General features: G+C 61.7%; 34 protein-coding genes, 2 tRNA genes and 1 pseudogene. 32 read left to right on the top strand and 5 right to left on the bottom strand.

The features are described 5' to 3' along the window. Window positions 1–151: 151 nt before the first annotated feature. Window positions 152–235 (bottom strand) — tRNA-Leu (locus Q0G18_RS02625). Window positions 236–409: 174 nt separating this feature from the next. On the opposite strand from Q0G18_RS02625, the gene Q0G18_RS02630 reads away from it, so the two are divergent. The 20 genes from Q0G18_RS02630 (at window position 410) to Q0G18_RS02725 (ending at window position 22,618) form a co-directional block, all read left to right on the top strand. Beyond that, the gene (locus Q0G18_RS02630) at window positions 410–1,810 is read left to right on the top strand and encodes a Sapep family Mn(2+)-dependent dipeptidase (RefSeq protein WP_297149263.1); all 1,401 of its coding nucleotides are present in this window, start codon (window positions 410–412) and stop codon (window positions 1,808–1,810) included. A 314-nt stretch (window positions 1,811–2,124) separates the two neighbouring features. Next, on the top strand, window positions 2,125–2,838 hold the full coding sequence (locus Q0G18_RS02635) for a LytTR family DNA-binding domain-containing protein (RefSeq protein WP_158050265.1): 714 nt from the start codon (window positions 2,125–2,127) through the stop codon (window positions 2,836–2,838). Between the two features lie 200 nt (window positions 2,839–3,038). Next, window positions 3,039–4,751, top strand: a complete 1,713-nt coding sequence (locus tag Q0G18_RS02640; protein WP_297149265.1) for a glucose-6-phosphate isomerase — start codon at window positions 3,039–3,041, stop codon at window positions 4,749–4,751. Between the two features lie 79 nt (window positions 4,752–4,830). Next, window positions 4,831–7,446, top strand: coding sequence for a carbamoyltransferase HypF (locus Q0G18_RS02645; protein ID WP_297149267.1), 2,616 nt, complete (start codon window positions 4,831–4,833; stop codon window positions 7,444–7,446). A gap of 17 nt (window positions 7,447–7,463) precedes the next feature. After that, window positions 7,464–7,688, top strand: a complete 225-nt coding sequence (locus tag Q0G18_RS02650; protein WP_158050267.1) for a HypC/HybG/HupF family hydrogenase formation chaperone — start codon at window positions 7,464–7,466, stop codon at window positions 7,686–7,688. Next, window positions 7,685–8,788 carry a hydrogenase formation protein HypD gene (hypD, locus tag Q0G18_RS02655; protein ID WP_297149269.1) on the top strand — a complete coding sequence of 368 codons (1,104 nt, stop codon included), beginning with the start codon at window positions 7,685–7,687 and terminating at the stop codon, window positions 8,786–8,788. Before Q0G18_RS02650 ends, hypD begins: the two co-directional genes overlap by 4 nt. Window positions 8,789–8,867: 79 nt before the next feature. Beyond that, window positions 8,868–9,248 carry a metal-dependent transcriptional regulator gene (locus Q0G18_RS02660; RefSeq protein ID WP_296059490.1) on the top strand — a complete coding sequence of 127 codons (381 nt, stop codon included), beginning with the start codon at window positions 8,868–8,870 and terminating at the stop codon, window positions 9,246–9,248. Window positions 9,249–9,440: 192 nt separating this feature from the next. Continuing rightward, window positions 9,441–10,568, top strand: a complete 1,128-nt coding sequence (locus Q0G18_RS02665) for a septum formation initiator family protein (protein ID WP_297149271.1) — start codon at window positions 9,441–9,443, stop codon at window positions 10,566–10,568. Next, window positions 10,568–11,530, top strand: a complete 963-nt coding sequence (locus Q0G18_RS02670) for a Ppx/GppA family phosphatase (protein ID WP_297149273.1) — start codon at window positions 10,568–10,570, stop codon at window positions 11,528–11,530. The genes Q0G18_RS02665 and Q0G18_RS02670 overlap by 1 nt, the downstream gene beginning before the upstream one ends. A 23-nt stretch (window positions 11,531–11,553) precedes the next feature. Further along, window positions 11,554–11,638, top strand: a tRNA-Leu gene (locus Q0G18_RS02675). Window positions 11,639–11,692: 54 nt separating this feature from the next. Continuing rightward, entirely contained in the window at window positions 11,693–12,742 is a 1,050-nt protein-coding gene (locus Q0G18_RS02680) for a polyprenyl synthetase family protein (protein ID WP_297149275.1), read from the top strand. 9 nt (window positions 12,743–12,751) lie between these two features. Further along, a complete protein-coding gene (locus Q0G18_RS02685; RefSeq protein ID WP_297149276.1) occupies window positions 12,752–13,666 on the top strand; it encodes a peptidoglycan-binding protein in 915 nt (304 codons plus the stop codon). Between the two features lie 776 nt (window positions 13,667–14,442). Then, entirely contained in the window at window positions 14,443–14,712 is a 270-nt protein-coding gene (locus tag Q0G18_RS02690) for a helix-turn-helix domain-containing protein (RefSeq protein WP_297149277.1), read from the top strand. A 306-nt stretch (window positions 14,713–15,018) separates the two neighbouring features. Further along, window positions 15,019–16,287: a 3-isopropylmalate dehydratase large subunit gene (leuC, locus tag Q0G18_RS02695; protein ID WP_297149278.1), complete on the top strand. Its 1,269-nt coding sequence runs from the start codon at window positions 15,019–15,021 to the stop codon at window positions 16,285–16,287. A gap of 21 nt (window positions 16,288–16,308) precedes the next feature. After that, window positions 16,309–16,803, top strand: a complete 495-nt coding sequence (gene leuD, locus Q0G18_RS02700; RefSeq protein ID WP_158050276.1) for a 3-isopropylmalate dehydratase small subunit — start codon at window positions 16,309–16,311, stop codon at window positions 16,801–16,803. An 11-nt stretch (window positions 16,804–16,814) separates the two neighbouring features. Continuing rightward, window positions 16,815–17,114: a hypothetical protein gene (locus Q0G18_RS02705; protein WP_297149280.1), complete on the top strand. Its 300-nt coding sequence runs from the start codon at window positions 16,815–16,817 to the stop codon at window positions 17,112–17,114. A 618-nt stretch (window positions 17,115–17,732) separates the two neighbouring features. Further along, window positions 17,733–17,969 carry a helix-turn-helix domain-containing protein gene (locus tag Q0G18_RS02710; RefSeq protein WP_297149282.1) on the top strand — a complete coding sequence of 79 codons (237 nt, stop codon included), beginning with the start codon at window positions 17,733–17,735 and terminating at the stop codon, window positions 17,967–17,969. Then, window positions 17,966–19,252, top strand: a complete 1,287-nt coding sequence (locus Q0G18_RS02715; protein WP_297149284.1) for a HipA domain-containing protein — start codon at window positions 17,966–17,968, stop codon at window positions 19,250–19,252. Before Q0G18_RS02710 ends, Q0G18_RS02715 begins: the two co-directional genes overlap by 4 nt. Before the next feature lie 874 nt (window positions 19,253–20,126). Further along, window positions 20,127–21,338: a PLP-dependent aspartate aminotransferase family protein gene (locus tag Q0G18_RS02720; RefSeq protein WP_297149286.1), complete on the top strand. Its 1,212-nt coding sequence runs from the start codon at window positions 20,127–20,129 to the stop codon at window positions 21,336–21,338. Window positions 21,339–21,436: 98 nt separating this feature from the next. Beyond that, on the top strand, window positions 21,437–22,618 hold the full coding sequence (locus tag Q0G18_RS02725; RefSeq protein WP_297149288.1) for a MalY/PatB family protein: 1,182 nt from the start codon (window positions 21,437–21,439) through the stop codon (window positions 22,616–22,618). A gap of 204 nt (window positions 22,619–22,822) precedes the next feature. Here the strand turns inward: Q0G18_RS02725 and Q0G18_RS02730 are convergent, their stop codons facing one another. Beyond that, entirely contained in the window at window positions 22,823–24,169 is a 1,347-nt protein-coding gene (locus Q0G18_RS02730) for a hypothetical protein (protein WP_297149290.1), read from the bottom strand. A gap of 208 nt (window positions 24,170–24,377) precedes the next feature. Here Q0G18_RS02730 and leuB point away from each other — a divergent pair, with 208 nt between their 5' ends. The 8 genes from leuB to Q0G18_RS02770 all read left to right on the top strand — a co-directional run bounded on the left by leuB (window position 24,378) and on the right by Q0G18_RS02770 (window position 36,055). Continuing rightward, window positions 24,378–25,487 (top strand): 3-isopropylmalate dehydrogenase, encoded by a 1,110-nt coding sequence (gene leuB, locus Q0G18_RS02735; protein ID WP_297149292.1) that lies wholly within the window; start codon window positions 24,378–24,380, stop codon window positions 25,485–25,487. A gap of 36 nt (window positions 25,488–25,523) precedes the next feature. After that, the gene (locus Q0G18_RS02740; RefSeq protein ID WP_276998092.1) at window positions 25,524–25,895 is read left to right on the top strand and encodes a histidine triad nucleotide-binding protein; all 372 of its coding nucleotides are present in this window, start codon (window positions 25,524–25,526) and stop codon (window positions 25,893–25,895) included. A gap of 574 nt (window positions 25,896–26,469) precedes the next feature. After that, window positions 26,470–26,853, top strand: a complete 384-nt coding sequence (locus Q0G18_RS02745; RefSeq protein ID WP_297149294.1) for a NifB/NifX family molybdenum-iron cluster-binding protein — start codon at window positions 26,470–26,472, stop codon at window positions 26,851–26,853. A 168-nt stretch (window positions 26,854–27,021) separates the two neighbouring features. After that, window positions 27,022–30,045 carry a hypothetical protein gene (locus Q0G18_RS02750; protein ID WP_297149296.1) on the top strand — a complete coding sequence of 1,008 codons (3,024 nt, stop codon included), beginning with the start codon at window positions 27,022–27,024 and terminating at the stop codon, window positions 30,043–30,045. A 375-nt stretch (window positions 30,046–30,420) separates the two neighbouring features. After that, on the top strand, window positions 30,421–31,665 hold the full coding sequence (locus Q0G18_RS02755; protein WP_297149298.1) for an MFS transporter: 1,245 nt from the start codon (window positions 30,421–30,423) through the stop codon (window positions 31,663–31,665). 54 nt (window positions 31,666–31,719) lie between these two features. Next, window positions 31,720–34,200, top strand: a complete 2,481-nt coding sequence (locus tag Q0G18_RS02760; protein ID WP_297149300.1) for a molybdopterin-dependent oxidoreductase — start codon at window positions 31,720–31,722, stop codon at window positions 34,198–34,200. Between the two features lie 5 nt (window positions 34,201–34,205). Next, on the top strand, window positions 34,206–34,559 hold the full coding sequence (locus Q0G18_RS02765; protein WP_297149302.1) for an oxidoreductase: 354 nt from the start codon (window positions 34,206–34,208) through the stop codon (window positions 34,557–34,559). Window positions 34,560–34,786: 227 nt separating this feature from the next. Continuing rightward, complete coding sequence (locus tag Q0G18_RS02770; RefSeq protein ID WP_297149304.1) at window positions 34,787–36,055, top strand: MFS transporter; 1,269 nt, start codon at window positions 34,787–34,789, stop codon at window positions 36,053–36,055. Window positions 36,056–36,253: 198 nt separating this feature from the next. On the opposite strand, the gene Q0G18_RS02775 is transcribed toward Q0G18_RS02770, so the two are convergent. The 3 genes from Q0G18_RS02775 to Q0G18_RS02785 all read right to left on the bottom strand — a co-directional run bounded on the left by Q0G18_RS02775 (window position 36,254) and on the right by Q0G18_RS02785 (window position 39,548). After that, window positions 36,254–36,877, bottom strand: a complete 624-nt coding sequence (locus Q0G18_RS02775; protein ID WP_297149305.1) for a TetR/AcrR family transcriptional regulator — start codon at window positions 36,875–36,877, stop codon at window positions 36,254–36,256. A gap of 117 nt (window positions 36,878–36,994) precedes the next feature. After that, entirely contained in the window at window positions 36,995–37,390 is a 396-nt protein-coding gene (locus Q0G18_RS02780; RefSeq protein WP_158049291.1) for a molybdenum cofactor biosynthesis protein MoaE, read from the bottom strand. Window positions 37,391–37,517: 127 nt separating this feature from the next. Beyond that, complete coding sequence (locus Q0G18_RS02785) at window positions 37,518–39,548, bottom strand: SUMF1/EgtB/PvdO family nonheme iron enzyme (protein ID WP_297149307.1); 2,031 nt, start codon at window positions 39,546–39,548, stop codon at window positions 37,518–37,520. A gap of 184 nt (window positions 39,549–39,732) precedes the next feature. Here Q0G18_RS02785 and Q0G18_RS02790 point away from each other — a divergent pair, with 184 nt between their 5' ends. The 4 genes and pseudogenes from Q0G18_RS02790 to Q0G18_RS02805 all read left to right on the top strand — a co-directional run. Next, window positions 39,733–40,443, top strand: a complete 711-nt coding sequence (locus Q0G18_RS02790) for a response regulator transcription factor (protein ID WP_297149308.1) — start codon at window positions 39,733–39,735, stop codon at window positions 40,441–40,443. Then, window positions 40,440–41,876: a HAMP domain-containing sensor histidine kinase gene (locus tag Q0G18_RS02795; protein WP_297149309.1), complete on the top strand. Its 1,437-nt coding sequence runs from the start codon at window positions 40,440–40,442 to the stop codon at window positions 41,874–41,876. The genes Q0G18_RS02790 and Q0G18_RS02795 overlap by 4 nt, the downstream gene beginning before the upstream one ends. Before the next feature lie 126 nt (window positions 41,877–42,002). Then, the gene (gene lysA / locus Q0G18_RS02800) at window positions 42,003–43,358 is read left to right on the top strand and encodes a diaminopimelate decarboxylase (protein WP_297149310.1); all 1,356 of its coding nucleotides are present in this window, start codon (window positions 42,003–42,005) and stop codon (window positions 43,356–43,358) included. A 9-nt stretch (window positions 43,359–43,367) separates the two neighbouring features. Further along, window positions 43,368–43,560 (top strand): annotated as a pseudogene (locus tag Q0G18_RS02805) (homoserine dehydrogenase); the annotation flags it as partial.

The raw sequence follows: 43,560 nt of genomic DNA on the forward strand, positions 1-43,560 counted from the left end.
GGGACGAGTCCGTGGCGAGATGGGGCGACGCGGTGGTGTGGAGCGAGTTCCACTCGAGCGATCCGTGGTCCCATGCCAGCGAATAGCCCGAGACACACTTTTTTGCCTATATCCCAAAACCGCCTAATCGGCGGCTTGCTTGTGAGAAAACTGGTGCCCGAGGCGAGAGTCGAACTCGCACGTCGTGAGACAACGGTTTTTGAGACCGCCGCGTCTGCCATTCCGCCACTCGGGCACATCAGCCTTCACAGTATAACGGAAGCGCGCATACGCGTCTATGACAAAATTGCTCCCGTTTGCCCCGTTCGGCTTCATCCTCCTTTCGCGAATCGCGCGATTGTGGTCTGTTCGCGGGCTGTGCGCTGGGGTAAAGTTGGTGCGATAGCAACAAGACCAAGGAGGCTGCCTCGTGGAAGACGTTCTTGCGGGCGAGATCGATTCGTATCTCGAGAAGAATTGGGAAAGCATCGTCGCGGACATCGAGCGCGTCGTGCGCATCGAGAGCACGGAAGACCTGCCGGCGGCAAAACCCGGCGCACCGTTCGGCCCCGGCCCCCGAGCTGCCCTTACCGAGGCGCTCGACATTGCGCGCGGCATGGGCTTTGAGGTTCACGACGTCGACGGCTACGTGGGATATGCCGACCTGCCGGGTGAATCCGACACGCAAATCGGCATCATCGGGCACGTCGACGTGGTTCCCGCCGGCCCCGGTTGGACGGTCGAGCCGTTCGCCGTCACGCGCCGCGAAGGCTACCTCATGGGCCGCGGAGTCATCGACGACAAGGGCCCCATCGTAACGACGCTCCATGCGGTGAAGTTCTGGCTCGACAAGGGCGAGAAGCTGCCCTACACCATCCGGGTCATCTTCGGCGCGAACGAGGAAACGGGCATGCACGATGTCCCGTATTACCGAGAGCGCTTCGCCGACCCGGCGTTTCTCTTCACGCCTGACGCTGAGTTCCCGGTGAGCTACGGCGAGAAGGGCCTCTACGACGCCACGCTCACGAGCAAGCGCTTCGAAGACGGCGCGATCGTCGACATCGAGGGCGGCGCGGCGCCGAATGCGGTCCCGGGCATCGCCCACGCGATCGTGCGCGTTGACGCATCAACGCTTCCCGCGGCCGAGGGCATCGTCGTCACCGATGCGGGCGAGGGTATGGCGCGCATCGACGCGCAGGGGAAGGCCGCTCACGCGAGCTTGCCCCATCTCGGCAAAAGCGCCATCGACCTGCTCGTCGCCTACCTTCTGGAAAACGACGTGTGCACGGCTGACGAGCGGGCGTTCTTCGAGCTGGTTCGCAAGCTCACGAGCGCGACCGACGGATCGAATCTCGGCATCAAGACAGCTGACGAGCACTTCGGGGAGCTGACCGTCGTCGGCGGCACCATCTGCATGCAGGACGGGCGCGTGAAGCAGACGCTCGACAGCCGTTTCCCCACGTCGACCACGCCTGAGGAGCTCACGAGCACCCTTGCGGCGCTTGCGAGCGAGGCGGGAGCTGACTTCGAGGCGACGCGTACGGTCGAGCCGTTTCTCATCGACCCCGAATCGGGTTACGTCCAGGCGCTTCTCTCCGCATACAACGAGGCTACGGGTGAGCACGCCAAGCCCTTCACGCAGGGCGGCGGCACGTACGCGCGCAAGTTCTCCTGCGCCGCGAGCTTCGGCCCCGAGATGCCGTGGATCGAGATGCCCGAATGGGCGGGCGGCATGCATGGTCCGGACGAGACGGTGTCCGAGGAACTGCTCAAGAAGGCGTTCAAGATTTACGCGCTCACTATCGCCCGTTTGATGGAGCTCGATCTGTAGGGGGCTGGCGCGCCGGGTCGCCCTGCGGTCGGCGCGCCGTTCGACGGTTGGTGCGGCGCACAGAGCCTGTCTGCGACGGGGCCAGGTGATCCGATTCGCCTACGGAGCGTCGCGGAGCGAGAGGAATCACCTGACCCCCGTCTCTTCCTGTCCGCTGCCTTACCCTCAACCATCCCCATTGCGTTCGACGCTGTTTCGAAATGATGCCGCATAACGTACAAATTCGGGATGCTTTGATTTATAATCGACCGTTAGGAGTACGCTCTGCGAAAGGCGCAGAAGCGGCATCATCGAACACGAACTGGGAGGCTTATATGCTTAAAGCAATCATCGTCGACGACGAGGCCCCCGCGCGCTCCGAATTAAAATTCCTGCTCGACGAACTTGGCCAGACCGAGGTTGTTGCCGAGGCGGCTAGTGTGCGCGAGGCTATCGAGAAGCTCAAAGAGTACCCCTGCGATGTCATGTTCCTCGACGTGAACATGCCGGAAGCCACTGGCTTGCAACTGGCCGAGGCGCTGCAGCATCTGAAATTCCCGCCCGCGGTGGTGTTCGTCACCGCCTACAGCGAGCATGCGCTCGACGCGTTCAAGGTGAACGCCATCGATTATCTGGTGAAACCGGTCGAGACCGAGCGCCTCTCCCAGGCGCTTGCGCGCGTCCGCGAGCACGTTTCGCTGCATGTGCAGGCCCAGAAGTCCGAGCGCATTCCCGTGGAAAAGGGTGGCAAGAAGATCCTCATCGGCATCGATAAGATTCGCTTCGTCATGGCACGCGATGATTACGCATACCTGCAAACCGACACGGATCGCTATTTCTCCACGGTGAGCTTGGCTCAGCTCGAGAAGCGCCTGGACGGCCACGGGTTCTTCCGTGTGCATCGCGGGTATCTGGTGAACCTTTCCATGGTCGAGGAAATCGAGTCGGTCTCCGGCGGCACGCTGCTGCTCACGCTGAACGGCGTGGAAGAGAAAATCCCCGTAAGCCGCAGGCGCGTGAGCGCGCTGAAGAAGGCGTTGGGGCTGTAGGCGGCAGGGCTCCGCAGTAGGTTTCTTGATCGAGGTCAAAAGCGCTCGTCGCGTTTGCGGCGGGCGCTTTTTGCGCGGAGCAAAACGCGGTGATTTCGACCCGTTCCCCCACTTGTCCATAACTCCATCACAGGGTTCGAGGATAATTCAAGTCGTGCGTGCCTTTGAGGGGGCCTACACGATACCGAAAGAAGGTTTACATGCTGACAAGCGACATGGAAAAGTTATACCCTTCTGCGAAAACGCTTGTGAAGGAATGCGTTGCCAGCCGTGTGCTGGCCAAGGACGCATCGCTTTATGATTTCTCCGACGGTGCGCGCGAAACCGCCGAGAACTTTATGGGCTGGGTCGATTTGGGCATGCGCCCGCAGTGCGACCTCGCGAAAGTTCAGCGCTTTGCTGACGATGTGGTGGCGAGCGGCATCAAGACCGTCGTCCTCATCGGCCAGGGCGGATCAACGCAAGCGCCCATGACCATCACGAAATACAACAAGTCCGACACGGTTCGGGCAAACCGCGTCTCGTTCAAGACGCTCGATTCCGATTCTCCCGTGCGCATGCGCGAGCTGCTTGCCGACTGCGACCCTGCGACGACGCTCGTCATCGTGTCCTCGAAGTCGGGCGGCACTATCGAGCCGCGCCTGCTCTCCTCTGCGCTGCGCGACGCCCTCGAGGCGCAGGCACCGGAAATCAACTTCGCGAACCACCTGGTCGCCATCACCGACCCTGGCTCGCAGCTCGAGCGCCAGGCGCACGAAGAGGGCTGGCTGGCCGTCTTCAACGGCGAGCCCACCGTCGGCGGACGCTTCTCCGCGCTGTCGATCTTCGGCCTTCTGCCCGCAGCGCTCGCTGGCATCGACCTGGAGCAGTTCATCGCCCACGCGAAGGACGCCGAAGAGCGCTGCAGCGAGGACTCCATCGACAACCCGGCGATCAACCTCGCCGCGTTTCTTTACGACAACTATCTCAAGGGCCGCAACAAGTTCTCGTTCCTCACGCCGAAGCGCGGGCGCGTCTTGGGCCTTTGGATCGAGCAGCTCGTCGCCGAGTCGCTTGGCAAGGAGGGGCAGGGCATCCTGCCGAACATCGAGGTCGATTCGCTCCTGCTCGCGCGCGACGCAGGCGATCGCAGCGTCATCATGTATCAGACGAAGACCGACTTGTGGGACGAGCGCAAGAACTTCGAGATGAGCCTCGCCTATATTGATCCGTCCATTCCGCGCCTGAACTTCAAGATCGATTCCGCGCTCGAGCTTGCCGAGCACTTCGTGATGTGGGAATACGCCATTGCGATGTGCGGCTACCTCATGCGCGTGTGCCCCTTCGACCAGCCCGACGTCGCGTCGGCGAAGGCCGAGGTCCTAAAGATTCTTGCCGAGGGCCAGCCCGAGCCCGATTTCGTGCAGGACTTCATCGGCGATGTGCACATGGGCGAGGTCGAGGTGCGCTTGGCCCCGTGCTTTAAGGACTGCACCGACGTGCGAGCTGTCCTGCGGGCGCTGCTCGGCAGCATCCAGCCGGGCGATTTCTTCGCGCTGAACGCGTTTCTGCCGTTCACGGGCGAGGGGCGCCGCGAAGCGCTCGAGGACATCCGCCACGGGGTGGGCGAATCGCGCCACGTCGCGTCGTGTCTGGAAGTGGGCCCGCGCTACCTGCACTCCACCGGCCAGCTGCAGAAGGGCGGCCCGAACTGCGGCGTGTTTCTCATTTTGTCGGCCGACGAGCTGAAGGACATCCCGCTCAAGCGCGAGGCGGAAAGCCTGGGCGCGCTCGCGAAGGCGCAGGCGTCGGGCGATTTGCTCACGCTGGCAAGCCGCGGCCGACGGTGCGTGCATCTGCATCTCCCCGATAACTCGGGAGTGACGCTGCGTGCGCTCGCCGCCGTCATTCGCGAGATTTTGGCCGAGCTGTAGGTCCCTGCTGATTCGCGCCGCGCCCGTCGCAAGAGGGGCGCGGCTTTCTGTATTGTCTGAGTTTTTGAGGGTGAGAAGCATGATCGAGGCGCTCGATATTCATGTGACGGGAATCGTCCAAGGGGTCGGGTTTCGACCCTTTGTCTACCGGATGGCGAAAAAATACCTGATCAACGGATGGGTCTTGAACGCGGCGGACGGCGTGAACATCCATGCGGAAGGGGAGAGCCGCCTGCTCGACGAGTTCGTGATCGAGCTTTCCGAGAACGCGCCCACGGCGGCGCAGGTGAAGGAAATCGAGCTTAAGGAAGTGCCCCTTCAGGACTTCGACTCGTTTGAGATCCGCTTCTCGGACGACGCCGCGGTGCAAGAGACCACGCTCGTGTCAGCCGATTTGGCCACCTGCAACGACTGCGCGGCGGAGCTTTTCAACCCGAACGACCGCCGCTTCCGCTATCCCTTCATCAACTGTACCAATTGCGGGCCTCGCTTCACCATCATCGACGCGCTTCCCTACGATCGCGTGAGCACGTCTATGAAGGATTTCCCCATGTGCAAGCGCTGTGCTGCCGAATATGCCGACCCGCTCGACCGCCGCTTCCACGCGCAGCCGGACGCGTGCTTCGAATGCGGCCCGCACCTTTCTTTGGCGTGGCGCCCCGACTGCGAGGCGACGCCAGGCGAGAACTTCCCGACGCGTGGGGCGGGGGATGTGGCCTCTGATGCTCTTCCCGATGGCTGGTGCATCACCTGGGGAAAGACGCGCGAGACCTCGGATGCCCTCATCGCGCGGGCGGTCGAGCTGCTCGGCGCCGGGCAAGTTGTGGCCGTGAAGGGGCTCGGCGGGTTTCACCTGGTGTGCGACGCGCGCAACGCCGGGGCAATCGCCCAACTTCGTGAGGGAAAGCGCCGCGGCGGCAAGCCGTTCGCGGTCATGATGGCGAACGCCGAGGCGGCGCGCAGTGTCTGCGAGGTGACGCCCGAGGAGGAGAAGGCCCTCACCGATCCGGCGCGTCCGATCGTGCTGTTGAAGAAGCGCCCGGGTGTGGCGCTTGCTGCAGGCCTTGCCGACAAGCTGCCTGAGCTGGGCGTCATGCTCCCCGCCACCCCGCTGCAGCTCCTTTTGCTGCACGATTTCGCCCGTGCCCTTGAGAAAATGGGCGTCCCTGAACCTCCGATGCTTGTGATGACCTCGGGAAATATCCACGATGAGCCGATCGTTACCGACGATGCCGAAGCACGCGGGAAGCTCGGGGGCATCGCGTGTGCCGTGTTGGGCAACAATCGCGCCATCCTCTCGCGCTACGACGACTCGGTGGTTCGCATCATCTCGGCGGGCTCTGCGGGCGCCGCCGTGCAAGTGATCCGCCGTGCGCGCGGGTTCGCGCCCGTGCCGTTGAAGCTGGCGCAGGCGAGCACCAACCCAGAGGCTGCCGCAGCCCCGGAGGATGCCGCGGCCCCCGAGGCGACTGGCGCCGCTGGACATGAGGGCTCTCCCGAAACTGCAGGCCACGAAGCTGCTGCGGTCGCCCCGGTGCTCTTTGCGGCAGGCTCGGAGCAGAAAAGTACCTTCGCTTTCGTTCGCGGTTCGGAGGCGTTCGTCTCCCAGCATGTGGGCGATCTGGAAAACGCTGAAGCTTTCGATGCCTGGCTCGACGCGAAAAGCCGCTTCGAGAAGCTTTTCGAGCTGCGCGCGACGCGCCTTGCCTGCGACGCGCACCCCGAGTATCTCGCTTCGAAATGGGCGCGCGAGCAGGCGAGAAAGCTCGATATCCCGCTGGTCGAGGTGCAGCATCACCATGCGCACATCGCTTCGGTCATAGGCGAGAACGGGCTTTCGGGCGCGGTGTGCGGAATCGCCTTCGACGGAACGGGGTTCGGTGCGGACGGCTCTATCTGGGGTGGGGAAGTGCTGCTCGCAAACGCGCAGGCCTATGAGCGGTTCGCAAACTTCGCCTACGTTCCCATGCCGGGCGGTGCCGCCTGCGTGAAGAATCCCTTGCGCATGGCGTACGGCGTTCTGTGGGAGTTCGACCTGCTCGAACACCCGGCGGCGAAGCGGGTACTCGATGCGCTTGGCGAGCAGGCCGACCTTTGCGACCAGATGATCGAGCGCGGCTTGAACACGCCGATGACCTCGTCGGTCGGGCGTCTTTTCGACGCGGCGAGCGCCATCTTGGGGATATGCGAGCATCCGACCTACGAAAGCGAGGCGGCGGTTCTCTTGGAGGCTGCCATGGGGCTGGCCGCATCTCCTGACGGTTGTTCGACCGACGAGGCGGGCGTCAACAGCCGTTACTCGGTCGCCATCACGAAGAACACCGCGACGTCGAAGTCGACCGCCCAAGACACGTCGGTCCTGCTCTTCGACGCGGCGCCCACCTTCAAGGCGCTTCTCGACGACATGCAGGCGGGCATCCCCGCAGCGACCATCGCCCGCCGCTTCCACGGTGCTTTTGTGGAAGCCATCGTGAACGCGGCGAAGCTTGCGTACAGCGTTTACGGCGTGTTCACGGTGGCGCTCTCGGGCGGCGTGTTCATGAACCGCTTCATAATCGAGCATGCGCTCGCGGCTTTGCAGGACGAGGGCTTCACCGTTGCCGTCAATCGCGAGCTGCCGCCCAACGACGGATGCATCTCCTACGGCCAGGCTGTGATAGCATGTGCGCAAGACGAGACGACGCACGACGAGTAAAAAAGGACTGAGTGCCTATGTGTTTGGCAATACCCGCGTTGATCACGGAAAAGAAATCGGACAATTTGGCGACGGCAGAGATTCTCGGCGTCACGCGCGAGGTGGCGCTTGATCTCACGCCGCAGGCGAACGTCGGCGACTACGTGTTGGTGCATGCCGGCTTCGCTATCGAAGTTGTCGATGCTGATTATGCAAAAGAAACCATTGAACTGGTCAAACAGCTTGAGGATGTCGCCGTATGAGTGTCTTGGAGGATGCCGCCGACATCGATTTCTCGGCGTTTAAAGACCCGAAGCTCGCGCGCGGCCTCATCGAGACCATCCACCGCCTTGCGCCCGAGCATGCGACGCTTATGGAAGTGTGCGGCACGCATACCGTGGCCATCGCGCGCAACGGCATCCGCGATTTGATGCCCGCGGGGCTGCGTCTGGCGTCGGGCCCCGGGTGTCCCGTTTGCGTCACATGCAACCGCGACATCGACACGGTGATCGCGCTTGCTCGAATTCCGAACGTCACCATCACTACCTTCGGCGACATGACGCGCGTCCCCGGGTCCACTTCGAGCTTGCTTGCGGAGCAGGCCGCGGGCCGTTCGGTCGAGATCGTCTATTCGCCCCTCGATGCGCTCGCCTTCGCGAAGGCGCATCCCGAGCGGGAGGTCGTCTTCGTGGGCGTCGGCTTCGAGACGACGACTCCGCTTGTGGCTATGGCGATCAAGCGCGCGAAGGCCATGGGGCTTTCCAACTTCACCGTGTTCGCGGCGCACAAGAATATGCCCGGCGCGTTGGAGCTGCTCGTAGGCGACCCCACGCTCGAGCTCGACGCACTTATCCTCCCTGGTCACGTGAGCACCATCATCGGTGCTGAGCCGTACCGCTTCCTGGCGGAGAAATACGGCATCCCCGGTGTGATCACCGGGTTCGAGCCAGTCGATGTGCTGCAGGGCATCGCCATGCTCGTGCGCCAGCTGCACGAGGGCCGCGCTGAAATCGAGATAGCGTACGCGCGCGGCGTCATGCCCGAGGGGAATCCTGTTGCCCTCGCCGCGATCGACGAGGTCTTCGAAACCTGCACGGCCACGTGGCGCGGCTTGGGCGATATCCCCGGCTCGGGGTATCGCATCCGCGAGGAATTCGCCGACTTCGACGCGGTTCGCCGCTTCGAGCCCGATGTCGAGCCGACGCACGACCCGAAGGGGTGTCGCTGCGGCGATGTGTTGCGAGCTCGCATGGCTCCTAACGAATGCCCGCTGTTCCGCACGGTCTGCACGCCGGAGAACCCGGTGGGGCCTTGCATGGTGTCGAGCGAAGGCAGCTGTGCGGCGTACTACCGGTATTACTAAAGTTAGCCACAGCTAAGAACTTCCCCGTTACCCTTCGCGCTGTGGTACCATAGAAAAAAGCGCTGATTGGAGGATGGAAATGGAAAAAGTCTCCATGTCGCATGAGGATTACCTTGAGGCTATCGTCATGCTGGGTGGAACGACCGAGAACTCTGTGCGCTCGGTCGATATCGCGAACAAACTGGGGGTTTCCAAGGCCTCTGTCAACAAGGCGATGAACGCCCTGAAGGAAAAGGGTTTCGCCGATCAGCCCTATTACGGCGACGTCACGCTGACGGAAAACGGCTATCGCTATGGCGCGGCGGTGCTCGAGCGCCACGAGCTTCTGCGCAAGTTCCTCACCAAGGTTTTGGGCATTCCCGAGGACACGGCCGAAGAGGAAGCGTGCTTGATGGAGCACGCCATCAGCGACGAGTCCTTCAAGAAATGGAATTCTTATATCAAGCAGCTTGACCTCTAGAGTACCAATCTTCGCCCCCTATTTTTCTCGTGATAGTATCGGGGCTGTTCAGCAGGCCAAGAGCAAAGCAAACCATCGCAGAGCGCCGGCCGTTTTCCCACGTGCCGGCGCTTCGTTTGTGTGGTATCCTGCGAAGAGCTTCTTGCATTACACACACTCTTATCAAACCACGATGCACTAAGGGGCCATTCGTTGACACACCAGGCGAAAATCCTTTCGTTTGACAAGGCGCGTCGCGCGCAAAGCGACCGCTCGCACTCACACGATTCCTCTCGATACGCAACGCGCGATGCGCGCTCTTCCCGAACGGGGCATTCCTCCCGCGAGCGCTCGGGGTCAAATGCGGCTGCCCGCACGCGCCGAGACTCCGACTATGCCGCCCGCGCGGCGGAGCGCTTGCGCTATTCCGAAGACGACGCTCGCGAAATCCGCCAGCGCTCGTTCGACGGTGCCCGTGGCGATGCCCGCTCGCGCTACTCGGGCGAGGGAGCCCGCGGCGAGTTCCAATCTCGCTCGTTCGGCGACGCCCGCGAAACCCGTTCCAGCTTGTATGATTCCCGACGCCCCGTTTCCGATAGAAGCTCCTTCGATGGACGCGCATATTCCGCGCAATCCCGAGACGCTTATGCGAACAGCCGTCTTGCCTGGGACGATTCCCTTGATGGGGAAGATGCCGAGCCAGCTGAGCGCGAGCCCGAAACGCTTTCTCGCTTCGAGAAGCTCAAGCGCAAGCACGCGAAAGACAAGGCTGATCGCAAGTTCGCGCGCCAGTATGGCGGCAACGGCGACGCTGCTCCTGGAGAAGGCGGCTCGCGCGCGGCGGTGTACAAGGGGGAAATGGGCTCGGCGCATCGTCGTTCCTCCCGCATGCAGAACGAGGAATCGTCGTCCGCGTCGCAGCGCACCCGCGGCGGCGACTCTCAAAAACCCGCATCGCGCCTCGTGAGAAAGCCTTGGTTCATCGCAACCGCGGTCACGGCGTTTTGCCTGGTGTTCACCGTGTCGTTCCTCTACCCTTCAGCGGCGCAGCTCTATCATTCCGTGCGGGAGCGCGACCAGCTCCAGGCGGAATATGCCGCCATCGAGCAGCGCAACGACTCGATTCAGGCGACGGTCGACGCGCTTTCGACCGATGCGGGCGTGGAAGATCGCGCCCATCAGGAGTTCGGCTGGGTCTCGAAGGGCGAGAACGCCGTCACCGTGTACGGCCTCGACCTCGATGACGACTCGACGTTCACGGCGAGCATCGTGCCTGGTAGCATCCCCGCTCCCGAGACGTGGTACTCCAAGCTGCTCGATCCGATCTTCGGGGAGAAATAATGCGCTGCGGGCGGTATGCCGCAATTGACATCGGGACGGTGACGTGCCGTATGCTCGTCGTCGATGCGGACGAGTCGGGGCTCCACGAGCTCACGCGCGAATACGCCATCACCAACCTCGGTGAAGGGGTGGACGCAACGGGCGAGCTCAAGCCCGAGGCGATCGACCGCGTCGTTCGAGCCATCGACGGGTTCCTCGCGGTGCGCGATTCGCTCTCGACGCCTAATCATCCGGTGGTCCGCACCGTCGCGGTGGCGACATCGGCAGCTCGCGACGCGCGCAACGCCGCCGATTTTGCAGCGCGTCTGCGCGAACGGGGCATCGAGCTTTCCGTCATCCCCGGATCTCGCGAGGCGGCGTTGTCGTTTTCGGGCGCCTCGATCGATTTTTCGGGTGAGCGCCTCATGGTGGTCGACGTGGGCGGCGGCTCGACTGAGGTCGTCATGGGAACGGGTGGCGCCGAGCCTTTGTGCGCGCATTCCTTCAACGTGGGATGCCGCCGTGTGACCGAGAAGTTCCTGGCGAGCGACCCGCCTGCGCCCGAGGAGCTTGCCCAGGCGCGCGCATGGATTCGAGAGCAGATGGCTTCCTGGTTCGCCGATCAGGCGAAAGAGGCGGCGTTGCTCGAGCGTGTCGTCGCGGTGGCGGGCACGGCGACAACCGTCGTCAGCATCCGCGAGCGCATGGAGACCTACGATTCCTCGCGCGTTCACAAGGCGCGGGTTTCCCGGCAGGATCTGCTCGAAGTGTACGAGCACTTGGCCGCTCTGCCGCTTTCTGAACGAATGCAGGTGGTGGGACTCGACCCCAAGCGCGCGCCCGTGATGGTCGCGGGACTTCTCATCCTCCTCGAAGTGCTCGATTTCGCCGGCATTGATGCGTTTACGGTGAGCGAAACGGACATTCTGCATGGTATTACGCTCGCAGTCTCGCATGAGGCCTGCGAAAAATCGTGCTTGTGATAGGATTTGCACGAGCAAATCACGGGGGCGTGGCGGAATTGGCATACGCAGCGGACTTAAAATCCGCCGCCGCAAGGCTTGTGGGTTCGAGTCCCACCGCCCCTACCAGATGTTTGCTTCTGGAAACGTTCGATCTATGAAGACAGGCGATTTACCGACCGCATGGAAACCATCAACGACATCATCGCATTGACCGAGCAGCCCCCCACCTCTTTCGAGGAGTACCTGAGCTGTTACGCGTCCAAAATAGGGGACATCCTCAACGCCTACATTCCGTCGGGCTCGCATCCCGACATGGATCGCTATCTCTACGATCCCCTGAAGCGCTATAGCGAAAACGGCGGCAAGCGCCACCGCCCGCTCATCTGCTTCGCAGCATGTCGCGCAGTCGGCGGGAACATGGATCTCGCCACGAGCGCTGCGGCGGCTATCGAGCATTTCCACACGGCGGCGCTCATTCACGACGACATCGCTGACGAGGCCGAGCTGCGCCGCGGCGAACCCTGTCTGCACCTTACCGAGGGCATAGGACTTGCCATCAATATGGGAGACCTTGCGTTGTCCCTGGTCAACGGTACGGTAATCAACGATCCGCTGTTGAGCGACGCGGTGAAGGTGCGTGTGGTCAGCGAGCTGATCGAAATGACGCGACGCACGATCGAGGGCCAGGCTCTCGATATCGGATGGGCGCGCGACGGTCGCTACGACATCACGCCTGAGGATTACCTGGTCATGGCGACGCACAAGACCGCGCACTATTCGGGCGCGGTGCCCTTAGCGGTCGGCGCCATCGTGGGCGGCGGCACCGAGCAGCAGATCGAGGCGCTGCGCTCCTACGGCCTCGACACGGGGCTCGCTTTCCAAATTCAAGACGATTTGCTGAACCTCATCGGCAGCGAGGAGTCCACCAAGAAGGATTTCCGCAGCGACATCACCGAGGGCAAGCGCACGCTCATGGTCGTCCATGCGCTGCAGAACTCCCCGAAGCGCGAGCGCCTGATCGAGATTCTCTCCTCGAAGGAGAAAGATCCTGCCGTCCTCGCCGAGGCGGTGGACATCATGGTCAAGTCCGGGTCCATCGAATATGCGCGCACCTACGCGGAAAACCTGACGAGCATCGCCAAGAATCGTCTGGTCGACCTTGTCGAGCCGTCCGATTCGCTGAAGCTGCTCATCTCCATGGCCGATTGGTTCGTCAACAGATTGAAGTAGGCGGTTCTCATGGATAGGATCAAACGAAACGACAAAGGGCCGGCGGTCGAGGACGTGCAGCAGCGCCTCGTTGCTGCCGATTGCCTTGAGGAAGGCGCCGTGAGCGGCGTCTTCGACGACGTGACGGTTGCCGCAGTGCGCGCCTTCTGCGTGAAGTCGGGCCTTCCTGCGGCCGAGGAGGTCGACGAGAAGGTGTGGTCGGCGCTCGTCGACGCGACGTTCTCCCTGGGAGATCGTACGCTCTACCTGCGCATGCCGTACTTCCATGGCCGCGATGTGCGCGAGCTGCAGCAGGTGCTTTCCGCGCTCGGGTTCGCCTGCGGCGTGATCGACGGCATCTTCGGGGCCCATACCGAAGACGCGCTGCGCAAATTCCAGCTCAACCTGGGCCTTCCTTCCGATGGCATCGCGGGCGCGTACACGTATGCCGCAATCCAGAACCTGCACCATTCGTGGGTTGGCAAGGCAGCCATCCACGAGATTGTCCACCTCGGGTTCGCGCGTGCGGCGGGAGTGCTCGAGCGGAACGCGCTGTGCCTGTTCGGTACCGAGGAGTTCGCCCGCAGCGTCGCGTCGCGCATGTCGAACCTCTCGCTTGCTACGAACCCGCAGTCGAAGATCCTCTCTGCGGATTCGCTTCTTGTCGCGCCCGACGAGTCGATGCTTCTCGTGCACATTGTGCTTCCCGAGGAGGAGGCAGTGCAGAAGATACCGCGCGTGAGCTACGAGGACGAGGCCACGCTGCCGCTTCGCTTGGAGCAGGCCATCGCCGCAGCTCGCAAGGCGACGCCGCGCCGTATCGCCATCGAGCTTCCCGGCCGCGTGTGGGAAGACGCGGGCGAGGGCCGCAGCGCCCAGCATTTCGCAATCACCCTGCTCGACGCCTTGTGCACTGCGCTTTCCCAAAGCGAGCGTTCCGCCTAAGCGCTGCCTCTCGGCGTGCGTCTTGCGGGGAATGACTGCGCGTCTTACGCGGTCGTGTGGCGCGACAGCTAGACAAACCAAACGAGAGCCGCCAGAGTGCGGCTCTCTTGCTGTATGGGATGGCGGAACTGCCCGAGAGTGCTTCTCCTCGCCGCATGGGGTGGGCCATTGCCTGCGTGCTTCTCCTGCTGCATTGGGGGCGGGGCAATTATGCCCGTGCTCCTCTTTGCGTCGGGTGATATTCGCTCGCGCGAGCGCTTTGCATTTTTTGTGGCGGAGGTTTTTCGTAAGGCTACTAGCAAGTAAAACTCAATACTACTTTGTTTTTTCGGGGGGGGGGTTGATTGCCCTTGTTTTATCGACTTCAAGCATGACATAATGCCTGACAGTTGTAAGAAAATGGGGGACGCGTAATGAGGGCATCTGCAAATAAAATACTCGGTCTTATAGTGGCTGCAGCTCTTGCCTTCGGTCTCGCACCCGGCGGACTGGTCGCCTACGGAAACGACGCGAAAGATGCCTCGTTTGCCTCTCGCAAACGCGCTCAAGCGGGACAGCGTTAGGCTGCTTACCATACGAGCGCGCATCATGAAAGAGCAGAGGCGGCAAAGGCGTCAATTGTTATTTGCGCATCCCTCAATTGGGCAGGTGAACAGGGGTGCGCAGCATATAATCGAATAGAGGCCTGAACGGCTCTTGACGATTCCCAGCAACAACATCGAGAAGATGTTCGATCGATATAAAACGGACGAGGAACGAACCAAAAGGGGGACACTATGGTGTCAAAGGCAGAAACGCCCACGGAAGAAGAGCGCGAGCATCTCACCCCGATGCAGGAACGCCTGCTCGGCTATATTGCCTTCCGGACGGTCGGTCGAGACGGGACGAGCGAATCGAAGCGCCAGCTCGCCGAGCACCTTCGCAGCAGCACGAAGGCGGTCGACCGGGCGATTACCCGCCTGTGCAATGAGGGCTACATCGAGGTGGAGGAGAATCTTCTTCCTGACGGCCGGCAAGGCGCCAACACGTATCGACTGAGTAGATAACGAGCGGCTTATTTGCTCTGCGCGCTTCGGCGCAAGGCTCTCTAGGGCTCGATTCTCCCGCCTTCCGCGCGCTTTCCCCTTGCCGCGCGCTGCCCCCTGTGCGCTTTCTCGTGCGCCCCTCTCGCCTTCCCGCTGCGAGCTGCCTTCCGTCGCCCTTTCCCTCTCCACGAGCCTTCCCCCGCCGTGCGCTTTCTCACGCTTTGTGGCAATCTGCATCTTACGTGCGGATGAACTTCGTGACCTGGTGGGAGTGCTACAATGTGCGGGTTTTACAGACGGTTCAACTGCACGAAAGAGGGAGTCAACATGGCACGTCCCATGACCATGGCGGAAAAGATTCTGGCCGCCCATGCGCATCTCGATGAAGTGGAGCCGGGGCAGCTGATCGAATGCGATCTCGACCTCGTGCTTTCCAACGATATCACGTCGCCCATCGCGATCAAGAACTTCAAGAAGATCGGCGTCGAGAAGGTGTTCGACCCGACCAAAATCGCCCTAGTGCCCGACCACTACGTTCCCAACAAGGACATCAAGAGCGCCGAACAGGCCAAACAGGTGCGCGAATTCGCCCGCGAGCAGGGCATCACGCACTATTACGAAGTCGGTTGCATGGGCGTTGAGCATGCGCTTCTGCCCGAGCAGGGCGTCGTGGGCGCGGGCGACCTCATCATCGGTGCCGACTCCCACACCTGCACCTATGGCGCGCTCGGCGCATTCTCCACGGGCGTCGGCTCCACCGATGCCGCGGTCGGCTATGCCACCGGCAAGGCGTGGTTCAAGGTGCCCGAGACGCTGCTCTTCAAGATCGACGGCGAGCTCAACCCGGGCGTTACCGGCAAGGACATCATCCTCTACATCATCGGCATGATTGGCGTCGACGGCGCGCTGTACAAGGCGATGGAGTTCACGGGCAGCGCCATCCGCAGCCTGTCGATGGACCAGCGCCTTTCCATCTCCAACATGGCGATCGAAGCTGGCGGCAAGGCAGGCCTCATCGAGGTGGACGACATCACGCGCGCCTACATGGACGGCCGCACCGAGCGCCCTTACACCGAGTATCATTCCGACCCCGACGCGACGTACGCGAAGGTGTACGAGATCAAGGCGTCCGACATTCCGCCGACGGTCGCGTTCCCGCATCTGCCATCGAACACGCGCCCGGTCGCCGAGGCCCGCGATGTGAAGATCGACCAGTCCGTCATTGGCAGCTGCACGAACGGCCGCCTGGAGGACATGCGCCAGGCGGCGGCCGTGCTCAAGGGCCGCAAGGTTCACCCCGACGTGCGCTGCATCGTGATTCCTGCGACCCAGCAGGTGTACAAGCAGTGCATCGCCGAGGGGCTCATGGATATCTTCCTCGACGCCAACTGCGCGGTGTCCACCCCGACATGCGGCCCGTGCCTGGGCGGCTACATGGGCATCCTCGCCGCAGGTGAGCGCTCGATTTCCACCAGCAACCGCAACTTCGTCGGCCGCATGGGCGACCCGACGAGCGAGGTCTATCTCTCCTCGCCGGCCGTTGCCGCGGCGAGCGCCGTCTTGGGGCACATCGGCCTGCCGGAAGATTTGGACTAACGGGAAGGGAAGGTTGCACTCATGCATTTCAAGGGTACCGCGCATCGCTACGGGCGCGACATCGACACCGACGTCATCATTCCGGCCCGCTACCTGAACTCTTCCGAGCCCGAGTGGCTCGCGCAGCATTGCCTGGAGGATTTGGACGCCGACTTCGTGAAGAAGGTCAAGAAGGGCGACATTATCGTTGCCGAGGAGAACTTCGGCTGCGGCAGCTCGCGCGAGCATGCGCCGATCGCCATCAAGGCGGCGGGCGTCGACGTGGTCATCGCGAAGAGCTTCGCACGCATCTTCTACCGCAACTCGATTAACACGGGCCTCGCCATCATGGAGTGCCCCGAGGCGGTCGATGCTATCAAGCAGGGCGACGTTGTGGATGTCGACGCCGACGCGGGCATCATCACGAACACCACGACGGGCGAGACCTTCAAGGCACAGCCGTTCCCGCCGTTCATCCGCGAGATTATCGAGGAAGGCGGCCTTATCAACCGCACGAAGAAGGTGCTGGGGAAGTGAAGGGGGAAGGAATGGCGAGGCACTCGAAACTGAAGGGGCGACAGGCGGCGGCTTGCGCTGTGGGAAGGTGCGCGGTAGCGACGGTTACCGCGCTGTCTCTGCTTGCTCCGAGCGCCCAGACGCTCGCTTGGGCGAATGACCAGGCACAAGGCGAATCCAACGACCGAGCCGATGCGACCCTCGGGAAAGCCCAGCTTGCGGAAAGCCAGGAAGCGAACCAGCCCACCACGTTCGCAGAAGCGTTGGCGCAGCTTGACGCTACGCAGGATGCTGCAACAATCCGCGCGAGGGCGGGATGTCTGGAGGATTAGAGCGCAGCGGGCCGAACGAGGGCGGGATGCCTGGAGGATTCGGCCGAACCGCCTCCCGTTTTCTGGATGCGCCCCGCCACGTTCCTTGGGGCATGATCGGCTTCCCGTTTCTCGGATACAAACCGCCTCTCGCTTTCTGAATCTTGAGCCGCCTCCCATTTCTCAGGCATGAAGAAATGGGAGGCGGCGAGCAAAATGGTTTTGAGGCACGGCGTTGAGAATGGCTTTTCCTCAGAATCTGCTCGTCGTGGACAGAAATCGTCGATATGCGAGAATTCGCCTCCGCCTTCGGCTCGTCTCTCTCGGGGCGATAGGCAAAAACCCAGGTCGCAGACTATAGGGAGCAAGACCGAGCATCCAAGGGCCGCTTTCGGACTCACATATCGACGCTATTTGTCCGCAGGTATGCCGATGTGCTGATTATGTCAGCTATTTATCCCGTTCGGGAAAAACAATGGCATTATCTTTTAATATTCCCGTTCGGGAAAAATAGATCATAGCTTGCTATAATTACCCCGTTCGGGAAAATTAACGAGAGATAGGTTTGCCATGAAAACGCGACGGGTTGGCAAAGTTACCGTTCCCCTTGGCGAACGAATTCGCCTCGGTGAAGGAGAAATGCCGCTTGTGCATGAGCGCTTCGTGTCCGCAGAACAGCTGGGGGCCGCATTGCGACGGCGTAGGCGCGAGCTTGGCTATACGCAGCAGACAGCAGCCGACCTTTGCAACCACAGTGTTCGTGTTATCAGCGAAATCGAACGCGGCCGCCCAACGGCGGGAATCGGTGTGATACTGGACTACGCCCTGACACTTGGCGTGGATATGGAGCTTTCGGTAAGGGGGCGCTCCTCGTGAAGCTGGAAGTGTATAGGGAATTCTCTGGCGATTACCAACGGGTTGGCGCGCTTTCGGACGAAACGGGGGCAGCGTCATTTCGATATGACTCCGAGTACCTTTCGTCGCAGAATGCGCATGCGATTTCGAATAAGCTTCCGCTTTCGAATGCCCCGTTCAATGCGGCTGTCACGAAGGCTTTCTTCGACGGGATTGTTCCCGAAGGTTCGCTTCGCGGGGATATCGCAAGAGTCGCCAAGATCGACCGTCGAGATTATCTGGGCGTTTTGAATCAAGTTCGCAACGAGCCGATTGGCGCATTGCTGTTTTCTGACGAGCGAGGCATTTCGCAGTTGCATATGGGTTACGAAGAGTTGTCGCCGAGAAAGATGTCCGCCCTCGCATCGGAGCCTGCGCGTGAGGCGCTTGAGATGACGCTTGAAAGCCGTATTTCTCTGGCTGGTGCGCAATCGAAAGTGGGCTTGTATCATGAAGGAGACGATCCAAATGAGGGCTGGTTTTTGCCCACGGGGTCCGCTCCGTCAACCCACATAGTGAAGGCTTGCTCAAGCGCATTCCCTGGTGAAACTCTGTGCGAAGCGCTTTGCATGCGAGCCGCTCAGCGCATGGAATTAACGGCCGAGTGGTGTTTTCTCATAGACGCAGGCAAGGAAAACCCCCTTCTCGCTGTTGAGCGGTACGATCGCTATTTCGACGAAGGCGACGCGCGTTGCGCGAACGGGCTTCGTGTTCCTCGGAGGTTGCACCAAGAGGATATGTGCCAGACGTTGGGGATTGGTTCTGCTCTCAAATATGAACCAACCGAGGTAAACTACTTAAATCTGATTGCGACTGCAATTGCGGAGCAGTCGGCCGATCCCCTGGAAGATAGGTTCATGCTGGCATATTTCCAGTTGTTCGATTATGCGATGGGGAATTGCGACAATCATCTGAAAAACTGGTCTGTTCTCTATTCGGCGGATTGGGCGACTGCCAGACTCGCGCCGCTTTATGATGTGGTTAACACGACAATGTATCCGCAGCTGGCAAGGGAGATGGGGGTATCATTTGGCGGCAGTCGGGTGATCGACGAGGTAACCGCCGATATGGTGCTCGGCCGTCTTTCGGGAATAGGCGTGTCGAAAACTATGGCAAAAGGTATGTTCGCCGACATGCGCACCGAATTGGCTCCGGCACTCGAAAACGCTGCGCGGGTCCTTTCCGAGGAAGGGTTTCCCCAAGTGGAAGATGTGCTGGACAAATTAATGCCGGGCGTTGAGCGACGCTTATCGATATTGGTCTAAGCGGGGATGTGGGATTCGGCTAACGAAGTCTCGCGTATTTTAGGGGTTTGGCGATGCGCGGGGATGCGTCTGCGGTGGGAAGCTGCCGTAGGCGGGCGGCGCGTGGCGGGAAGCGGACCGCAATCGGAAGCCGCCGCAGGCTGGGCGGGCGTTCTCTATAATGCCAGGTCAGAAAGGCGCGGTTTTTCACGAGCTTTTCGTCTTCTGCCGCCTGCCGTCAAAACCTGCGCACATCGAGCAAATAGTATTCGAGGCGTACCGTTAGGGTGGCTTTTTCCTCAGAAACGGCTTGTCGTGGACAGAAATCGTCGATATGCGAGGCTTCGCCCACGACATCGACCCGCCTTCCTCGAGAAGCTCGGCAAAAGCCCAGGCCGCAGACTGCAGGGGGCAAGACCGAGCGTCCAGGGGTAGCTCCCAGGCTCACATATCGCCGCTATTTGTCCACGGATGCGTTGATTTGGGCGGATTGAGCGCTGTCTTTCGGCGGGTCGTGGCAGTGGTTTCTTGCCTGATAGCTGGTGTTCTGAATAATGAATATCTAAGTTATCTGATTTTCGCGCAAGTAGCACGGTTCTCCGATACACTAACCACTTGTATTCGAACCATACAAACTTGCTAGGGAAATGCTGGCTGCGACGTGCTGCCTCCGTGGGCAGTGGGCTTGATGGCGTTGCTGGGCAGGTGCGCTTGCTGCGCTGTGAACTGGGAGCACGTGCCGTCCCGCGCGGGCGAGAGCCTCAAGATTTCTGCGAGCTGTTGCGCCTCTCGGTCTTTGCGCGCCTCGTATGGGCGATGCCGCCGGGGTGGCTAGCGTTTTCCGTGTGTTTGTCCTTTGCGGAAGACGGCATCAGGGGAAGGGAGCACTGCTCACATGAACGACTCAAGCTTTGAGGCAATGGCTGGGGAAATCGAGGGGCTTCTCGGCATAGACCAGGAGAAACACGCTGGCTGGCACGCGGAATCCATCGCGGTCCACGGCTACGAGGGCGCAGACGTGCGCACGGGCGCCATCAGCTACCCCCTTTATCAGTCCGCGACGTTCGCTCACCCCGCATGGGGCAAATCGACCGGCTACTGCTATTCCCGCTGCGGAAATCCGACGCGCTTGGAGCTTGAGAACACCATCGCTCTTTTGGAAGGCGGGAAGAAATGTATGGCGTTTTCAAGCGGCATGGCGGCTATCACCACGCTACTCAAGCTTCTGCGCTCGGGCGATCACGTGTTGGTGAGCGACGACCTTTACGGCGGCACGTATCGCCTGTTCAGCAACATCTACACGCAGTACGGGCTGGAATTCGACTACGTCGACCTTACCGATGCCGACGTGCTTGCGGCGTCGTTCAAGCCGAACACGAAGCTCGTGTTCCTGGAAACGCCCACAAACCCCACCATGAAGGTGGCCGATATCGCCAGCGTCGCCGAAGCCGCGCACTCGCACGGGGCGGTGCTTGCGGTGGACAACACCTTCCTCACCATGTATTTCCAGAAACCGCTCGAACTGGGCGCTGACGTGGTGGTTTACAGCGGCACGAAGTACTTGTGCGGCCATAATGACGTGCTGTCGGGCTTTCTCGTCCTGCGCGACGGCACGCTGCTCGAGACGCTGTTCAACGCCGCGATGAGCGAGGGCAACCAGCTCGACCCGTTCGACAGCTGGCTTATGCTACGAAGCCTGAAAACGCTCGGCGTTCGCCTTCGCCAGCAGGAGAACAACGCGAAGCGCATCGTGGAGGCTCTGAAGGGAAACCCCCACGTCACAGACGTGTTCTACGTCGGCGACCCCGATCACTCGGACTACGGGCTGTCCTGTCGGCAGACCTCGGGCTTCGGCGCGATGGTGTCGTTCAAGGTCGACGCGCACGAGCGCGCGCTGGCGGTGCTCGAGCGCGTGCGGCTCGTTCTTTTCGCGGAGAGCCTTGGCGGCACGGAGAGTCTCGTGACGTATCCGCTCGTGCAGACGCACGGCTCGATTCCGAAGCCGATGCTCGACAAGCTGGGAATCGATGAGCGCCTGCTGCGCCTTTCGGTCGGCCTCGAAAACGCGGAGGACCTTATCGCCGACCTGGAGCAGGCAATAGGGTAACCTTATCGAGGGAGGAAAAATTACCAAGGTTGCGCGTTTTGCCCAGGACGGGTGCGCCTGGGTGCGACCTTGTGTGCGACAGTGAATGGAGCATTCGCATGACGAAGTACGATTTCGAGACGATTATCGATCGCCGCGGCACGGGCAGCTTGAAGTGGGACGCGTGGAGTCGCCGCGGCCACGCCTCCGATGAGCTGCCGCTTTGGGTCGCCGATATGGATTTCAAGACCGTGCCCGCCGCAATCGAGGTGTTGACGGAGCGCGTGGCGCACGGCGTGTTCGGCTACTCGATGGCACCCGACGGATACTATGAGGCGGTGCAAGGGTGGTTCGAGCGCCGTCACGGCTGGCGCCCGGAGCGCGAGTGGTTCGTCATGACCCCCGGCGTGGTGTTTGCCCTGGCCATGGCCGTGACCTCGTTCACGCAGCCGGGTGATTCCGTGATCATCCAGCCGCCTGTGTACTACCCGTTCCGCATGATGATCGAGGACAACGGCCGCAAGATGGTCACGAGTCCGCTGCTTTACGAGGGCGGGCGCTACACCATGGACTACGAGGGTTTCGAGTGCGAGCTGGAGAAATCGGGTGCGAAGCTGTTCATCCTGTGTAACCCGCACAATCCCGTGGGACGCGCGTGGACCGAAGACGAGCTGCGCCGCATTGGCGACATCTGCCTGCGCCACAACGTCGTGGTGGTCGCTGACGAGATCCACGCCGACTTTGCGCGCGCGGGTCATGTGCATGTGCCGTACGCCTCGCTCGGCGAGCGCTATGCGAAAAGCGCCGTCGTCTGCACGGCGCCGAGCAAGACGTTCAACCTGGCAGGGCTGCAGCTGTCGAACATCTTCATTTCGAATCCCGATCTGCGCGCCGCGTTCAGGCGCACGCTCGACCGCACGGGCTACGACGAGCCGAGCGTGTTCGGCGTCGTGGCCACGCAGGCGTGCTATGAGCAGGGCGGAGAATGGCTCGACGAGCTCAAGGGCGTGCTCGACGAGAATTACGCCGTGCTCGAGGCGGCGGTTTCGCGCATGCCTGGCGTGGAGCTCGTGCCGCTCGAGAGCACGTACCTGCCGTGGCTCGACTGCCGCGGACTGGGGCTTAGCGACGCCGAGCTCAAGCATCTGGTGGGGCATGACGCGAAGCTCTGGCTCGATATGGGAACGATGTTCGGCCCCGAGGGCGCCGGCTTCGTGCGCGTGAATCTCGCAAGCCCGAAGGCCATGATCGAGGACGCCTGCGGCCGACTCGAGCGGGCGGTGACGGCTCTGGGGGAGTAGTCACCATTGTTGTAGGGAAAAATGCCACGAGGTTTAAATGAGGGCTCTCCAACCTTGGAATCGAGGTCTCCGGCTTTAGGGTCAGGAGTCGCCAGCCTTAGAATCGGCTCTCCTGCCTTAGACCCTGCGGCTATGCAAAGGGGGCGACCAGGCTATCATTGTCCCTGGTCGCCCCCTCCTTGTAAGTGTTTGCCGCCTGGCGACTTACTTCCCGAATAGCTTCGAGAAGAACCCTTGCTTTTTAACCTTCTCTTCGCGCAAAGACCCCTCGCGCTTCGCCTCGGCCTGTGGGGTGCCGCCGTTGCCGCCGCTGCCACCGATGCGGACGATCTCGTGCAGGAAAGGCGACTTCACGTAGCGAATCTCGATGGGCGTCGCGTGCACGGTGCTCTCGCCCGAGAGGTGCACAGTCGAGCTGAGCGGGGCGACAACGTGGGTTTCGCGCGTCTCGCTGAACACCACGGCGGCGGCGCGTCCCGTCTGGCCATTCACGGCGATGCGCACCTGCTCACCCTCGCGCCCGTCCGAGGCGGGCCTATCGACGTAGTAGATGGGCACGAGCATGAGCCCGGAAGTGTGCTTCCTCACGTTATATGTCCAGGTGCGCAGGCTCTTCTTGCTCAGGCCGAGCGCTTCCTCGGCGTCGGTTTTCGCAATCTTGAGCGCCAGGTTGTCGATGATGACGCTGTCCTTCGCGAAAGCCTCGACGGCCGCCACGCGGAAATTCCCTTCCTGCATGGCGGGGTCGAAGGGGGCCACCGCCGAGAAATCCCACGGCTCCAGAAGGTTCATGAGGGACAAATCGAATATGCGCGTCTTGGGATAGACCCAATCGAGCACCTCGAAGAGCACGAGCGTCTCCTTCTGGAGCTTCTTGCCGGGGTAAGACGCGATTATGCGCAGGTCAGCGAGCGATACCGCGGTATACGCGAGAACCATCTGGCTGTCGATGGCGTCCTCGACGCTGTGCCCCGCGAAGAGGTCGGGGTGCTGTCGCACGAGCTCGCGGGCGTTTGCGCGCGCCTGCTGCTCGGATATGCGGCAGGGAATTGCCTGGTCGGGGATGTATTCCGAGCCTGTCCCGATAGACAGGTGCTTGCTGAACGTGCCGGGTTGCATCAGGTCGGTGGCGCCGATCTTGTTCCCGCACGACGGGCACTCGAACACGCTCTGGGTCGACTCGCCCTCGAACGCCGCGCCGCAAAACGGGCAGGGGATGCTCACGGTTGTTGCGCGCTCGAACTCGCCTGCGGTGGCGGGGTCCTCGTTTAAGATCCACTCGGCGAGGGACATGTTGCGCCAGTAGGGCTTGAAGAAGTACCAGTCGGATTCCTTCGGGGGCTCGAGGCGCGACACTTGGGGCAGCTTGATCAGGCCGTTTACCATTTGAAGGGGCTGGTGGCGGAACTTCACGATGGAATCTTGCCCCGCCGCGCCTTCTCCCCAGGGCTCGCTCGTCCCGCAATACGCGCATTCGAAGCTGCGGGTTGCCTGGTGAGAATACATGGGGCCGCCGCAATTGCGGCACTTGATAGCGAAGAAATCTTCCATGAAGCCTCCTTAGCATTCGGTTTGTCGCCTGAAAGTATGTGGGAGCGCGTGCGGGCTTGGCAATACCCCTATGGCCCATTTCGCGCCGCTGTTGCGGCTTCCGTTTTGCGAGTTTGCGCGGGAAATCCGAGCGAGCCCCTTCCTTGTTATCGCGCTGCGCTACTATAGGCGGGTGCGAGAAACCGCTTATCGAAAGAGGCATGCAACTATGACTACGAAGTACAACATCTGCCTTTTGCCGGGCGACGGCATCGGCCCCGAGATCATCGCGGAAGGGGTGAAGGTCCTAAACGCCGTCGGCGCGAAGTACGACACGGAATTCGCGTGCGCGGAATCGCTTATCGGCGGCGCTGCCATCGATGCTACGGGCGAGCCGCTTCCCCAAGCGACGCTCGACGCCGCGAAGGCCGCCGACGCTGTGCTGCTTGCCGCTGTGGGCGGGCCGAAGTGGGACACGACCGACCCGAACGCCCCGCGTCCTGAGCAGGGCTTGCTCGGCATCCGCAAGGGCCTAGGCCTCTACACCAACCTGCGCCCCGTGCAGATCTTCGACGCGCTCGCCGGCGCTTCCACGCTGAAGCCCGAGGTCATCGCGGGTGTCGACCTTATGATCGTGCGCGAGCTGACGGGCGGTTTGTACTTCGGCAAGCGCGAGCGCTTCTACGATGAGGAGGGTGCTGGCGTAAACGGCGCCAAGGGGCAGCGCGCTTACGACACGCTCGAGTACCGCGAGTACGAGATCGAGCGTATTGCCCGTCAGGCGTTCGAGGCTGCGCGCAAGCGCCGCAAGAAGGTGACGAGCGTCGACAAGGCCAACGTGCTCGAGACTTCCCGCATGTGGCGCGAAATCGTGCATCGCATCGGCGAGGCCGAGTATCCCGATGTCGAAATCGAGGACCTGCTCGTGGATAACACGGCGATGCAGCTGATCAACCGTCCTGCCGACTTCGACGTTGTGGTGACCGAGAACATGTTCGGCGACATCCTCTCCGACGAGGCGGCCCAGATCACGGGCTCGCTTGGCATGCTCGCCTCCGCCAGCTTGGGCGACGGCACCGCGCTCTACGAGCCTTCCCACGGAAGCGCGCCCGACATCGCGGGCAAGGGCATCGCGAACCCGCTCGCGCAGATTCTCTCCGTCGAGATGATGCTGCGCTACAGCTTCGACATGAATGATGCCGCCGACGACATCCGCCGCGCGGTGACCAACCTGCTCAACGACGGGTGGCGCACGGGCGACCTGAAGGATGCCACCACTCCTGCCGACAAGGTGGTCAACTGCGCCGGCATGGGCGATTTGGTCGTGAAGTACCTGTAAACTAGTCCTGACGTGATGCTATCGAAAGGAGCCAACATGGCTGACGATTGCTTGTTCTGCAAACTCATCTCTGGGGAAATCCCCACGAACAAGGTCTACGAGGATGACATCTGCTTCGCGTTCGACGACATCGAGCCCGAGGCGCCCGTGCACACGCTGCTCGTGCCGAAGAAGCACTACGATGACATGTGCGACGGCGTGCCCGAGGAAGTTTTCGGCCACATGATGTCTGTCGTCCCGAAGGTCGCCGAGATCAAGGGTGTGCGCGAGTCCGGCTTCCGCACGGTGGTGAACACCGGCCCCGATTCCGCGACCACGGTGAAGCATTTCCACATCCACATTCTGGGTGGGGTGAAAATGGGACGCTTCACGTTCGAGAACTCCCAGCGCGCGCAGGGCGAGGAGTAAGCCCCGACGTCTAGCGTGCTCGGCGTGACGCTGCGCTTGGTTGCTCGGCCTTTGCCGGGTTGCTTTCGGCGAGGCAGCTCGCGGGGCGCGCATGCCTCTTCGCAAACGAACAAGCTGGCAACCCGCCGGCGGCATGATCTTTTCAAGCCCCTTCGAATCGCAGCCTGAACTGCGCGGAGGGGCTCGCCTGTTTTGAGGACGGTGTAAGCCTCTCTTTGCGAGGAGCGGAATCTTCCCCTGCGTTTTGTGGTTCTCGTCCTTGGACTAACCGGGCTTCCTTCTCGAGCGTTCCGACTCGACCAACGTGTGCGGCTGGCTCCCGAGTGCGCCGACTTGACCAGCTTGCGCGGTCTCTTCCCGACTTCTATATCTCGATCGATATGATAGTGATTAAGTGTCATTTAGAGACAAATTCGCTCCATTCGTCCTAGAACGCGGTCGTCGCGGCAAAATACTCGATATCTGGAGTATTTTGAACTCAACGAGATGAGTTGGATGCATGACCGCGACAGGGTTGCGTCGATTGCGCGGCATGCGGGGAAGCGGGACGGAGGTCCCGAAGAAAGAAGGCAAGATGACTACCTCAATCAAACTCGCTGTGCCGACGATGGGCGCGGCTAGCCTTAACGCTGAGCGCTCCGGCCATTTCGGCCACTGCGACTGCTTCACTGTGGTCGAAATCGTCGACGGCGTGGTCTCCGAAGAGGCGACGATGATCGCGAACCCGCCGCACGAAGAGGGCGGTTGCCTGCGTCCGGTGGGCTTGCTCGCCGACGCCGGTTGCAACGCGATCGTTGCTGCCGGTATGGGAATGCGTCCGCTCATGGGCTTCAACCAGGCGGGCATCACCGTGTACTACGACGCCGAGCATCCCATCGTGGGCGACGCCGTTCGGGCCGTTGCGGCTGGCGAGGCGCCTATCATGTCCGCCGACCAGGCGTGCAACCATCACCACTAAGGCACCCAGGTTCACTCTGCGCGGCAGCTCGATCGGGCTGCCGCGCTTTTTTGTGCCGGAATTGGGCTTTTGCCGTGCACCGTGTCGCCCGTATCGACATTGCGCTTCGTTAAACGGGGCATCTGCGCTGTGCAGTGCTATCCTTTTCCCAAGAGGAAAGGAAGTTTGATGGCGCATTGCGAGACGGATAAGGACGGCGTGTATCGCATCGACGGCAGGGTCGGTCTTTTCGGGGCGCGACCTCAGGTGCTGCCCGATGCGGTGATGCCCCTGCCCGGCGGACCTGCACCGACATCGTCGTTCGGTTGGATTCGCGACTCGAGAATCACTCCCTCCTCGGGTGACACCTACCTGGTTGAGTTCATCGCGGAAAACAAGTTTCGCATCTGGGGTTACGTCGATTGCTACGGTCGCGCGTTTGTAACCGACCGCCCGCTTTTCGCGCCCCCGGCGCGCGATCCCGACATCCTGTTCTCGCGACCGTGGGACGGGAAGTCCCCCTCTGATTTCGGCACGCTTGTCATGCCGAACTCGAAATTCAAGCGCGATCAGGAGATTCGCGGCACCGTTCAGCTGCGCGACAAGCGCGGGGTTCGTCAAGTCGCCTGCTTCTCCCTGAAAAACGGCCGCTACTCGCTTTTCGATTCCTGGTGCGATTTCGGCTCCCACTCGGACAACCTCACGTATCACGAGGCGCTCGCCCGCTGCTTTTTCGCGTTCACCTTCCGCCCGCTGCTCGGCGGTGCGCGGGTCCCGGCGCGCGGTCTCGGCGAGATTATGGAGAGCCTCGACTCCGAAACGCCCTTCGAGGACCTGCTCGGCGCCCTGCACGACATCCGCTCTGCGGCCCTCGATCCCGCGATGCAGCCTCCGTCGCTCGCTCTTCTGCTTGCGAGCTGGCTTTACGACGCGAACGCGATGGGCGTGCTGGCGGGTGCCCAGAGCGACGGGTTGAACGCCCCGTCGCTGCGATTCGTTCGGACGCGGCGCTATTCGGACACGTATTTCCTCGGTCGCGGGGAAGGCGGCGACGGCATTCCCGAGGCGACGATTTGGGCTATCGAGTCGGCGATCAACCGCTTCGTGCTCATTGCACGAAAGCTCGAGGAAGGCGCGGACGCGGGGTGCTGCGATGCATCTGACCAGGATGTTTCCGAAATCGATGCGTGCGGCGCCATCGATATGCAGCTGTTCGAGGCGGTCGCTGTGCAGGCTCCCTGCGCCGCGCATCCCGCAGACGAGAACGCTGCGGCGCCGAACAGGGCGGGGGAATGGGACGTCCGCCGCTCGATTGGGGAATCGATTGAGCGCTTCCAGCTGCCTGTTCGCTTCATGGTCGAGTACCGCGTCGACGTGCTGCGCTGCGGAAAGGTCGCGTTCGAGGTGGTCGTTCCGCCTGCGCAGCTCATGCCGCAGCGGGTTTATTCCTCCCAGGCGGGTTCCTGGGTCGATCAATCCGACGTCGAGAGAGGGCGGATGGCGCTGCGCTACGCCGAGCACGTGGGCATGATGCTCGCTGCGGCCGCATTCCATGCGGGATGCGCAATCGACGAGGTGGCCGTCTGCGCGCGGGAGCTGGAGGCAGCCGGTGAGGTCGAACCCGAAGGTGGCGAGACCTCAGATACAAGCAATGGCGAAGGCGCCGGCTTCGGCGGCGAAGGTGATGCGCTCGGCGCTGGTTTCGGCGGCGAAGGTGGCGAGCTTGACGGCAGGTTTGACGCCGAAGGCGATGAGTTCGACGGCGGCAGCGTCATTGTCGAGCTCGAAGACGGCAGCGTCATTGTCGAGTCCGGCGATGACGGCAGCGGAAGCGCCGATGCCGGCAGCCGCGATGCGCACCCTCTCTACCAGGTGAAATTCACGAGAAGCATCTGCGAGGGAGCCCGTTTCCAAGAGGCGCTTAAAGGCGATCCCGCGGAGCTGTTCGCGGAATGCGGCGCGCGCTTCGGCGCCGACGCGATCGATTTCTCGCTCGATGATGCCGTCGATGCCGAAGCGAAGCGCATTCGCGGCGAGCTGCCCGAGGTGGGCTCGCTCGCCTTCGGTCCGCGCGAGGCGAAGGCCTTCGGCGCCGAATCGCTTCGAGACCTAAGGATTCACTCCGATGCCCAGCTGCGCCATGCGGGCGAGCGACTCGCCGATGCGGTCGCACGCGCGACGAGCACCACCGAGGCCATCCGTTTGGCGCAGATGGAGCAGAACGCAGCCGACGACCCGCGTATTTTCGCGGCGTGCACGCGCCTTATGACCGACCTTCTGGAAGGCAACGTTGATGCGCACGACCAGAACGCGCTGGTCAGCTGCTTCATGGGGGAGGACCCTTACCTGAATGCGCTCGGGCAGGCGCGCGCCGTCGCGCAGGCCGACCCGCATCGGGCGGCGTCGATCCTGCGCGAGGCGATCCGTCAGGCCGAGGAGTCCAAGCGCTTTGCGGACAACTCCGAGGCCGTCCATCGCATGTTCGACACGTATGCGTCGCGCATCATCTACAACCGCGAGCGGCAGGGGAGCGCACCCTGGCGCAGCGGACTTGCCTTCCCCCATCCTGATGAGGGGAAACGCGTCGAGCTGTTGCCGTCGTCTTTGGCCATGTGCTACTTGGAGTCGGTGCGCCTTCTCGAGGAGTCGTTCAGCCACGCGGAAGAGGCCGTGCAGTTCGGCCTGCGCTGCATACAGGTCGCGCCCACCTACACGCCCGCGTATCGCCAGACGGCACGCGCGTACATGCTCATGGGCGACGTGTCCACGTCTTCGCGCACGCTCAGGCGCTGCCTGGAAATCGCGACGCAGCCCGACGAGATCGCGCTTGCGTACTACCAGCTCGCGTATGTGGAATGGAAGGCGGGGAAAACGGCGCTCGGTGTGGCGTGTTATATGAAGTCGATGATGACTGCCCCGATCTACCTGGCCCAATGCACCATCGAGATGCATCGGCTGATGGCGGAGACCGGGCAGGGCCCTATCGATCGCGAGGAAGTCGACGCGATCCTGGCAGGCGATGGCGTGCCCATCGCGCCGCTCGACTCGCTGCTCGATGCGCTCGACGACGCCATGCGCACGGCGATTGACGACAACATCTTCCAGGTCGGCCAGCCGCTCTTGGCGCTGCGGCTGTTCTACCGCCCCGACGACGCGCTCGTGAACGTGCACAAGAGCCTCAACGCGCCCCTGCCCCCGCAAGCGCTCGACTAGCCTGAAGCAAGGCTCTGGCCAGGGAAAACAGCGCGCCTCTAGCCCTTTCCCCGCATATTTCCTCCAGCGAAACGAAGCCGTGCGACCGTGATGCAAGGTCGCACGGCTTCTCTTTTTCTCCGCAATCTTCTTCAAAAGATGCGACATCTCCCTGCATCTGTCTCACGGGAAAGACACGGCGGCATACCTGTCTCAAACGGTCTTTTTTTACCGGCGAGCGGTAGCTAAAGTACGTGTCGTTCGGTCGGCGAAGCAGGCCGAAGCGCACTGCCGCAAGCCAATCAACAAGGCGTTCGCCACGGCTTGCAAGCAAAAGGGGTAAACGGAGCGGTCAAGACGAAAGTCCGCTCACGAGAGGAAAAGAGGGGTTGAAAAATGAGCGAAGAGGCTCGCAAGTCCGAGATCAATCAAACAGGCCGCGCCTGGGTTGTCGCGATCATCGCGATCGTCGCGTCCATCTTGATCTCGGTCAACAACAACAAACTTCCCGCAACGGCGTCACTCGTGCTGCCGGCGCTGGGCATCGACACCGGTGCGCTCAGCACATTGATGTCGTTGAACGGCTACGTCGGGTTCGTCCTGGCGTTCGTGGCCGCAACCATCATCATGAAGTTCGGTTCGAAGAAATCGACGCTTATGGTTTTGGGATGCGCGCTTGTCGGTGCAATCATCAGCGCTTTTGCGCAGTCCTATGAGCTTTTGGTCGTCGGTCGCCTTATCGAGGGCGTGGGCTACGCCTGCATCGGCACCGTGGTTCCCGTGCTCGTGTCCGAATGGTTCCCGCCGTCGAAGCGCGGTGTGCCGATGGGCATCTTCTCCGTGTGGGTTCCGCTCGGTTCCATGTTCATCATGGGCACGTCGGGATTCTTCTTCAACACGGCCGACCCGTCGAGCTACCACAACGTGTTCTGGTTCGTCGTCGTGCTCATGGCAATCATCACCGTCATCTGGATCGTTGCCGTCCGCAATCCGCAGCATTCCTACTTGGAAGACGAGACTGACCCCAGCGCCCCGAAGCCGAAGGTCTCCGAGGGCTTCAAGAGCCTGTCCTGCTGGGTTGCCATGATCGCGTTTGCCGCGTTCGCCCTGGGCACTGCGTGCGTCATGAACTTCGAGACGCTCTACATGGTTCAGACCATGGGTATGGACCAAGCCGCCGCGAACGGCATGCTCAACGTCGCGAACATCGCCGTCGTTATCGGCGGTATCGCAATTGGCTTCGTCATGAACGCGGTGAAGAGCAATTCCGGCCGCCTGGCTATTCTGGTCGTGAGCTCGGCGGTGCTCGGTATCTGCTTCGCGCTGGCCTACACGGTCAATGGCGCGATGCTCACTCCGTGGCTTATCGTGTTCGGCCTGTCGAACGGCGTCGTGCCGGCCATCTTCTTCACGATGGTCGCGGAAATCGCCCCGCGCCCTGAGCTTGCGAGCGTGTCTTCCACGCTGATGAGCTGCGGTCAGTGCGTTGGCGGCATCCTGTTCGCCGCGGTCGGCGCCGTTGTTGCGACGGCTGGCTGGGGCGCATGCACGGGCCTGCTCGCGGCTGTCGGCATCGTTCTCTTCCTTGGTTCTTTGGCCCTTCTGCTCGTGCTTAAGGCGCGCGACAAGAAGCAGGCGTAAAGATAACGAAAACCATTCGAGTGATTTAACGCAAAAGACGAGAGGAGTTAGATCATGGAATTCAAGAACGACCTGGGTAAGCCCTGGAAGTTCCAGGATGGCGACTTCACGGTTTACCGTTCTTCGGTGTGGAGCCCTCCGGGATGCCATCCCGTTGGATGCGGCATTAAGATTTACGTCGACAAGGACGGCCGCATGGACCACATCGAGGGCGACGAGAACGACCCTATCACCCACGGTCGCCTCTGCCCGAGATGCCTGGCGCTCAAGGACTACGTGTACAACCCGAGCCGCGTCATCTACCCGATGAAGCGCGACAAGTCCGAGCGCGGCAATGCCGACGCGTGGGAGCGCTGCAGCTGGGATGAGGCTCTCGACCTCATCATGGACAACTGGAAGGAGCTCACCGAGAAGTACGGTCGCAAGACCATGGCGATCTTCGTGGGCACCGGTCGCGACGGCATGCTCTCCCAGGACTTCCAGCTCTCCATCTTCCGTACGCCCAACCTGGCTTACACGCAGTCCGGCTACGCCTGCTACCAGCCGCGCATGATGTCCTCCCAGATGGTTTTGGGCGCGCTCTACCCCGAGCTCGACTACGCCGGCGGCCTCGAAGGCGGCTACGACGACCCCGAGTATCAGGTGCCCGAGCTCATGGTTCTCTGGGGCAAGATGCCGCTTGCGTCCAACCCCGACGGCTTCTTCGGCCACGCGGTGATCGACCTTATGAAGCGCGGCGCGAAGCTCGTGACCATCGACCCGCGCGTGAACTGGCTCGCTACCCGCTCCGTCGTGCAGCTGCGCCTGCGCAACGGCACCGACGCGGCGCTCGCGATGGCGATGTGCAACATCCTCATCAAGGAAGACCTCTACGACCACGACTTCATCGAGCGCTGGTGCTATGGCTTCGACGAGTTTGCCGAGCGCGTTGCCTACATGACGCCGGAGAAGGCGGCCGAGATCTGCGAGGTGCCCGTCGACGACATCTACCGCGTGGCCCGCATGTACGCTGCTGCGAAGCCCGCGTCTATCGCTTGGGGCCTCGCGTTCGACCAGAACACCAATGGCATGCAGGCTGGCCAGTGCGTGCTTGCCATGATTTGCATGACCGGCAACCTCGACGTTCCCGGTGGTAACATCGTCGCTGACCTGTCGATGCCTGAGGACCTTACCGGCGACGCTGCTGCCGGTCAGTCTGCCCACAACACCGACACTCGCTCGTTCATTACCGAGGGCTGGTACCAGATGACCGACGAGGAACGCGCCGAGTGCATCGGCATGGACAAGTACCCGCTCTACTGCAACCAGATTACCGGTTGCCAGGCGGACTGCATCCTCGACACCTTGGAAACCGACGAGCCCTACCCGGTGAAGATGGCATGGATCGCCAACACCAACCTGCTCGCGCCGACGAACTCCGCCGAGCCGACGCGTTGGCACAAGGCCTTCCAGCGCTCCATCGAGTTCGCCTTCGGCACCGACTGCTTCATCACCCCGACCATTCAGGCGGTGTGCGACGTGTTTCTGCCGCTGTCGACCGTGGTCGAGCATGACGGCGTGAACCGTACCCATTACGGTGCGGCTTCCATCACCACCGGCTGCGGCAACAAGGCGATCACGGTGGGCGAGGCGAAGTCCGACCTCGAGATCTACTGCCTGCTCGCCGAGCGCATGGCCAAGATGTTCCCGGACGACCCGAAGGCCTGCTTCGCGCACGAGAAGTACGCCGAGTACCATGACTACCTGAACAAGAACCGCCTCGAGGGACGCCACACCTTCGACGAGGTCAAGGGCCTTGTGAAGTTCAAGCGCAAGGTGTACTACAAGAAGTACGAGACCGGCAAGCTCCGCCCCGACGGACAGCCCGGCTTCCTCACCCCGACCGGTCGCGTGGAGCTGTGGTCCTCGCAGTTCAACGACAACGGTATGGATCCGCTGCCGTACTACTACGAGCCCGACCTTTCGCCGCGCATCCCGGACAAGAAGCCCGAGGACCTGAATCTGCTGGCGAACCCCTATGTGCCCGAGGAGCTCGACGCCAAGTGGCATGAGCGCGACCTCTCGCACGAGGAGATCATGAAGAAGTACCCCTTCATCCTCTCCACGGGCCATCGTCGCTACAGCTCCTTCCACTCCGAGCATCGCCAGATTGCCGTTCTTCGCGAGATCGATCCGAACCCGATGCTCGAGATCAACCCGAAGGACGCCGAGAAGATCGGCCTCGCCGACGGTCAGTGGTGCGAGATTTCCAACATGTTCGGCAAGGCGAAGTACAAGGCCCGCATCCTGCCGACCATCAAGGAAGGCCACGTGGAAGCCGATCACGGTTGGTGGTTCCCTGAGCAGGACGGATCGGAGCCCTCGCTGTTCGGCGTGTGGCAGTCCAACTGCAACGACCTCATCCCGCTCCATCACAACAACGCGCTCGGCCTGGGCGCACCGTACAAGAGCGCGTGCTGCAACGTCACGCCCCTGAAGGAAAGCTACGACGTCGATATGAAGGCGTTCGGCGAGAAGTTTGGAAAGCTGGTGTAACGAAGATGACTCAATACGGTCTGCTTATCGACTATGAATACTGCACGGGCTGCCAGTCCTGCGAGGTTGCTTGCAAGGAAGAGCACAACTTCCCAGTGGGCAAATGGGGCATCTGCGTGCTCGACGAGGGCCCTTGGCAAAAGGACGATTCCTCCGACCAGGGCGCGAACTTCAACTGGAACAAGATTCCGGTCCCGACGGATCTGTGCGACCTGTGCGCCGAGCGCTTGGCCGACAATCGCGAGCCGGTGTGCGTGCACAACTGCCTTGGCGCGTGCATGAAGTTCGGCACCATCGAGGAGATGGCCGCCGAGCTCACCAAAAAGCCCAAGCAGGTTCTCTGGGTGCCGACCGAATAGCAATCCGACGCTCTGCGAGATTCTCCACCTCGCATGAGTAAACCCCGAGCCGGTCCAACCTCCCCCTGTGTTCGGCTCGGGGGATTTCCCTCCCCGCGTACCGCCTGAGCGCATGTGCGCTTGCGCGGTACGCATCGGGTGGGGCAACGAGCGTTCGATTGCCCCATCCGATGCGTTATCGGGGGATTTCGCGCATAATGAAAAGCCTAAGAAGAGGGGTAGTAGGCATGAAAAGCAAAGAGGGGCAGGGCCTTTCGACCCTTAATGTAATCGGTATTTTGGCGCTCTTCTGCACGATGAGCGAGTTTGCCATCCTGACGCCTTCGATTGCCGCGTTCTCGCACCATTTCGTGGGGACGGACATCACGACTATCATGTTCGCGAACAGCATCACGGGCATCGTGTCGGTGCCGGTGAGCGTGCTTTCAGGGGCGATTCTACACAAGGTTGGCTTCAAGCCGATGGCTATCCTCGGCATCTTGGTGATGTCACTCGGCGGCGCTTTCCCGTTCCTCATGCCGGACATCACCGACTACACGCTCGTCATCGTTTCGCGTGTTATCGTGGGCATCGGCTTGGGCGTGATGTTCCCTGTGGGAAATGCGACCATCATCGCCCTGTTCGAAGGCGAGAAACGTTCGCGCCTTCTGGGGCTCGGCATCACGATCCAGTTCCTGTTCAACCTGATTTACACGACGGTTGCGGGGTATCTCACCGAAATCGGCTGGAATTATTCCTTCCTCGCGTATCTCATCGGTTTTGTTCCCATGGTCGTCGCGCTTGTATGGATGCCCGAGGCGAAGGGCGTTGTGGCCGAGGGCCGCGAACGCGAGCGCGCGGAGCGCGTGTCGACGGCAAAGGAGAAGATTCCTCACGCTATCTGGGGATATGCGCTCTTTGCGCTGGCGACGTGGACCTGCGTCGTGACCGTGCAGATCATCACGTCGACCATCCTCGACGTTCGTGGGCTTGCAAGCTCCGGTCAGGCGGCACTCGTCATCAACTGCTGCGGTATCGGCACCATCTTGTGCGGGCTTGCCTTCCCGATGCTTGTGCGCGTGTTCAAAGCCCGTCTGTTCGGCATCGGTGCTGCGCTTGCGGCGATCGGTGTTGTGCCCTGCATGTTTGCTGACAACACGATCATCTACGCGATCGGCGTGTTCGTCCTGGGGTTCGGCGGTTCGATGTTCTTCACGGCGGCGCAGAACGCGACGGGTAACATTGCCCCGAAAAGCCGTGTGCCGTTCGTCTCCGGCATCATGACCTCCATGATGAACTTAGGTCCCTTCATCGCGCCATACCTGTTCGCAGCAACGGTTGCGGCAAATCCTTCCGCCGGCAACGACGCTGTGTTCCCCGTCCTGATCGCGATTTGCGCCGTGTGCGCGGTCATCGGACTTTTGCACCCCATGAGTGCGCTCGTGGCGAAACCTGCAGATGGCGCGCTTGATGAGGGTGCGCCCTCTGACGCGGATGGCACGAACGGGAATCGATAGCCTCATGCCGCGCTGCTTTGCGTGCATACATTGCGGGAAGTGCGGGCCGCCTTCGTCCGACGCAAAGGTGAAGCCCGTCGGGTGGTGCATTTTCTGCCGCACGCAAAACGAGGTTGACGCGAAAGTGTGCGCGAACTGCGGCAAGCCGCTGCCGAAAACCCCGGGATCGTTCCAACGGAATGCGGGCGGCGGGGAGCGCTAGATGATGCGATGCGGCTTAGGCTCCACGATGGGTCGGGGCGGACGCGATGAGCGCGGATGGAGCGGCGTGTTCAAAAGGTCGAACAGCTCGCGCGGAACCGAATTGGCGACCCATTCGCACATCTCGTCGAGGGATACGTCGTAGAAACCGTAATGCCATTTCGGGAGAAGATGGACTTCGAGCTCGACGGTGGCGTCGATCTGGAACTTCAGGTGCTCCGTCATGGGAATTTTGTACATCTGCGTGAGCGTTTCGGTGATCGTCTTGCGACGCAGGCGTGGGGCGAAGTTGTCGATGGCATTGTAGTCGTTCGATTTCGCGACGCCTGCATAGAAGAGGTTGCGGCTTGCGATGTTCGCCTCCGTGATGTAGTACCCCTCTTTCCAAGAAAGCGTGCGGCCGATTTCGTTTGCCCCTTGCGCCCAGGCGAGCTCTACATGCCATTGGGCGATGGCGAACTTGTCTTTGAAGCATCGGTAGAACGTCGCGCGGGATACCCCTGCTTCCTCGCAAATCTGTGTGACCGAGAGCTTGTCGAACGGCGTTTCCTCGACAAGCTTGTCGGCTGCGTCCAGGATGAGCAGCTTCGTCTGATAATTGCTGATAAGCGAGTTGTCCAAAAGCTCGCATCTCCCCTCTGAAAATGCAACAAGGTGCGCCCCCGCTCGCCTCGTTGCATTAGTGGCGCCCCGGGGTCGGCTTGCTCCGCGGGGCGCCACTGCGTTCGCGCGAAAGCTCTACGCGTAGATTTCCTTTTCCACGACGAGCTCGTTTTTGATCTTGCCGACGAGCTTCTGCAGCGCATCGACGCAGTTCGGGCGGATGTCGGCGCCGATGAGCACGTACATGATGGAGTCGCCCACGCCAAGCTCGCCCTCGTTCATCCAGGTGCGCACGTAGTACACACCCGGCCAGGTGAGCGCCTCCTTCTCGGCTGCGGCAACGCCCTCGGCGTCGTAGGAGAATTGCACCTTCGCGACTTCTCCGAGGCCTTGAACGCCTTCGCGCACCTGCTTTTTGGGGGTGATGCGCACGATGCCGTTGTGGGTGAGGAACATGCCGCACTGCGCGGCTTTCGGGTCGGCCTTGGCTTCCTTGAGCCACTGGTCGATCGACGGTTCAGGTTTGGACATAAGTTGCCTCCAAAACGTTGAGTGTTCGGGCGCCCTTTCCCAGGCGCTCATCTGGAGACCCATTGTACTCGAAGTGGGCCTTCCCGCGTGAGGGGCACACTCCACTTCCCGCGAATCCGCAGGTTTGCTATTCACCGCTAATGAGCCAGCTGACTAGGTTGATTTCGCCGTCAAGGTAGGCAAGCGCGGGGACGTCGGTGTGGCTCGCTCCTTCGAAGGTCGTGATGCGCGCCGCAGAGCCCGAATCCGCAAGTTTGCTAACAAGGTCGATGGACGACTGGGGTTTTACCACCTTGTCTTCCGTGCCGATGAATGCCCAGGTCGCTACATTGGAAAGCGCCGAAATCATAGCCTTTTTGCTTCGCACGCCTCCACTGCACGGTGCAATGCGTGCGAACTCGTCGGGGTTGGAAGCGGCGATGCTCCATGTTCCGGTGCCGCCCATGCTGAATCCGGTGAGGCTCACGTTGGTCGGATCGATGTTGAACTTCGCCTTCACCTCTTCGGTTGCGGAGATGACGTTGCTGCTAAGGGCGATCCAATCCTTTGCGCTTGAGGGCGCTTGGGGCATGAGCACGTAGGCGGGAATGTTCCCGAGCGTGCCGTCGGAGAGCCATCGGGCGAAGTCGTCCGACAAGAGCATCGCGTTGGGGTCGTCTCCCTTGCCCGTGATGCCGTGGAGGTACACGATAAGCGGCATGTTCTCCGTTGCGTTTTCGGGGGTGTACAGCCAGCAGTTGAGGTTGCCCGCGGTCACAAGGGAAAGCGCGGCGGCCTGCTGTTCGGCGCCCGAGCCCGAGCCCGCACCCGCGCCTTCGCCCCCGCCTTCGCCAGGAAGCGCTTCTGCCCCTTGCGTGACGCAGGTTGCGGTCACCGCGTATTCTGCAGAAACGTTGTCCGCAATCTCAACGTAAGAGATAGGTTGCACGATGTAGCTGTGCGTACTGCCCTCCTCAAGCCCGTCGAAAGTGGCGGAGGTGCCGTCTGTCGTGCCCATCATCTGGATAAGGCCTGTGTCGGGGAAGTAATCGAAGAGCTGATAGCTGTTGGCTCCCTCGACGGGCTGCCAAGAAAGCGCGATGCTGTTCGAATCGGGCGTTGCGCTCACTTCGGGCGCGGACAGGGTTGCCAGCTCGACCTTCTGATCGGGCTCTTGCCCGCCCTTCACCTGGATGACGCGGAACCCAACGTCGGCGAATCCCTCGGAGGCGAAGCGCCCCTCCTTGCGGTTCTCAGTGCGGCAGTCGGTTCGCTCGCTGTTCCATGCGCCGCCCTTCACTCCGAGCAGGGTCTCGTCTCCCTCGCCTCCGCGAACAGTTGAGGTCCATTCCCATACGTTGCCCCAAAAGTCGATGGCTCCATGGGCACCGCGCGTGACGCCGTCGTACTCATAAACAGAGACGCGCCCGTCTGCAATGCCGCAGTTGAAGTCGGCGTCCTTGGGCATATGACCCGCTGCAAGCTCCCATTCGCTCTCATTGGGAAGGCGGTAGGTGTTTTCGCCGTCCTGCTCGGTGAGCCAAGCGCAGTAAGCCTGTGCATCTTCGTAGGAAACATAGTTCACCGGATAGTCCGCGTCGCCCTCGTGCGACCCGTCCCCCCAGTTCTCAGGCGCTTGCGCTCCCGTCGCTTCGAGGTAGGCGGCATATTGGGCGTTGGTCACCGGCATACGGCTCACATAGATGCTCTCGCCCGCGCCCATGACGGGGATGAACTCGTATTGGGAGGCGTTCGACGTCTTCCACTTCAAAAGGCGCGTGTCGGTGAAGCGCAGCATGCTGGAGTTGATGCGGTTCCAGTAGGTTGCGTACATGTCCTGCACGATGTCTTCCATCTCCGCGACGGTTTCCTCGCCACCCGGCTTGCCCGTGGTCTCGACCTTGAGCGAGGCGAGTTTCTGCTCCTTGCGATCGAGCACGGCGTTGTAGTTGTCGATCACGATGGATCGCAGGGCCAGGTAGTTCTCTTCTGTGGGGGATTTCTGATAGGCGGAGATCAGGTCTTTGGTTTCCTGCGTGAGCTCGGGCTGTTCCGTCTCGATGAAATCGCTGTGGGTGAACGAATTCTCGGCAATTGCTTGCGTTGCGGCAACGGGGACCAGCGAGGCTGCCAAAAGCGGTGTGAGGAGAATGCCTGCAAGTGCTCGCGGATGCTTCATGGGGGCTCCTGTTCGTCGGTGGTGGAAAGCGGCGACCCGCTCGTTTCCTCGAGCGGCGCAAGCTCGAGCGTAGCGGCATCGGTTTCTCCGTTTCGAGGGTCAAAGTGCGGCAAAGTCGCGGCAAGGTGGTTCCCGCGTGAGGCGAACATGGGTATGATCTGCGGTGAAGAGAAACGAGGAAACGGTGTCCGAACGTATTTACCTTGCCGACGACGACGAGAATATTCGCGAGTTGATTGCGGCGTTCCTTTCCCAGGAGGGCTTCGAGGTGCAGTCCTTCGACAATGGGACGAGCCTGATGGAGGCTTGCGGAAAAAGCATGCCCGACCTGGTTATACTTGACGTCATGATGCCTGGGGTCGATGGGCTTGCGGCGTGCTCGACGCTTCGCCGCGACCACGCTGATCTGCCTATCGTCATCGTGTCGGCAAAGGACAGCCCCTACGATCGTGTGACGGGGCTTACGCTTGGCAGCGACGATTACCTGGTGAAACCGTTCCTTCCGATTGAGCTCGTCGCTCGCGTCAAGGCGATTTTGCGGCGTGCGCGCAACCACGGGTCCCCGCCTGTTGCCGAGCTTGCGCCGCGGAAGCTCTCCTTCGGCACGCTCGACCTTTTCCCCGGGCGACGCGACGCGCTTCTGGGTGGCAATCCGATTTCGCTTACGCCGACGGAGTTCGATTTCCTGACATACCTGGTTGAGCGTCAAGACAGGGCGGTGAGCAGGGAGGAATTGCTGAAAGCGCTCTGGGGCATCGATTGGCAGGCCGACACCCGCGTAGCTGACGACCTGGTGAAGCGCCTGCGCCGTAAGCTCCGAGCCGCTGGCGGCGGCGTGAACGTGGAGACCGTTTGGGGCTTCGGGTTCCGCATCTCTGCAGAGGAACGCGAATGAGCCGCTTTGCCGAGCGTTGCGGGAAACAGCGTGTTCTCGTGCGGCTTCTCATCCCTGCCGTGGCCCTTTTGCTTTTGCCTCCCCTATCGTGCTTCGTTTTCCACGTAAGCGCAACGCGCTATGCGTATTCGGAAGCCGAGCGGGAGCTTTCCGCTTTGCAGCAGCAGATAGAACCCCTGCTTGAAAGCGGACTTTCGGGGGAGGGCGCCGACGGTGCGGCGGAAGCGTTGGGCGATAGTACGCAAGCCTTCTTGAAGGGGGCGGGGGTTACCGCCTCGCAGCTGGGCGGCAATGCGCGTCTTTTGATATTGTCGAATGCGATGAAGGTGGTGTACCCGCGCAACGAGCAGCTTCGCGAGGATGTTGCGCCCCTCGCCGCCGATTTCGCGCGGTATTTCCAGGAGAATGGGGCGATCGAGAGCGATTCTATCGAGCTTTCGGCAAGCGATGGCGAAACGTATCTTGCTGCTAGCTACGACCCTCCTTCCGGCGCGCACAACCTGGCCCATGTGATCGTCTATTGCCCGACCTCGCATATCGGCGAGTGGGTGGAGGCCTCCTCGCTTCTCGTTCTGGGCGTATCGTCGGTCTTTGCCCTGGTCGTGCTTGTGGCGCTTGTGGCGACGGCGCGCAGCATCACGCGTCCTCTTGCGCGTCTTTGCCGCGGCGCTGAGCGTATCGGCGCGGGCGATTTCGTCGAGATTGCGCCGACGTTCGGGCTTGGCGAGCTTGAAGAGCTGCGATGCTCCATGAACGACATGTCGAGGCGGCTTGAGCAATCGGAGCAAAGCCAGAAGCGCTTTTTGGAAAACGTTTCCCATGAGCTGCGAAGTCCCTTGATGTCGATCGGCGGTTACGCCCAGGGAATCGAGCGGGGCGTGTTCGATCCGCCACAACATGCTGCACGCGTCATCATGGACGAAAGCGCGCATCTTGCCGAGGTGGTCGACGGTTTGCTGTGCCTGTCGCGCCTGGAAGCCGACGTGGATTGCGCAGCGTTGTGCCCGACTGACGTGGCTGAATCGCTCAATCGCTGCGTTGATCGCGTGCGGGGCCTCGCGTCCTCGCGCGGCATCTCGATCGAGGTGAGGGAGCCTGGCTGTAAAGCGGCGGCGCTTGCGACCGACGATCTTTTCGACAAGGTTGTGGGCAACCTGCTCTCGAACGCGATTCGCTATGCGCGAAGCAAGGCGATTGTGTCTATCCGCGAGCGGGGCGATCGGGTGGAAGTGACGGTCGCCGACGACGGACCGGGGATAGGGAAGGCCGATCTGCCCCATGTGTTCGAGCGTTGCTACAAAGGCGAAGGTGGGCATTTCGGCCTGGGCCTCTCCATCGCTCAATCGGCGGCTCAGCGAATGGGAGCGACCCTTTCCGCCGAAAACGGCAGCTCGCAAGGCGCGACGTTCACATTGTCGCTTCGCCGGGCGTAGGGCGGGGGAATCCCGCCTGCCTTCGGCTCCTTCCCTATAAAACGCGTGCATTTTACGAATGGGAAATACTTGCTCATCGCCCAAATGATAGACTGGGAAAATTCCACAGCATCAGAAAGGACAGCTATGTCTCTCCCAGCATCCGATACTAGCAAGCAGCCCGACAACCTCACCACCATGGATTTGGGCGAGGTTCTTCCCCGCACGGCCGAGGTTCGCGATAACCACCTGTTCATCGGCGGTGTTGACATGGTGAAGCTCGCGCGCGAGGAAGGCACCGCGCTCTACGTGTTCGACGAGGCCGATCTTCGTTGGCGCATGGAAACCTACCGCGAGGCGTTTCGCTCGCGCTACGAGAACTCCGACGTCATCTACGCTTCGAAGGCGTTCCTCAACAAGGAAGTCGTGCGCATTGTGAATGAGGAGGGGCTTTGCCTCGACGTGTCGGGCGGCGGCGAGCTCGCCTGCGCCCAGATGGCGGGCTTCCCGATGGAGCGCGTCTTCGTGCACGGCAACAACAAGACGCCCGCTGAGCTGCGCGAAGCCATCTCCGCAGGTGTGGGCCGCATCGTGGTCGACAGCCGCATCGAGCTTGCCCGCGTGTCCGAAATCGCCGGCGAGCTTGGCGTCGAGCAGGCCATCTACATGCGCATCACGCCCGGCGTCGAGGCCGACACGCACGAGTACATCCGCACGGGCTGCGAGGACTCTAAGTTCGGCTTCACCATGCTCGACGACTTCGCGTTCAAGTGCGTGAAGGACGCCATCGAGGCGCCCAACGTGAAGCTCGTCGGTTTCCACTGCCATATCGGCTCGCAGATCTTCGCGCTCCACTCGTTCCGCGAGGCCGCGCAGGTCATGATCGAGTTCATCGCGCGCGTCCAGAAGGAATACGGCATCGAGATTCCCGAGCTCGACCTGGGCGGCGGTCTGGGCGTGGCCTACCTCGCGACCGACAAGCCCTCCTCGATCGACGATTTCGCGGAATGCACGACGCGTGCCGTCAAGGACTTCTGCGCCGAATACGGCGTGCCCGAGCCGCGCATTCTCGTCGAGCCTGGTCGCAGCCTTGTCGCCAACGCCGGCGTCACGCTCTACACCGTGGGCATCCTTAAAACCCTGCCCGGCATCCGCAAGTACGTCGCCATCGACGGTGGCATGTCCGACAACATCCGCACGGCGCTCTACCACGCCGACTACGAGCCCGTGATCGCCAACAAGGCGGGCGAGCCGCGCACCGAAATCGTCACGCTGTGCGGCAAGCACTGCGAAAGCGGCGACGCGGTCGTCATCGACATGCCCATCCAGCATCCGGAAATCGGCGACATCGCGTGCGTGTTCACAACGGGCGCGTACTGCTCTACCATGTCTAGCAACTACAATGGCCAGCCCAAGCCGGCGGTGGTGTTCGTGAAAGATGGTGCCGCCCGCGTCGTCACGCGCCGCGAGACCTATGCCGACCTCTACGCCCGCGACATCTAGGAGGACCTTATGACCATCAAGCTCGGACTCGTCGGCACCGGCACGGTCGGTGGCGGTTGCATCGACATCCTTCAGAAGCACAAGGAGGACTTCAAGCGCCATTACGGCATCGATGTGGAGCTTGCCCGCGTCTGCTCGCGCGACCCCGAGCAGGCCAAAGCCCATGGTGTGAGCGACCTGTTCACGCTGGACTACCATGACA

This window comes from uncultured Ellagibacter sp. (assembly GCF_934636505.1).
GTDB lineage: Bacteria > Actinomycetota > Coriobacteriia > Coriobacteriales > Eggerthellaceae > Ellagibacter.

Excerpts from the sequence above, each read along its gene's own strand:
- Q0G18_RS02710 (WP_297149282.1), top strand. The coding sequence starts at position 17,733 with ATGCCGCTTGTGCATGAGCGCTTCGTGTCCGCAGAACAGCTGGGGGCC.
- Q0G18_RS02780 (WP_158049291.1), bottom strand. The coding sequence starts at position 37,390 with ATGTCCAAACCTGAACCGTCGATCGACCAGTGGCTCAAGGAAGCCAAG.
- Q0G18_RS02745 (WP_297149294.1), top strand. The coding sequence starts at position 26,470 with ATGACTACCTCAATCAAACTCGCTGTGCCGACGATGGGCGCGGCTAGC.
- Q0G18_RS02690 (WP_297149277.1), top strand. The coding sequence starts at position 14,443 with ATGGTGTCAAAGGCAGAAACGCCCACGGAAGAAGAGCGCGAGCATCTC.
- Q0G18_RS02765 (WP_297149302.1), top strand. The coding sequence starts at position 34,206 with ATGACTCAATACGGTCTGCTTATCGACTATGAATACTGCACGGGCTGC.
- Q0G18_RS02650 (WP_158050267.1), top strand. The coding sequence starts at position 7,464 with ATGTGTTTGGCAATACCCGCGTTGATCACGGAAAAGAAATCGGACAAT.
- Q0G18_RS02660 (WP_296059490.1), top strand. The coding sequence starts at position 8,868 with ATGGAAAAAGTCTCCATGTCGCATGAGGATTACCTTGAGGCTATCGTC.
- leuB (WP_297149292.1), top strand. The coding sequence starts at position 24,378 with ATGACTACGAAGTACAACATCTGCCTTTTGCCGGGCGACGGCATCGGC.
- Q0G18_RS02670 (WP_297149273.1), top strand. The coding sequence starts at position 10,568 with ATGCGCTGCGGGCGGTATGCCGCAATTGACATCGGGACGGTGACGTGC.
- Q0G18_RS02770 (WP_297149304.1), top strand. The coding sequence starts at position 34,787 with ATGAAAAGCAAAGAGGGGCAGGGCCTTTCGACCCTTAATGTAATCGGT.
- Q0G18_RS02680 (WP_297149275.1), top strand. The coding sequence starts at position 11,693 with ATGGAAACCATCAACGACATCATCGCATTGACCGAGCAGCCCCCCACC.
- Q0G18_RS02785 (WP_297149307.1), bottom strand. The coding sequence starts at position 39,548 with ATGAAGCATCCGCGAGCACTTGCAGGCATTCTCCTCACACCGCTTTTG.
- Q0G18_RS02720 (WP_297149286.1), top strand. The coding sequence starts at position 20,127 with ATGAACGACTCAAGCTTTGAGGCAATGGCTGGGGAAATCGAGGGGCTT.
- leuD (WP_158050276.1), top strand. The coding sequence starts at position 16,309 with ATGCATTTCAAGGGTACCGCGCATCGCTACGGGCGCGACATCGACACC.
- Q0G18_RS02795 (WP_297149309.1), top strand. The coding sequence starts at position 40,440 with ATGAGCCGCTTTGCCGAGCGTTGCGGGAAACAGCGTGTTCTCGTGCGG.
- Q0G18_RS02705 (WP_297149280.1), top strand. The coding sequence starts at position 16,815 with ATGGCGAGGCACTCGAAACTGAAGGGGCGACAGGCGGCGGCTTGCGCT.
- hypD (WP_297149269.1), top strand. The coding sequence starts at position 7,685 with ATGAGTGTCTTGGAGGATGCCGCCGACATCGATTTCTCGGCGTTTAAA.
- Q0G18_RS02760 (WP_297149300.1), top strand. The coding sequence starts at position 31,720 with ATGGAATTCAAGAACGACCTGGGTAAGCCCTGGAAGTTCCAGGATGGC.
- Q0G18_RS02635 (WP_158050265.1), top strand. The coding sequence starts at position 2,125 with ATGCTTAAAGCAATCATCGTCGACGACGAGGCCCCCGCGCGCTCCGAA.
- Q0G18_RS02730 (WP_297149290.1), bottom strand. The coding sequence starts at position 24,169 with ATGGAAGATTTCTTCGCTATCAAGTGCCGCAATTGCGGCGGCCCCATG.
- Q0G18_RS02685 (WP_297149276.1), top strand. The coding sequence starts at position 12,752 with ATGGATAGGATCAAACGAAACGACAAAGGGCCGGCGGTCGAGGACGTG.
- Q0G18_RS02750 (WP_297149296.1), top strand. The coding sequence starts at position 27,022 with ATGGCGCATTGCGAGACGGATAAGGACGGCGTGTATCGCATCGACGGC.
- Q0G18_RS02740 (WP_276998092.1), top strand. The coding sequence starts at position 25,524 with ATGGCTGACGATTGCTTGTTCTGCAAACTCATCTCTGGGGAAATCCCC.
- Q0G18_RS02640 (WP_297149265.1), top strand. The coding sequence starts at position 3,039 with ATGCTGACAAGCGACATGGAAAAGTTATACCCTTCTGCGAAAACGCTT.
- lysA (WP_297149310.1), top strand. The coding sequence starts at position 42,003 with ATGTCTCTCCCAGCATCCGATACTAGCAAGCAGCCCGACAACCTCACC.
- Q0G18_RS02755 (WP_297149298.1), top strand. The coding sequence starts at position 30,421 with ATGAGCGAAGAGGCTCGCAAGTCCGAGATCAATCAAACAGGCCGCGCC.
- Q0G18_RS02645 (WP_297149267.1), top strand. The coding sequence starts at position 4,831 with ATGATCGAGGCGCTCGATATTCATGTGACGGGAATCGTCCAAGGGGTC.
- Q0G18_RS02725 (WP_297149288.1), top strand. The coding sequence starts at position 21,437 with ATGACGAAGTACGATTTCGAGACGATTATCGATCGCCGCGGCACGGGC.
- leuC (WP_297149278.1), top strand. The coding sequence starts at position 15,019 with ATGGCACGTCCCATGACCATGGCGGAAAAGATTCTGGCCGCCCATGCG.